Raw genomic sequence first — 55,005 nt, 5'->3', positions numbered from 1 at the left:
CCGTCAGGCGGGTGAGCGTGCCGCAGGTTTCCAGGGGCGCACCCTCCGCCACGCGCGCGCGGGCATCGGCCATGAACGCGGCCCAGGAGGACTCCTCCACGCCCGGGCTGGCGGGCGACAGGGTTTCAGTCATGGCCGTCCTCCTCGATCTTCCAGGCGGACGACAGCCCGAGCGCCGCGATGGCGCGGCGCCAGCGCTTGTCCAGCGAGCCGTCCACCACGGTTCCGGCGGACTCCACGAGGCAGTTGCCCTGCGCCACGGCCGCATCGGGCACCCACTGCACCTTGGCGCCCGCGTAGGCCTCGGTCAGGGGTTGCTCCAGGAAGGCCCAGTCCGCCGGGTGGATGCGCACCGTGGCCGGGCGGCCCTCGGCCACCAGCATGCCCAGCGCCTCGCGCACCACCGGCAACAGCGCCTGGGGGCCGGAGGCCAGTTCCTGCCGGATCACCTGGCGGGCGATGTCGCAGGCCAGCTCCAGCACCTCGTGCGCCATGCGCTGCTGCAGCTCGGCCAGGCTCTCCTCGGTGGTTCGCACCAGGTGGTCGAGGCGGGCGGCGACCTGCTGCCCCTCGCCGGCGATGTAGTCGTCCATGCGCTGCTGCCAGGCCAGCGTGGTCTCTTCCTCGCCCAGGGCCTTGCCCTGGGCGAAGGCCTCCTGCCGCGCGGCCTCGATGGCGGCCAGGTGGGTTTCCTCGTCGATGCCGGCCGGCAGCAGCTCTTCCGGGTCCGGCTCGGCGGCTGGCGGCACGGCGTCGGAGCCATCCACGGCGCCGAAACGCCACTGCGTCACATCGCCGATCTCCTCGCTCGGGATGAAACGCGTGTAGGCGCCGCGCGGGCTATACGAATGCGTCATCGCCACCGCCTCCGATCACGATCTGGCCCTCATCCGAGAGCCGCCGTACGGTCTTGAGGATTTCCTTCTGCTGCGCCTCGACCTCCGACAGCCGCATGGGGCCGCGCGACTCCAGGTCCTCGCGCATGGCTTCGGCCGCGCGGGAAGACATGTTGGAGAGGAATTTTTCGCGCAGCTCGGGCTGCGCGCCCTTGAGCGCGACCACCAGGGTTTCGGAGGCCACCTCGCGCAGCACGGTCTGGATGGAGCGGTCGTCGAGCTTCATCACGTCGTCGAAGACGAACATCTTGTCCATGATCTTCTGCGCGAGGTCCGGGTCGTAGCCCCGGATCGATTCGAGCACCACCGTGTCCATGTTGGAGCCCAGCAGGTTGATGATCTCGGCCGCGGCCTTGACGCCGCCCAGCGAGCTCTTGCGGATCTTGTCGCCGCCGGCCAGCACCTTGAAGAGCACCTCGTTGAGGTCCTTGAGCGCGGTGGGCTGGATGCCTTCGAGCGTGGCCACGCGCAGCAGCACCTCGCCGCGCTGGCGGTCGGTGAGTTGCATGAGCACCGCGGCGGACTGCTCCGGGTCGAGGTGCACGAGGATGGCCGCGACGATCTGCGGGTGTTCGTTGCGCAGCAGCTCGGCCACGGAGAGCGGGTCCATCCACTTCAGGCTCTCGATGCCCGAGACGTCGCCGCCCTGCAGGATCCGGTCGATCAGCAACGCGGCCTTGTCGTCGCCCAGCGCGCGCTTGAGCACCGAGCGCACGTAGTTGCTGGTGTCCGACACCAGCAGGCTCTGCGCCGCGGCATCGTTGGAGAAGCGGTTGATGACCTCGTCCACCTTCTCCTTGGACACGGAGCGCATGCGGGCGATGGTCTCGCCGAGCTTCTGCACCTCCTTCGGGGAGAGGTGCTTGAACACCTCGGCGGCTTCCTCCTCGCCGAGGGACATCAGCAGGATCGCCGCGTCGTTCAGGCCTTGCTCATCCATGGAAGGTCACTCGGTGGAAGGGGTGGGTGTGGATCAGGGCAGTCATCGCCGCCATCATCGGTGCATGCGGCGCGCGTTTCAAGCGTCGCCATTCACCCAGGTCTTCAGGATATTGGCCACGGCCATCGGATTGCCCTTGGCCAGCACGCGCGCCTCGTCCAGGCGCAGTTGCTCGGGGGTCTGGATGAGGTCTTCCGGCTTCGAGGGCGCGGCCAGCGCCGGACGCTCGGGCTGGTCGGCCTCGATCGCGTCCACCTGCCGGCGCTGCGCCACGGCGGGCGCTGCGCTCGGCGCGTTCATGCCCTTGATGGCGGGACGCACCAGCCCCAGCAGCACCAGGGCGGCGAACAGCGACATGCCCACGGGCCAGCCCAGGCTCTTGGCCAGCTCGATCACCTCGGGCTGCTTCCACAGGGGCAGCTCCACGGCCGGCGTGTTGTCCACCAGGAACTGGGTGTTCATGATGTTCACCGAGTCGCCGCGGTCCTTGCTGTAGCCGATGGTCTCGCGCACTAGGGCCGTCATCTGTTCGAGCTGCTCGGGCGTGAGGGCCTTGGCGACCGGAGGCCTGCCGGAACCTTCCGCCACGGCCTGGTAGTTGACCACCACGGCCGCGCTCACGCGCTTGATGGCGCCGCTGCCGGCCCGGGTCACGCGCACGGTCTTGTCCACCTCATAGTTGGTGATGGACTCGCGCTTGGAACCCACGGCCTGCCCCTGCTGGCCGTTGCCGGCGTTGGGGGCGGGGTTGGCGCCGTTGATCGGGGCGGTCGAAGGCTGGGGGGGCTGGTTGCTGGCCGCGCCCGGCACGCCGCTGGGCGGCTGGTTGCCCTGGTTGCCCGAGCTCTCGACGACCTGCTGGCTGCGCACGGCGCTGCTGTCGGGGGTCTGGTTGGGGCGGTGCTGCTCGGAGGTCTGCTCCGTCTGGGTGAAATCCACCTCGGCGGTCACCTGGGCCTTCACGTTGTTCTTGCCGACCACGGGCTCCAGGATGTCGAGGATTCGCCGGGTGTACTGCTGCTCGATCTGCTGCACGTAGGACAGCTGCTGGGCATCGGTATTGTTGCCGGCGGCCGAATCGGGCGATTGCGACAGCAGCTTGCCCGAGTCGTCGAGCACGCTGACGGCCGAGGGCGCCATCTCGGGCACGCTGGAGGCCACCAGGTGCACGATGCCGGCGAGCTGGGCGCGGTCGAGGAAACGGCCGGGGTAGAGGCTCAGCAGCACGGAGGCCGAGGGCTTCTGCTGCTCGCGGAAGAAGCCGTTCTGGTTGGGCAGGGCCAGGTGCACGCGGGCACTCTGCACCGACGACAGGGCCTGGATGGAGCGGGTCAGCTCGCCCTCCAGGCCACGCTGGAAGTTGAGCCGCTCCTGGAACTGGGTCACGCCGAAGCGGTTGGTTTCCATCAGCTCGAAGCCGGTCACCGAGCCCTTGGGCAGCCCCTGCGTGGCCAGCCGCAGGCGCACATCGTGCACGCGCTCGGCGGGCACCAGGATCGCGCCGCCGCCTTCCGCGTACTTGTAGGGCACGTTCATCGTGGAGAGCTGGGCCACGATGGCACCGCCGTCCTTGTCGTTCAGGTTGGCGAACAGCACCTTGTAGTCGGGCTGGCGGTTGAACACCACGGCCGCGATCACGGCCGCCACGAGCAGCGCCACACCCACCCCGAACCGCAGGCGCTTCGCGCGGTCGAGCGCGGAAAAGCGCTGCAGCAGCGAGGGAGCGCCGGGGCTGGAAGGAGGAGCAACGGGGATTTCGGCGACTGCGGACATGGTGCTTTCCAAGAGGGCCGACACGGCACACGGAGTCTGGCGTGCCGCGATTATTGGGCGCCCCCGCCCCGCCCGGCGCCCGGATAAGCCCCCCGTTTTCCCATTTATTCCCCAGGATGCCCCGGCGGCGCACGCCTAGGATTGCACCATCCCGAAACCCTCCCGCGAACCGCCATGGACCTCCGCATCTCCAGCTCCACAGCCCCCCTCACGGGCGCCGGCCTGGCGCGCCGTGCCACGGCCGCCCCGGAGGCCTCCGGGCAGGACGTCGGCTTTTCCTCCGCGCTCAAGGGCGCGCTGCAGTCGGTCAGCGCCGCCCAGAACCGCGCCTCCAACCTGCAGCAGGAAGTGCAGATGGAGAACCCCGCCGTCAGCCTGGAGGAAACCATGGTCGCCATCCAGAAGGCCCAGGTCGGCTTCCAGGCCACCCTGCACGTGCGCAACCGGATGGTGCAGGCCTATACCGACATCATGAACATGCAGGTCTGCCCCCCCGAGTCCACGCCGGGGCAGCAGCTGGAAAACTCACTTTTTAATAGCAAACAAGATAGAAAATACGGCGACATGGAGGGTATTTCTTCCCCAATCCTTCCAAGATAAGCCGCCTCACGCCAAAAAAAAAGCCTCGCACCCCATGAAAGGGTGCGAGGCTTTTTCCTTTGCCGGCCAGGGGCTCCCGACAGGCCCGGCCACCACCGGGGTGCCGCCCGTGCGGCCGGGTCAGTGAACGATCACGGGCTGGCGGTCGAACAGGTGCTCGAACTGCGCGAGCCAGGGCTCGGCCAGGCAGCGGATCTGGGCGTCGTTGCGCAGGATGCGCTGCATGATGCGGGTCTTCTCGCGGCGGTGCTCCGGCAGCAGTTCCTGGTCCTGGGACTGGAAGCGAAGCTGCTCGATCAGGACCGCGCAGGCCCCCTCGCAGCGCACGACCTCGTCCCAGTCCTTCAGTCTGGCCGCCTCCAGCATCCGGGCGCTGCTGTCTTCGATGGCTTTGTAATAGTCGATGAGCATATTGGACATTTCTCTTACTCCCCTCAGGTCGAGCGGCGCGTCTCCAGGCCGATCTCGCTCCAGCCCTGTGCCACGGGGACAATCAGGTTGACCACTTCCTCCACCAGGGACACGTCATTGCGCAGGTTGGCCATGGTCAGGCGACCGACGCAATAGTCGTAGAGGGAGCGCAGGTTCACGGACAGCTCGCCACCCATGGGGCTGAGCCCTCCCTTCAGGCCCTCTTCCAGGATGCGGACGGCCTTGCCGAGGTGCCGCCCCTTTTCCTCCACCTCGCCGCGCTGCATGGAGCCGCGCGCGGCATTGAGCGACTGCATCAGGCCCTCGAAGAGCATCTGGATCAGCTGGTGCGGCGATGCGCCGTCCACGCTGGACTGGACGCCCACCTGACGATAGACCGAGGCTGCGCGGGAACTGACTGGCGTATACATCGAGGACTCCTTCATGCTGCTTACCTTCTTTATCGGCAGATGTGGGGAGAACTCAAGGGCATTCTGTGCGGGATGAAGCCAGGCTGCGGACCATGGGGTCAGGCATTCCACTTCGCGATCTGCTGCGTCATGTAGGTGCTCAGCGACGAGATGCTGGCCATCTGCGTGTCGAGCGCCGTGTACTGGGCACGCATGCGCTTTTCCACGGTATCGGCGCGCTTGTTCACCTTGTCCTGGTCTGCGGTGTTGCGATCGACCTCGGCGTTCAGCGCATCGGTCTTGTTGTTCATCAGGCCATCGAAGGCCAGCATGCTGGAGGTCAGCGACTTGATGCGCACACCCAGGCCCGTGCTGGTACCGCCGGACGCGGGGTCCGCCGCGAAGAAGGTCTTGAGCGTATCGGGTGTCTTGAGCGCCGTGTCGAGCTTGGTCGCATCCACGTTGAGCTTGCCCCCCCGCTGCATCTCGATGCCGAAGTCCGAGAGGGTCTGGAGGGCTGCCGTGCCGCCCGTGGCGGTGGTCATGGCCGCGCGCAGCGTGTTCTGCAGCCCCACGGTCGTGCCATCGCCCTGCAGCACGCCGGCGGTCTTCGTGTCGCTGTCGTACTTGGTGACACTGCCCAGCAGGTCGTTGACGGCGTTGTACGCATCCACGAAGTCCTGGATGTTCTTCTTCATGGTCGCCGTGTCCGCCTTGGACGAGATTTCCACGTCCTCCGTCGTGACCTTGGCGGCCGTCAGCGTCAAGCCGGGAATCGCTTCGGCGAAGACATTGGTCTTGGACGTGACGCTGATGCCATTGATCTTGGCCTGCGCGTTCTGCGCGTACTGGATCGCATTGCCGGCCATGCCCGTGCCGGCCGACGACTGCGGATCGAACGCGAGCTTGGAGAGGCCGGGCGATGAGGAATCCTCCGTCACCTGGACACGGAAGCCGGACTCCTCGCCCGTGGTATTGGAGCGCAGCATCAGGCGCTCGCCCGAGGCATCGCGCAGCACGGTGGCGGTCACGCCGCCGCCAGCCTCGTTGATCTTGGTGGCGATGGAGGTCATCGTGTCGGTGGCCGACACGGAGACATTGAACGCCGCAGCGGAGCCCGCCGCGAAGGTGGGCGGATTCGCGGTGGAATTCCAGGTGCCCAGCTGGATGGCCATGGTCCCGGCGCCCACGGCGGAATCCTTGGTCACGACCGAGGACGCGACCGACTGGGCACGCGAGAGCTGCTGCACGCTCATCGAGAAAGAAGATGCGCTCGCGATGCCCGACACCGACACCGACACGGCATCGCTGTTGGACGATGTGACCGCCATGCCGTTCCAGGCGCTGTCGCGCGTGAGCTTGGACGCCGCGTCGGAGAGGGTGGAAACGAGGGACTTGATCTGCGAATAGGTCGAGATCTTGGTCTGGATGGAACTGGCCGTCGCCTGCAGCTTCGTGAGCGGCTGTTTCTCCAGCGCAATGGTCTTGGTAATAATGTCCTCGACATTCAGTCCGCTGCCGACCCCGATCGAGCTAATGGTGGCCATGTTCATCTCCCTGGGCAGAAAGCCCGCCGTCATTGATGAAACGCGATTCTGGCAAGAACCTTCCCGTTCCAAAAGCGGGAAAAGCGGCCACAGGAGCCGCCCTGTCGCCGCTTAGCAAGGGGCCGGCCCCGGCCGCTACCCCTTATAAGCCACTGCTTAACGCAGCAGGGACAAGACCCCTTGCGGCAGCTGGTTGGCTTGGGCCACCATGGCGGTGCCGGCCTGTTGCAGGATCTGCGTGCGCGACAGGTTCGCGGTTTCCTTGGCGAAGTCGGCATCCACGATGCGGCCGCGCGATGCGGAGAGGTTTTCCGCCTGGATGTCGATGTTGCCCACCGAGTTCTCGAAGCGGCTCTGCAGGGCGCCCAGGTCGGCACGGGCCGAGTTCACCTGGTCGATGGCGCTGTCGATCTTCTTGAGCGCCACCCACGCATCCTTCTGCGTTGCCACGGTGACCGTGTCGATGCCCTTCTTGTCGGTGCCGGCCGCAGCGGTGAGCGTGGGGGCGGCGAAGCCGTTGTTGGCCACCGAGAAGCCCGTGAACGTGATCGTCTCCGGCACCGGCGGCGTCGCATTGTTGAGCTTCGACGATGCGAACTCCAGGTCGTAGGTGCCGTCGTCCTTCTTGGTCATGAAGGCCGTGACGCCGGTGTCGGCCGACTTGTTGTTGATCGCCGAAACCACCTGGCCCAGGCGTTCCACGCCGGAGCCCGCAGCCTTGATGGTGCCCAGGTCGATCGCGGAAGCCGAGCCCACCTGGATGGTCATGCTGCCCGAGGCGATTTCCGTGCCGAAGCCCGTGATCGTCGTGTCGCTGGCATTGATGGAGGTCACACTGCCGGTGGAATAGTCGATGTTGGACAGGCCGGATGCGGAGGAGTTCGTCAGGGCGCCCACGGTGATGTTTTCGCCCGAGTTGGCACCCACCTGGAACAGCGCGCCGGCGAAGCTGCCGTCGAGGATCTTCTGGCCGTTGAAGCTGGTCTGCTTGGCCACGCGGTCGATTTCGTCCGAGAGCTGCTTCACTTCGGATTGCAGGGCCTCGCGGTCCTTCTTGCTGTTGGTGGCGTTGCTGGACTGCACAGCGAGTTCACGCATGCGCTGCAGCATGTCGCCCACCTTGCCCAGGGCGCCTTCGGCCGTCTGCGCCAGCGAGATGCCGTCGTTGGCATTGCGGCCGGCCACGGCCAGGCCCCTGATCTGGCTATTCATACGCTGCTCGATAGACGACCCCGCCGCGTCGTCCTTGGCGCTGGTAATGCGCAGGCCGGACGAGAGGCGCGCCATGGACGTGGTGAGCGACGATTGCGACATACCCAGATTGCGCTGGGCATTGAGAGAGGCGATGTTCGTGTTGATGGTAGTAGCCATTTGAAACGCTCCTTGATTGCTAAATTCCGGCTAAGCCGCCGATCACAACGCCAGCCATGAGGGCCAGCAGCCAAGACCGGGGCGGCAGTCACGTGAACCCATCCATCGCTTGCCGGTCAACAAATTCGCTTGTGTGAACCTGTTGCTTGGGTTATCGGGCGGCCCGGCGGGAACTTGAGCGTTCGCGTGCAAATATTTCTTACAAACTCCCGCCCCGGCCGCCTTGCGCCGACGTGTTGCTTCAGCGCAACGAACGATATGGCTGGTTTTCCGCCCTTTTTTCGCCACTCCACAAAAACAGGGGACTCGCAGAATTCCTTCCAACGCTAGGGTTGCCCGCAGACGGTGGTGTGTCCTTGGCACGGCAGCAGTGCCCATCCCTTTAGCGAAGGAGTTCCGCAATGGCCTCGACCATCAACACCAACATCGCCTCCATCAACGCGCAGCGCAATCTGAGCCTTTCCCAATCGTCGCTCGCCACGTCCATGCAGCGCCTCTCGTCCGGCGTGCGCGTGAACAGCGCCAAGGACGATGCTGCGGGTCTGGCCATCGCCGAGCGCATGAACACCCAGGTGCGCGGCCTGGCCGTCGCCTCCCGCAACGCCAACGACGGCATCTCGCTGGCGCAGACGGCCGAAGGCGCCCTGGGCAAGGTGGGCGACATGCTGCAGCGCATGCGCGAACTCGCCGTGCAGGCCAGCAACGCCACCAACAGCAAGGCCGACCGCACCGCGCTCCAGGCGGAAGTCAAGCAGCTCACCGACGAAATCGACCGGGTGTCCAAGCAGACGACCTTCAACGGCCAGAAGATCCTCGACGGCAGCTTCGCCGGCGCGCTGTTCCAGGTGGGCGCCAACTCGGGCGACAACGTCACGCTGGGCTCCCTGGCCGACACCCGCTCCTCCGGCCTGGCGAACATCAGCTATTCGAGCACGGCCACCGCCATCTCGGTGGACGCGTCCGACACGACCATCACGGGCTTCAACACGGCCATCCCGGCCGGCACCCTGACCATCGCCGTGAACATGGGCAGCACGTCCACAACGATCGACCTGGGCGCGATCAAGGCGGCCGGCTCGGGCGTGGAGCGCATGGGCCAGATCATGAGCGCCATCAACAACAAGTCGGCCGACACGGGCGTCACGGCCTTCCTGACCAAGAAGGACGACGGCACCTACGACCTGGAGTTCGCCTCGGGCAAACTCACCGACGGCACGCCCCCGGTTCCCGCCACCGTGACGTTCACGGGCTTCTCGGTGGCCGACACGGGCTTCACCGCTCCCACGCTCACCGCCGCGACCGGCACCGCCCAGAAGGGCATCGACACGGTCAACATCGATACGCAGAAGGATGCGTGGATCGCCCTTAAGAAGATCGACAGCGCCATCGACCAGGTGAACTCGGCCCGTGCCGACCTGGGCGCCCTGCAGAGCCGCTTCGAGAGCGCCATCGCCAACATCGACATCCAGGCCGAGAACATGTCGGCGGCGCGCGGCCGCATCATGGACGCCGATTTCGCCAAGGAAACCGCGAACCTGTCGCGCACGCAGATCCTGCAGCAGGCCGGCACCGCCATGGTGGCCCAGGCCAACCAGTTGCCCCAACAGGTTTTGAAGCTGCTCCAAGGCTGAAAACGTATCCAGACGCTAATACACTGCCGCTCAGGACCGATCAATTGGCCTCAGCGGCATTTTTTATTTTGGAGTACGCATGTCTTCGCCTTCCATCGAGCAATTCATCGAGAGCTTTCTCACGGCCGTCGACTTCCAGGAGCCGGTGGAAGTCACCCCGGAGACCGAGCTGCGCGCCCTGCCGGAGTGGGACTCGCTCGCCGCCCTGGGCGTCATCGTGATGTTCGACGTGGAGTTCGGGAAGACCATCGTGGGCGACGACATCAAGAACTGCGTCACGGTCACGGACCTGTACAAGCTGCTGGGATAACGCGCCATGGGCCTGTCCACCCTGCACAACGTGCGCTTCGCGGGCATGACCACGTGCGTGCCCAAGCGCGTGCTCTCCAACCTGGAAGACTGCCCACCCCGGATGCGCTCCGAGCGGGAACGGCTGGTGCGCAACATCGGCATCCAGCAGCGCCGGCTGTGCGCCTCGTGGCAGTGCTTCTCCGATCTGGCGTTCGACGCCACCGAGAAGCTGCTGAAGACCCTGCAATGGTCCCGCGAGGAGGTGGACGCGCTCATCGTCATCACGCAATCCCCGGACTACCCGATCCCCTCGACCGCCATCATCCTGCAGGACCGCCTGGGACTGCCGCACGCCACGATCGCATTCGACGTGAATCTGGGCTGCTCGGGCTATCCCTTCGGGCTGCACCTGCTGGGCAGCATGATTTCCGCGGGCACGGTCAAGAAGGGGCTCTTGCTGGTGGGCGACCGCTCGGCCAGCGAGCGGGACCCTCTCTTCTCCGACGCCGGTACCGCCACCGCCCTGGAGTTCCACTCCGGCGCGGCGCCGATGTACTTCAACCTCAACAGCGACGGCAGCGGGCACAAGGCGATCATCAAGCCGGTGGGGGGCCACCGGGAGCCCTATGCGTTCCACCACAGCATTCCGACACGCGACGAGGACGACGAGCTTCAGTGGCCCGACCGGCTGCTCCTCGACGGGCCGGCCGTGCTCAGCTTCTCGACCCAGAGAGTGCCGCCGGCGGTGGAGCAAACACTCCAGTACGCAGGCGTTTCCAAGGACGACGTGGACTATTTCGTCTTCCACCAAGCCAACCGGATGATCAACGAGACCATCCGCAAGAAGCTGGGGCTGCCCACGGAAAAAGTCCCCTCCACGCTGGCCGACTACGGCAATACCAGCGGCGCGACGCTGCCGGTGACGATGACGGCCCGGCTGCACGACATCCTGGAGAGCGGATCGCACAAGTTGCTGCTGAGCGGCTTCGGCATCGGCCTGTCCTGGGGCACCTGCATCCTGGACATCTCCGGGGCCCGTTTCCCTGCGGTACTGGAATCCTGACCCCATGGACTCCACGAACACCCCCTTCCACCTGACGGGGCGGCGCATCCTCGTCACCGGCGCCACCTCGGGCCTCGGCCACGCGATCGCCGTGGCGTGCGCACGCATGGGAGCCAGCGTCATCGGCGTGGGCCGCGATGCGGCACGGCTGGAGCGCACGCAGGAAGCCCTGCTGGCCGCCTCCGGTGCCGAGCACCGGATGGTGCGCGCCGACCTGACCCAGGCGGCGGACCGGGCCGCGCTGATCGATGCACTGGGCACGGCCCCGGTGAACGGCGTAGTGCACAGCGCGGGCATTTCGCGGCTGGCGCCGGTGCGCATGATGACCGAGCAGCATCTGCGCGAAGTGCAGGGCATCAACGTCGATGCCCCCATGCTGCTGACGCAGGCGCTCCTCAAGCGCAGCCTGGTCGCCCCGGGCGGCTCGATGGTGTTCATCGCTTCGATCGCCGCGCACATCGGCGTGCCCGGGGTGGCTGCGTACTCTGGCACCAAGGCGGCCTTGATCGCGATGGTGCGCTGCCTCGCCATGGAAGTCGTGAAGCGGGGCATCCGGGCCAATTGCCTGTCGCCCGCGCTGGTCGAGACTCCGCTGCTGGATGCCACCGCGGCGCTCGTAGGCTCCATGGAGCAGGAGCGCGGCAACTATCCGCTCGGGTTCGGCCGGCCCGACGATGTGGCGAATGCCGCCGTGTTCCTGCTGTCCGAGGCCAGCCGCTGGGTCACCGGCACGACGCTGGTCATGGACGGCGGGCTCACGATCAGCTGACAGGCCGCGCCCCATGCCACTTTCTTCCTCGGACACGGCGACGGCCCAACGCAATCTGCTCATCGTGGGGGCTGGCGGCTTCGGCCGCGAGGTGCTGACCTACATCGAAGACGACAACCCCCTCTTCCGCCCCAAGGGCTTCCTGGACTCCCGGGCGTCGGTGCTGGACGGCATGCAGCGCTCGATCGGCATCGTGGGCGATCCGCTCACCTATGTTCCGGTGGATGGCGACGTCTTCATGGCGGCCCTGGGCGATCCAGCGGCCCGGCACCAATACACGGAGGCGCTGCGCACCGTCCACAATGTGGATTTCGCCACGGTCGTGCATCCCCAGGCGCATGTGACGCGGCATGCCCGCATCGGCCGGGGCTGCATCATCGGCCCCCGGGTCGGCATTTCGGTGGACGTGCAGATCGGCGACTTCGTCTGCGTCCAGGAATACACCGTCATCGGGCACGACGCCCGCATCGGCGACTGGTGCCAGATCAACAGCCACTGCTCCATCAGTGGAGGCGCGAAGATCGGCAATTTCGTGACGATCCATCCCAATTGCGTCATCACCAGCGGCACGGTCATCGGCGACAACGTCAAGGTGGGCGCGGGCAGCGTGGTGTACGGCCGCATTCCCTCCAATGTCACCATCATGGGCAACCCGGCCCGGCGCTTTTCGTGGAACTGAACACGGAAACGCAGGGCCCCGGCGAGGCCCGTGACCCCATGGCATCCATGAACCCATCCTTCCTCCCCGGCACGCTGGTCAGCCGCATCAATCTGGGCCGCTTCGATCCGCAGGAAGCCCTGCTGGAGATGCTCGCGCTCTACCGCCGCGACCCGCACTTCTGCATTCCCGAGCAGGCGCGCGAGATCTTTGCCCGGCGCGGAGAGCAGACGCGCTTCATTCTTCTGGGAACCAAGACCTTCGCGGAAGTGTTCATTCGGGCCACCCGCGACAAGGGCTGGGCCCTGGGCGTGGTCGATGACTTCAAGTACGAAAGCGGCGAGCCGTACTACGGCGTGGACATCATCTCCACGGAGCGATTCCTGGCGATGCTGCGCGAGGATCCGGACATCATCGCCATCAACTGCTGCCGGACGGACTATTCCCGGCGCTTCTTCGACCGCCTTTGCACCCACCACGGCATCGCCCACCTGAACCACGAGCAGGTGACCCGGCTCTTCGGCATGAATGGCGTGGTGGACTACCGCACGGCGGACTGGGGCCCCACCATCAGCGGCCGATTCGACGAATTCCTGGCACTGGAACAGCGGCTGGCGAATCCTCACTCCGTGGACACGCTGCGCAGCGTGCTGATGTTCCACCTGAGCTGCAACCCCGAGTGGTACCTGACCATCGCGCGGCCCTACACGACGCTCTACTTCCGCTCGGGCCTGCTGACCTTCTCGGACCAGGAGAGATTCGTCGATTGCGGCGCCTCCATCGGCGAATCCACCACGGGACTGCTGGGGATCACGGGCGACCGGATCGGGCACTCCTGGATGATCGAACCCGACCGGCTGAACCTCGAGGTGCTGCGCAAGCTGCAGCAGGGCTACGCGGGCACGGCACTCGAATCCAGGATTTCGCTGCACCCCTTCGCGGTCGGGGAAAGCGACGCGGAAGCCCCGTTCCACCACCTCGGCGGGCATGGCGGCAGCATCGCCGTCGATCCGAACGCGCCGCTGGAGCCCGTGCGCATCCGGCGCATCGACGACATCATCGATGCGCCACCCACGCTCATCAAGATGGACATCGAGGGGTTCGAACTCCCGGCCCTGCGGGGCGCGCAGTCCGCCATCCGGGCCGGCCTGCCCAAGATGGCGATCTCTGCCTACCACCGCGCGACCGACCTGCTGGACATCCCGGCGCTGGTGGACGCCATCGCTCCGGGCTACTCGATCGGGCTGCAGCACCACACCGAGGATCGCTGGGATACGTGCCTGTACTTCTATCGCTGAGGCAGCGCTCCAACACTCTACTCACCAGGCAGGACAAAGCAGGATGGCCAAGATCCGGGGCGGCATCGACCGCGCGTTGTTGAAGTATCCGGACATCGATCCGGCCAGGGTCCGCCTGATCGGCTGGGGGGGCGGCCAGGCCTTCACGGACTACTACCCGCTGCTGGGCCTGCCCGTGGAATACACGGTGTGCCCCTTCCCGGCCAACCAGGGAAAGCGCATCCACGGAGTGGACGTCAAGAGCCCCGAAGCGCTGATGCAGGAGCCGCACGACCAGGTGCTGGTCGTGATCTTCGCGGCGCACTCCGCGGAGATCATGAACCAGATCCGCAATCTGTGGGGCGACTACCGCTGCGTGCCGGCGCTCATCCACAGCAATCGCCATGGAGACATCGACCAGCTGCAGGCTTTTTCCCGGGTGTTCAGCGGGCTGTCCCTGAAGCGCAGCCCGCCGCCCAAGCCCCCCTCGCTCGGCATCTTCGTGCAAGGCCCGATCTTCTCCTACACGCCGATGGCGCTCGCCTGGCAACGGCTGGCCTGCCCCGAAGCCCATTTGTGCCTGGTCACCTGGGACCACCAGTCCGCCGCCAGCCTCGACGCATGCCGCCCCTGGGTGGACGAGATCCTGACGCTCCCGCAGCCCCAGGCCATGGTGGACAGCCGCAATGCCATCATCCGCTCGGCCAAGGCCGGCGCCCGGCATCTGGCCGAGGTGGGCGTGCCGTATTCCGTGCGCACGCGCAGCGACACGGTGATCACCGGCTCGCTGTACAGGGCCGTCGAAGAGCTGTTCGACGACGGCAGCAAGAATGCCGGGAAATTCGGCTTCCTGGCGCATTCCTCCTGGAAGCAGGTGCCGTTCCACTTCTCCGAGCGATTTCTGGTGAGCCGCACGCAGGACATGTGCGCACTCTGGTCGCTGCCGGAGGACATGCGCGGCGCGGCCGAAATACAGCACCGCACCGACGAGCACTATCAACAAATCCAGAAGGCCGCCGTCGAGTGCCTGCTGTGGCAGAGCCTGGCCCGGAAACTGGGCGAGCCGGCGCAGGATCTCGCCGATGGCTACCGGTTCGCCGCGAACCACCTGGTGCCGATGGATGAATACGTCGATGTCCTGTCGTTCAAGAGCATTCCGCTGTTCAACCTGACGCTCAACAAGGGATTCGTGGGAACCCCCGAGTGGTGGCAGGAGGTCTATGCGGACCTCCCCTCGGCCATGCAGCAGGCGCGCGAGGAGAGCGCGCAGAACTTCACGATCGCGGAATTCTTCGGCGGCCGCGTCGGCTGAAGGCCGACTGGCCGCGGGGAGGCCCGGTCAGTACAGCACCGCGCGCAACTCGGGCGTCATAGGCGCCAGCGCCTCCTCGCGCTCCAGCCGGCGCACGAAATCCGGATTCGCCAGGATGGCCCGCCCCCAGGTGACCATGTCCAGCAGGCCGTCCCGAATTTCTCTTTCGGCATCCTCCGCGGACAGCGAAGCCCCGCCGATCAGGAAGTGGGGCCAGAGCGGCCGGATGCGCCGGACGATCTTGCCCGAGGTCTCGGCATAGGGCGCATCCGCGCAGCTGATGTCCAGTTGCCGCAGGCCCAGCCGGTCCAGCCGGGGAATGAGGTAGGCCAGCATGCCGTCGAGGTCCGGCCACTCGTGGAGCCCGCCCATCATCCGCGAGGGCGACAGGCGGATCATCAGGCGCCGCGGCCCGCAGATAGGCAGCAGGCGCTCCACCAGTTCCAGCACGATGCGGCAGCGGTTCTCCACCGAACCGCCATAGGCATCGGTCCGGTCGTTGACGCGGGCATCCAGGAACTGGTCGATCAGGTACCCGTGGCCCATATGGATCTGCACGCCGTCGAAGCCCACGTGCAATGCACGCTGCGCGGCCTCCTCGAAGAGGCGGTAGATGCCGGGCATTTCCGAGGCCTGCAGCGCACGCGGCTGCCCGTACGGCAGCCCGTTCTGGCGGTTGATGCCGGCCGCGGCCCGCCCCGTGGAGCTGACGGGCGCCAGCCCTCCGGTGAAGTCCGGGTGCGAGATCCGGCCGCAATGCCAGAGCTGCGCCACGATGCGGCCACCGGCCTCCTGCACCTGCCGGATGGCCGGGATCCAGCTCTCGGCCTGCTCGTCGGTCTGGAGGTGGGGCACATTCCGATAGCCATCCGCCGAGGGGTGGATCACGATGCCCTCCGTCAGGATGAGGGAAACGCCCGCCGCCGCGCGGCGCGCATAGTAGGCCGCGATGTCCGCCGTGCAGCAGTGCGCCGCGTCGGCAAAGCCACGGGTCATGGCGGCCATGGCCACGCGGTTGCGCATCGGACCGGCTGCGTCGTCGTGAACAAAGGGGCTCAACAGTTGCAGGCTCATGGCGCGAACATCTCGGTGAAGTAGGAATGGTGCAAGTAACCGGCCAGGCTGTCCTGCCAGCGGCGCTGGCGGTCCAGTCCCCGGGCCTGCAGCGCGGCATTGCGCATCACCACGGCATCGGGCCGTACGGCCTTCTCCTTGCGGGCCATGGCTTCGGCGGGAACGCGGACGATCTCGATGCGACGCTCCAGCCCCAATTGGCACGCGATCTCCCGCGCCAACTCGAAGAACGAGGCCTGCCCGTGGGACGCCATGCAGAAGCGGCCGGTCTCGCCCCGCGCCAGCAGCAGCAGGCTGTTGTAGGCCAGGTCGTCCGTCAGGGTGGGCTGCCAGACACGGTCCCCGATCTCCAGGCGCTCCACGCCGGCACGCAGCAGGCCGGCAAGGTGCGGAATCAGCTTGCCGACGAAATTCTTGTCGCGGGCATGCTCCCCGAAAAATCCCCCCATGCGCACGGTGAGGGCCTCCGGCACCCGGTCCAGCACGATGTGCTCGGCCTCCAGCTTCAGCCGGCCGTACGCGCTCAGGGGGTGGGTGGGCGTGGTCTCGTCCACCGGCTGGCTGCCGTCGTAGATCAGGAATGTCTGGGGAAAGAAGAAGCGGGCACCGCAATCCCGGGCCAGTTCGGCCACGTGCCGGGCGCCTTCGAGCTGCACCTGCGCGGCGTCGTCCGGATGGTCCTCGCACCAATTGACATCAGAGCAGACGGCGCAATGGATCACGATGTCCGGCCGCCATGCGCTCAGGGCCCGGGCCTGCTCGCGCTGGCGCACGTCGAACGCGTTGCGGTCGAGGGCGGCGACCACCGCGGAGGGCACATGCTCGGCCAGGTTCCGGGCGAATGCGCCCCCCAGCATTCCTCCAGCGCCAGTGATCAGGACGCGCGCGCCCTGCAGTGCGGACAATTCCTCGAAGCCACGCAAATCAGCTCTCCTCGGTGGGTAAAAACAAATCATCGGCGATCTCGGGGACGCAGCGCATCACCTCGTTGGGCCGGTAGGGCAAGGCCCCGACGAGCAGGCGCCCTGCGGCATTCCAGCGGGACCACCACCGCGCCGCGAAGTCCTGCATGGAAACCGGCTGCCCGGAACCGACGTTGCGCACCCAGGGCATGCCCGGCCGCACATCGCGGCGCTCGACCGCGTGCAGGAAGGCCCGGGCGACGGATGGCACCGGCACGTAGTCGCGGACCTGCGCGCCGGGCGTCATCGGAAAGTCGCGGCCCTGCGAGGCCGCCAGGCGCAGGGCCGGCCAGAAGTTCTCCACGTACTGGCCTTCGCCGAAGACCGAGAAGATACGCAGGTAGCATAGCTCCATCGCATGCTCGATCGCATGGGCGTGCGCGGCCTGGAAGCCTGCGGCCTTGGAGGCAGCGTATCCATAGGTGGGTGCCAGGGGCGCATCGGCGGGAATGAAGGCATGGGCGTCCGCACTGCGCCCATACTCCGCGAAGGTGCCCGCCAGAACCGCGCGCCGCACCCCGGCGGCACGGGCGACCTCCAGAAGTTGCAGCAACACCGTGACGTTCCAGTAAAACAGGGTCTGCCAGGTCGCCTGTTGCGGCGGGACCCCGGGCGACGCCAGGTGCACCAGCGCGTCCATCCCGTCCAGATCGGTGGGCGTGAGCTGGTCCATGGCCTTTCCCAGCCATGCCAGGCGGGGATGCGTGGAGATCGGCGCGTCCACCGGATGCCGGAGCACGGTGACGCGGTGCCCCGCATCCAGCAGGGCCGCCAGCACGTGCCGGCCGATGAACCCCGTACCCCCCGTCAGGAACACATGCCGCTCAGCCGCCATGGGACAGGCCATCCACCATGGCAAACGGGCTGTCGAAATCCTGCAGCGGCGGATGCCCGCGATCGCGCTCCGACAGCAAGGGGTGGCCGTCGGGCCACGGAATGCCGGCCGAATCCCAGCGGATGCCGGCGTCATGCTGCGGCGCGTGGGCCGAGGTGACGTGATAGACGATGGTCGCCCCCTCGGTCAGCGCGTAGCAGCCATGGGCGAACCCTGCGGGAATGTAGATCTGGTTGCCGCGTTCGGCATCCAGCTCGAAGGTGGCGAAGCGCCCTTGCGTGGGCGAGCCCCGGCGCAGATCGACCACCGCATCGAACAGGCGGCCGTGGCTGCAGTGCACCAGCTTGGCATGGTGGTGCGGTGGCCGCTGAAAATGCAGCCCGCGCAGCACGCCGCGCCGCGACACGCTGTAGAAGCTTTCCGCCCAGTCGCACGCCAGGCCCCGGCTCAGGAACTCCGCGCGGCTGAAGGTCTTGACGAAACGCCCCCGCCCATCGGGGTGGACCGCAGGCTGGATCTGATAGCAGCCCGGCAACGGGCTTTCCTCGAAGCGCATGGCCTGGGTCCTAGAAATTGACGCCGAAATAGGTCTCGATGCGGTCGGCCACGAAATCGAGCATCGCCTCGCCCAGCCCGGGGTAGATGCCCAGCCAGAAGGTGCGCTCCATGATCGTATCGGTGTTCTCCAGGCTGCTGGCCACCCGGTATGTCTGCCCGTGCATCGACGGCTGCCGGGTCAGGTTGCCGGCGAACAGCAGCCGCGTGCCGATGCGGCTCTGCTCCAGGTATTCCAGCAGATCGACGCGGCGGCTGTCGGCCGCATCGCGCAGCGTGAGCGGGAAACCGAACCACGAGGGCTGCGAATTCGCCGTCGCCCGGGGAAGCACCAGGAATTCCTCGCAGCTTTGCAGCCGCGCCGAGAGATGCTCGAAATTGCGCTGCCGCGCCGCGATGAAGCCGGGCAGTCGGTCCATCTGCGCCAGGGCGCAGGCGGCCTGCATGTCGGTGATCTTGAGGTTGTAGCCGACGTGCGAGTACGTGTACTTGTGGTCGTAGCCCGGGGGCAGGTCGCCCAGTTGCCAGCCGTACCGCTTCCCGCAGGTGTTGTCCTTGCCCGGCCCGCAGTAGCAGTCCCGCCCCCAGTCGCGGAAGGAAGTGACGATGCGCGCCAGCTCGTCGTCGTTGGTGAACACCGCGCCGCCCTCGCCCATCGTGATGTGGTGGGCCGGGTAGAAGCTCAGGGTGCCGATGTCGCCGAAGGTGCCCACCAGCCGGCCGTCATAAGTGGACCCCAGGGCGTCGCAGCAATCCTCGATGAGCCAGAGCCCGTGCTTGCGGCACAGGGCCTGCACCACCGCCAGGTTGTAGGGGTTGCCCAGGGTATGGGCCAGCATGATGGCCTTGGTGCGCGGCGAGATGGCGCCTTCGATCAATCCGACGTCGATGTTGTAGGTGCCGAGCTCGACGTCCACGAACACCGGGACCGCCCCGTTCTGCAGGATGGGATTGACGGTGGTGGGAAACCCTGCCGCCACGCCGATCACCTCGTCGCCGGGTCGGATGGCCCTCTCGCCCAGCGCCGGGGACGTGAGCGCCGAGAAGGCCAGCAAATTGGCGGAGGAGCCGCTGTTCGTCGTGAGCGCGTGGCGCACCCCGAGATACTCCCGCAGGCGCTTCTCGAACGCATCGTTGAAGCGCCCCGTGGTCAGCCAGCCGTCGAGCGACGCGGCCACCATGTTCTGCAGCTCGGCTTCTCCGATGACCTTGCCGGAGGGCGGGATGGCCGTGGCGCCCGGCAGGAAGGGCTGGGGGCGGTAGGCCTGGGCCGCATACTCGCTGACGAGCGCGGCGATCTGCTCGCGCAGTTGGTGCAACTTATCCATAAAACATTTCAGAGCGCAGCGGCGCAATAGGACTCGATCTGGGCCTCGGTCATCTTCCGCATGTCCTCGCCACGCCGGTGCGCGGCATGCCAGCCGACGATGCTCGACAGGGTCTGCGCCAGCGTCCAGCGCGGCGTCCAGCCCAGCAGGGCCCGGGCCTTGCTGCTGTCGAGCCGGAGCATCCGGGCCTCGTGCGGGCCGCCGGCATCGGCGGCGAAGCGGCAGTCTACGGGCTCCGGCCACGATGCGGCCAATTGCCGGACGACATCGCCCACGCTTCGGGCGTCCTGCTCGGACGGGCCGAAGTTCCAGGCCCCGGACACCGCCACACCCTGCTCCACCAGCCGTTGCGCCAGTTGCAGGTACCCCGCCAGCGGTTCGAGCACATGCTGCCACGGCCGTATGGCATCGGGATTGCGCAGCTCCAGCGGCCCGCCCTGGCTGGCAGCGCGCAGGAAGTCCGGGATCAGCCGGTCGCTCGACCAGTCGCCGCCGCCGATCACGTTGCCTGCGCGCGCACTGGCCATCGCCACGCCGTGGCTGCCGTACTTTTCCGGGGGAAAGAAAGAGTCGCGATAGGAGCCCGCCACCAATTCGGTGCAGGCCTTGCTGTTGCTGTAGGGATCGAAGCCGCCCAAGGCGTCCTCTTCCCGGTAACCCCACAGCCATTCGCGGTTCTCATAGCATTTGTCGCTCGTCACCACCACCACGGCACGCACCGATGGCGAACGCCGGACGGCTTCGAGCAAGTGCACCGTGCCCATGACGTTGGTCGAGTAAGTGCCGACCGGGTCGGCATACGACTGGCGCACCAGGGGCTGGGCGGCCATGTGGATCACGACCTCCGGCGCGGCCGCCTGCAGCGCGCCGGCGAGCTGCGCGGCATCGCGCACATCACCGATGAGCGAAGTCATGCCCTCTGCCGCACGGGCCAATGCGAACATCGCAGGCGTGGAGTCCGGGGCCAGGGCATATCCCGTCACCTCGGCGCCCATGCGCTGCAGCCAGATCGAGAGCCATGTTCCCTTGAACCCGGTATGGCCGGTGAGGAACACCCTGCGCCCCGCCCAGAAACGGGCCCGGGGCATCGCATCGTCGGCATTCACCATGACTTCCAGGGCGCCGAGCCCCCCTGCCAAAGCTGCTCCAGGTAGTTCTTGTCGCGCAGCGTGTCCATGGGCTGCCAGAAGCCCTCATGCCGGTAGGCGCGCAGCTCGCCCTGCCTCGCCAGCGTTTCGAGCGGTGCCCTTTCCCAGATGGTTGCGTCGGAATCGATCAGATCGAAGACCCCAGGAGACAGCACGAAGAAACCGCCATTCACCATGCCGCCGCCGCCATCGGGCTTCTCCCGGAAAGACAGCACCTGGTCGTCGTCCATCTGCAGCGCGCCGAAGCGGCCGGGCTGGTGGGTGGCCGTGAGCGTGGCCTGGCGGCCATGGGCCCTGTGGAACCGGATGAGGGCCGTGATGTCGATGTCCCCCACGCCGTCGCCGTAGGTGAAGCAGAACGCATCGTCCTCGCTCACGTAGCGCTGCACGCGGCGCAGGCGACCGCCCGTCTGGGTCGCATCGCCGGTATCCACCAGGGTCACGCGCCACGGCTCGGCATACCGCTCATGCACCTCCATGCGGTTGCTCGCCAGATCGAAGGTCACGTCGGACATGTGCAGAAAGTAGTTGGCGAAGTACTCCTTGATCACGTAGCCCTTGTAGCCGCAGCACACCACGAAGTCGTTGATGCCGTGGCGCGAATACATCTTCATGATGTGCCAGAGGATCGGCCGGCCGCCGATCTCCACCATGGGCTTGGGCTTCTGGTGGGTCTCCTCGCTCAGGCGCGACCCCAGCCCCCCCGCCAGGATGATGGCCTTCATGCCTTGCCATCCTTTCCGGAGGCTGCCGCCCGGCGCTGACTGTCTTGCAGGGCCTGGACATAGGCTCCCTGGAAATGCGCCACCCGGTCCTCGATGCCGGCGCCCACCACGGCCGGGCGCTGCGCCAGATCGACGCCCGCCTGGACTTTGGCGCAGATCCCGCCATCCTCCGCGAACACCTTGCGCGTGAAGGCATGCCCGTCCGTGTGGATGTGCTCCATCATCCGGGCGCCGGCCGGCTTGGCGCCAGTGAACTCCACCCCGACGGTCCGCGAGTGGACGGTGGTCTGCCGGGCTCCGGTCGGCTCGAACGATTGCACGTGGAAGCTGTACCCCATGAACGACGTGACGGTCAGGTTCGGGAAGATGTGGTGGTGGGTGTAGTGCTCGAAGCGCCAGGGCCACTGGCCGATCTTGCCCTCCATGCGGGCGAACCGTGCCACCCAGTCCGCATCGGCGGCATGCTCCAGGTGGCTGTGCAGGCGGTCGTCCAGGAAGAAACGGGGGGCGGCTTCCGCCCGGTCCATGCCGTCGATCTGCATGAAGGTGCGCGCATGGACGGCGGGCACGTGGTAGCCCTCCAGCGCGTTCTCGATCACGATCTTCCAGTTGGCCTCGACCGGCTCGCGGAATTCATCCAGCACGCCCTGCATCCCCGCGCTGGCGCGCTCCAGGAAGGCGTACTCCCCCTCCAGATAGTCGCGCAGCGAAGGACCGTCCTCCGACAGCCGGACGAAGACGAACTGCCCCACGGCCTCGCAGGCGAATTCCTGCAGCCGGAAGCGGGTGGGCTCGGCGACCACCTCGGGGAAGCACTGCTTCACCGGGATACCGACGGGCACGCCCTCGCGGTCGTACACCCAGCCGTGGTACGGGCAGCGCGCCGGCCCCCGGTGCAGTCCCGATTCGCAGAGTTGGGCATGCCGGTGCGAGCAGACATTGAGGAACGCGCGCGGCCGGCCCTGGCTGTCGCACTGGATCAGCAGCGACGTGTCGCCCACCCGCACGCCCCGGTGCACGAGGCCGTCGAGTTCGAAGCGCATGCCCACGAAAACCCAGCAGTCCCGGAACAGGCTTCGCAGTTCATGCGCATGGTGGTCGGGATCGCGGTAGAAGTGGGGCGAAATGACGCTTGTCGGCATAAGTCGGTCTTAAAGGGAATAGAGCTGCCTCGGCACAGCAGTTTGACTTTCAAGAGCCAGCGTCCTCCCGTACCTTGCCGGTCGGTGACGGGCCCCATGCTGCTTAAGGATAGTCCGCGTGCACCGCCTTCCACGTGAGTTAGAACAACTTTTGAAGCCCCCTCAATCCTGAGTCCATGAGAAGTAGAGGTTGGGGAATTGTTCCACACGGATTCGACCCTGCGCCCGCGCATCTTGATGATCTTGCGCAGCCAGCCGTACAGGCTCTCGATGGCCTTGGCCGTACAGAAAACTCGCCGCACCGAGAGACTGAAGGCGAAGAACGGGATCACTGCGTCCGCCGCCTCGGTGCTGACAGCCGCGTGGATGGGCTTCAAGGCCACCGCCTGAACCTATCGCTTCTTTCCACCGGCGAAGTCCAGGCTGTTGCGGATAGGTGCGCGTGCAGGTTTGCAGCGCAGTGTGCACCGAGCGCCTCAGGGATACCTTTAGGCCCCTCGGTGACGGCGATCAGCACATCCTGCACGCCGTGCGTTCTCCGGTCGTTGAAGACTTTCCATCCAGAACTTGGAGCCTTCGGTGCTCTCGACCCACAGGCCCAGGATGTCGCGCGTGCCGTCTGGCATTACGCCCAGCGCCACGCCAGCCTCAATTAGATTAAGCCGTTACTGCACATACCACTGCATAGGAAAGCTGTAATTCTGGCGCAGAGTGACATTGGAAGTGCCGGCCGTTATACGCGTCACAGCATATTGCCCCAAGGTGTTCATCGCGTAATGCCCTATGAACGGAGGAGAGCTGATACCGCCAAAGTTTGCACCTGCGGTGAGGTTAACTCCCAACCCACTTTCGGCAGTGCAAACGACATTGGGACTGGTTGGCACATCTTTCTTGACATGCAGCCAATTGCACTGAAATTGGATAGTTTCCCCTGTTTCCACGACCACCTTGACTCCCGAGCCGTTGGAAACCGCATTGACCAACGCCTGGATGCTTCCAAAAGTGGCCGCTCCGCTCTGATCATGCGAGTACACCAAAGTCCAGGCGGAAGCAGGCCCAGCCACTCCGATGGAAAACAAAAGCCCCAGGATAATTTTTGCATTTCTCAATTGATTTCTCCCTTTCAATATTGTGGCGTTAAGGCAAGAAAGATTCTTGCCTAAGAAATTCTCACAAATTGACACTGGCGTCTAAATGATTGCCGTCGCCGCAATCAGCATCTCCTCCAGCCGCACCTGTTGGAGTTGATCGAGCCCCACGAAAAAAGGCAATCCAATCACCGTCCTCGCCAGCCGCTCCGCCTCGGGCGTAGGCAGCACCAAACACCGAGGTGCCAAGGACGCCATGTGGTGCATGAGCGGCTGGTACCAACGCCGCGTAGCGATGCTGCGGCTCCAGCATTCCGCTTCCACGCAGTCGCGCGCCGTAGCGTCGGGCAGGCGGGCGCACAGCAGGGTTGGCGCCATGAGCGGGCCACCCGACCCAGGCTCCTGCCAGGCGAGGAGCCCAGGCGCTACAGCGTCCAAGCGATTTCGCATGTCTGCATGGAGTGCACGCCGCTGCGCGGCGCCTTCCTCCCAGACTTCGAACGCCGCGAGCGCGACGGCAGCATGCAACTCACTCATCTTGGCGTTCGTTCCCGCGGCCGCCAGCGCGCCGACGGGCAAAACGCTTCGGGGGTCGAGGTTGATACCGAAATTAGAGAGCTGGCGCACCCGCTCCGCGAGACCGGGGCGGGTGGAGACGACAAATCCGCCTTCGCCGGCCGGCAGGGATTTGGTGGCATGAAGACTGAACACGAGTGTCCCTGCCGCCTCTCCCAGCCACTGGCTACCGAAACCCGCCGCAGCATCGATCACCACCGGCAGGCCCGTCTCTTCCTCGAACCGCTGCCAGCCGGACATGTCATGCGGCATGCCCAGCGTGGCCACGGGCAGGACGGCATCAATGCGCTCGGCGGCACATGCAGCCCGCGCGATTTCGGGCGTCAGCAGCCAGCTTCCGGCATCCACGTCGGCCAGCACCGGCACGTGGCCCGCGCGCAGCACGGCCGTGGCGGTGGCGGCGAACGTGAAGGTGGGCATGAGCACGCGCGAGCCGGGACGCAGCCCCAGCGCCTGGAGCACCAGCTCCAGCCCCAGGGTGGCACTGGCCACGGTGGTGACCTGGGCCGCGGGCACGCCGAAGCTTGCGGCGAAGCGCTCTTCCAGTTCCCGCACGAGGGGGCCGTAGTTGGAGTAGTAGCGCGCGGCGTGCATTCGCTCCAGATACGGCGCGAGGGCCTCCGGCCCCGGAACGTCCGGCACCAGCAGGGGAATCGGGTCCTGGGATGCCCCGGCCGTCATGCGGACTTCGGGTTGCGCTGGCGCCCCCGGCCATCGTGGCTGCGGGCGTCGAAATCCGCCAGCGTCTGGTCCAGGTCCACGAACACGTCGCGGAGGCGGTCACTCCCCTCCAGGTGGTTCAGCCACATGAGCCGGAAGGCCATCTCCAGCTCCCGGGTGCGGCTGGCGTAATCCATGAGCGCGCTGGCCGAGAGGCGCTCGCGCGTCTCGTGCCGCAGGCGGGCCAGGGCCTCGGGGTCGGCCATGAATGCCAGGGCCCGCTCCACGTATTCGTCCTCGCTGCGCGCGACCCAGTCGGCATAGCCCACGCCCTGCAGCGTGCGGGCCGTGCTGGCGTCCACGCCGCGCTCGGCATCGAGGGTGACGATGGGCAGGCCCATCCAGAGCGCGTGCAGGGTGGTGGTGCCGCCCGAGATGGGCGCGGTGTCGAGCGCCACGTCGGCGATGTGGCCCAGTTCCATGAACTGGTTGATGGGCTGCTGGTGGAGCACGAACACGCGGTCCAGCGGCAGGCCCGCCGCCTCCACGCGCGGCTGCATGGCCGCCTGGGCCGCGTCGGCCGAGCGCTCCTTGACCATGATGATGAGGCGCGCATCGCCCCGCGCCTGGAGGATGCGCGCCCACACGCGGAGCATGGCATCGGTGACCTTGGCCGAGTTGTTGAGCGAGATCAACGTCGGATGGCCGTTGCGCTCCATGGGCGGCGCCTCGCAGAGCGGCGCATAGGCCGGCGGCGCGTAGCTGGCCATGCAGGCGAGCCGGAACAGGCGTTCGCTGTAGTGGGCATCGTGCCCGGCGGGCGTGATGCCGCGGTCGGTCAGCCGGTAGTCCATGGCCTTCATGCCCAGCGGCAGCATGAACCCGAGCCAGGTGACCTGCACGGGCGCCGCGCGACGGGCGAACACCATGAGGCGATTGCCCGCCGTGTGCCCCGAGAGGTCCACCAGCACGTCGATGCCGTGCGAGCGGATGAGCTGGTAGACCGCGTCGTCGCTCAGCCCCAGGATTTCATGCCAGTGCGGCACGCACGCCTGCATGGTCTCGGTGATGCCGTCCCGGCGCCCGCCGGAATACACGTGCACTTCGACCGCCTCCGGATCGTGGTGCCGCAGCACCGGCAGCATGAAGAACGCGATCGAATGCTCGCGGAAGTCGGCGGTCACGTAGCCGATGCGGAGCTTCCTGCGCGGATCGCGGTCGGTGGGGCCGAAGGGCGCGGCCTTGCGCGTGAGCGGGTCGGCGAAGCGGCGGCCCCAGTCCTGGTACACCTGCAGCGTGCGCAGGGGCTCGCGGTCGGCCTGGCCGTGCAGGAAAGCCCGCATCACCCACGTGGCCGAGTTGCCGCCGCGCTGGCAGACGCCGTCGATCAGGCTCAGGGCCTCCTCGCGGCGGCCGATGTTGAAGAGCGCGAGCGACAGTCCGTGCTGGGCCTCGGGCATCTGGGGCTGCAGCGTGAGCGCGGTCTCCAGCGCCGGGATGGCGTTGGCCCAGTTCTCCATCTTGAGGAAGGTGCGGCCCAGCAGCAGCCAGGTGTCGGGCCGGCGGGGGTTCTGCGCCAGGGCGGCGGTGAAGTGCTTGAGCGCACCGGGCAGGTTGTCGGAGGCCAGGCACTGCTCGCCGTTCACCATGTCCAGCAGCAGCTGCGTGTCGCCGCCGAGCACCACATCCTTACCGTCAATCGCTGCCATGGATACCTGCCGACATCTGCCACCTCCGTGCCGGCGCAGAGCGGCGGCGTTGCATGCTGGGGTGTGGTGGATTCACCACTCACCGATTGTTTCATTCTAGAGGCCACTCGCCCCCCGGAAGCGGGTGTAAGCGCGGCATTCGCACGCTTTCTCACCGCGCTTGCGGGGCGGCCGCGGCCTTATGGTTGCAGGCAGTGCGCAGCGAATGCCCCGCGCGGCGCCCACGCTACAGAACAGGGTTTTCCGGTCGATAAATACCTCGATACATTTACATTAGGTTCGTTTCCCCCGCTCCCACGCGCCGCCCGGCCAGCGTCCGGCGCGGCGGTCCACGCACTCACTCAAGCATGTTCGTCATCATCGGTTACATCGTCTGCCTGGGGTGCATCTTCGGGGTGTTCATCGTGCACGGCGGCAACATCGGCGTGGTGCTGAGCGCCCTGCCCTTCGAGCTGATCACCATCCTGGGCGGCGCGCTCGGCGCCTTCGTGGTGAACAACCAGCCGAAGGTGCTGAAGGCCACCATCGCGGCCCTGCCCATGGCGCTCAAGGGCTCCAAGTACACCAAGGCCCGCTACATGGAATTGATGGCGATGCTCTACGAGATCCTGCAGAAGGCCCGCAAGGAGGGCCTGATGGCCATCGAGAAGGACGTGGAGACGCCCCACGAGTCGGAAATCTTCAAAAAATACCCCACGGTGGGCAGCGACCACCACGTGATCGAGTTCACCACCGACTACCTGCGCATGATGGTGTCGGGCAACCTGAACGCCCACGAGATCGAAGCCCTGATGGACAGCGAGATCGAGACCCACCACCAGGAGGCCCACGCCCCGGTGGCCGCGCTGGCGCGCCTCGCCGGCGCCCTGCCGGCGTTCGGCATCGTGGCGGCCGTGCTCGGGGTGGTCAACACCATGGGCTCCGTGGGCCAGCCGCCCTCGGTGCTGGGCGGCATGATCGGCTCGGCCCTGGTGGGCACCTTCCTCGGCATCCTGCTGGCCTACGGGGTGGTGGAGCCGCTGGGCGGCCTCGTGGAGCAGAAGCTGGAGGACGCGGCCAAGGAGCTGCAGTGCATCAAGACCACCCTGCTGGCCAGCATGCAGGGCTACAACCCCGCCACGGCCATCGAGTTCGGCCGCAAGGTGCTGTTCTCCACCGACCGACCCAGCTTCGCAGAGCTGGAAGGCCACGTGAAGGGCAAGAAGTAACCAGGACACCCGCCGGAGGCGCACGCCATGGCCGACAAGAAGCTCCAGCCGATCATCATCAAGCGCGTCAAGAAGGGCGGCCATGCCGCGCACGGGGGCGCCTGGAAGATCGCCTATGCCGACTTCGTGACGGCCATGATGGCGTTCTTCCTGCTGATGTGGCTGCTGGGCTCCACGGCCAAGGGGGAGCTGCAGGGGATCGCGGCGTATTTCGCCTCGCCGCTCAAGGTGGCGATGCAGGGCGGCGACGGCTCGGGCAACAGTTCCAGCATCATCCCCGGCGGCGGCAACGACCTCTCCAAGGTGCACGGCCAGGTGCGCCGCTCCGATTCCGATGCCGCCACCAGCCGGCGGGCCAACATCGAGGCCGCGCGCGCCGAGCAGGCCCGGATCGACCAGATGCGCATCAAGTCGCTGCAGGCCAAGATCGACGCGCTCATCTCCGAGAACCCGCGGCTCAAGGAGTACCGCTCGCAGATCCGCATCGACGTCACGCCCGACGGCCTGCAGATCCAGATCGTGGATGACCAGAACCGGCCGATGTTCGACAGCGGCAGTGCGTTGGTAAAACCCTACATGCGCGACATCCTGCGCGAGATCGGCGCGGCGCTCGGCGGGGTCGAAAACCGCATCAGCCTCGCGGGCCACACGGACGCGGCGCCCTACGGCAACGGCGACCGGGGCTACAGCAACTGGGAGTTGTCGGCCGACCGCGCCAACGCCTCGCGGCGCGAGCTGGTGGCCGCGGGCATGCCCGACGCCAAGCTGGGCCGCGTCGTGGGGCTGGCGGCCAGCGACCTGATGGACCCGGCCAACCCGCGCGCGCCGGTCAACCGCCGCATCACCATCACGGTATTGACCAAGGAAGCCGAGGAGCGGCTCCTGGGCAAACTGGCCCCAACCATCCCCGTCGCGGATCTGGCCGCTGAAAAGCGGGAAAATCCCGCATCCGCCGCGCAGCCGTAACGTCTTGTCACCAAACCGGCTGCCCATGACAATAGCCCCTGCAATTTCCGACCGAAAGGGTCCCACGTGACCACTGCCCTTCGCTTTTTGATCGTTGACGACTTCTCCACCATGCGGCGCATCGTGCGCAACCTGCTCAAGGAGAGCGGGTTCACCGACGCCGACGAGGCCGAAGACGGCGTCGCGGCCTTGAACAAGCTGCGCAATAGCAAGTTCGACTTCGTGGTCACGGACATCAACATGCCCAACATGAACGGGTTCCAGTTGCTGTCCGAAATCAAGAAGGACGACAAGCTCAAGCACCTGCCCGTGCTCATGGTGACCGCCGAAGCCCGCAAGGAAGACATCGTGCTCGCCGCGCAATCCGGCGCGGCCGGCTACATCGTCAAGCCCTTCACGAAGGCGACGCTGGAAGAAAAAGTCACGCTGATCCTCAAGAAACTGGGACTCTGACCATGGACACGCCGGACAACACCCCCCCGGACTCCTCGAACGTTCACAACAAGATCGGCGTGCTCACCCGCCAGCTGCACGATGCGCTGAGCGAGCTGGGCTACGCCGACCAGTTGCGAGGAACGATGGGCGAGCTGCCCGACGCCCAGAGCCGCCTCTCGTACATCGCCCGACTGACGGGCGAGGCGGCCGAAAAAGTGCTCAGCCGCGTCGAACAGGCCAAGGCCCAGCACGACTTCATCGCCGAAGAGACGCGCCGCGTGGTCGCCTCGCTGGTCAAGGACCCCGTGGCCGCCGTGGCCAAGGGCGAGATCATGAACTTCCTGCACGACGTGGAACGCGTCACCAAGGAAGCCGACGTGCACCTCACCGAGATCATGATGGCGCAGGACTTCCACGACCTCACCGGGCAGGTGATCGCGCGCGTGGTGAATCTCGCCGGCACCATCGAGCAACAGCTGGTGCAGCTGCTCATCCAGACCGCCCCGCCCCAGGTGCAGGCTGCGGTGGCCCCCGCCCCGGAACCCCGCCGCGAGCACCTGGCCGGCCCCGTGGTGGACCCGGAGAACACGCCCAACATCGTCTCGAACCAGTCCGAGGTGGACGACCTGCTGGCCAGCCTCGGCTTCTGACCGGGCGCCGGCGGCGGGCATGCCGGCCCCGTCTGTGCGCCCGGCGGCCGCGCCAGGGGATGGCGCGGCGCCCCCACGATGCCATGAGGGGTCTTTTGGGCCCTATGTCGCCGACTTTGCTGCGATGTTTGCTATTCTTTCAATAGCAAATCCCTGCCACGATTTCCCCTGCCGCCCCGGCACGGCCCCGCCGGAATAGCCGCCTCCCAGGCCTTCTATTCCCGCTTTAGATTTCCGGCCCCCTCACGACAATGGCATGACCCAGCCGTCATGCCACCATGGACTCCTCCAGCCAAGACAAAGAACTCCCCGCGACAGAGCGCAAGCTCCAGAAGGCGCGCGAGGAAGGGCAGGCCGCGCGGTCCCGCGATCTCTCGCACATCGCCATCCTGGGCATGGGCGCGGTCAGCACGTTCGCCCTGGCGCCCACGCTGATCGAGCACCTGCGGCTGGCCGTGGCCTACCACCTGGCGTTCAACGCACAGAGCGTGCAGGCCACGGGCACGATGCTGGAGCGGCTCAAGGACATGACCTTCGTCGGCGTGGTGGCCAGCATCGTCTTCGCCGCGCTGACCTGCGCCGCGGCGGTCGCCAGCTCCATCGGCGCCGGCGGCTGGGTGTTCACCTTCAAGCCGGTGATGCCGCAGTTCAACCGGCTCAACCCCCTGTCGGGTTTCGCCAACCTGTTTTCCAAGCAGCAGATGGTCACGGTGCTCAAGATGACGCTGATGACCGCGGTGCTCACGGCGGTTGCCTGGAAGTTCATGAGCGGCAGCATCGAGAAGATCGCCATGCTGGTGCTGCAGCCTTCGCCCGTGGCCCTGCGCTACGTGGGCGAGTGGATCACCGGCGGGGTCGGGCTGCTGCTGCTCGTGGTGTTCCTCGCGGCGGTGATCGACGTGCCGCTGCAGGCCTTCTTCTTCAAGTCGCGCCAGAAGATGTCGCACGAGGAGGTGAAGCAGGAGCACAAGCAGTCCGAGGGCAGCCCCGAGGTCAAGGGCCGCCAGCGCCAGCGCGCACGCGAGATCGCCAACCGCGCCAGCCTCTCCAATGTGCCCAAGGCCGATTTCGTGGTGATGAACCCCACCCACTACGCCGTGGCGCTGCGCTACGACGAGGCCACGATGAGCGCGCCCCAGGTGATCTCCAAGGGCACGGACCTGCTGGCCTTCAAGATCCGCGAGCTGGCCAACCAGCATTCCGTGCCGGTGCTGCAGTCGCCCATGCTGGCGCGCGCGCTCTACGCCAACGCCGAGCTGGAGCAGGCCATCCCCGCGCAGCTCTACGCCGCCGTGGCGCAGATCCTGGCCTATGTCTATCGACTCAAGGCCGCGCTGCGCGGCGAGGGCCGCATGCCCGACGCGCAGCCCGATCCGTACGTGCCTCCCGAGCTCGATCCGCTCACGCGGACCGCCGCTTCCGCCGACCCCGCCGCAGGTGACGCGCCATGAAAACGCCCTCGATGACCTCCGTCCGCCAGTGGGCGGGCAACAACGCCTCGATGCTCCAGGGGATGTCCGCGCCGCTGCTGGTGGTGGCGATCCTGGCGCTGATGGTGCTGCCCATCCCCGCATGGCTGCTGGACACCTTCTTCACGCTCAACATCGCCGTCGCCCTGATGGTGATGATGGTGGCGGCCTACATGATCCGGCCGCTCGATTTCGCCGCCTTCCCGTCGGTGCTGCTGCTCACCACGCTGATGCGGCTGTCGCTGAACGTGGCCTCCACGCGCGTGGTACTGCTGGAGGGTCACACCGGCCCGGGCGCCGCGGGCGCGGTGATCGAGGCCTTCGGCCACTTCCTGATCGGCGGCAATTTCGCCGTGGGCCTGATCGTGTTCGCGATCCTGGTGGTGATCAACTTCGTGGTGGTGACCAAGGGCGCCGAGCGCATCGCCGAGGTGTCGGCCCGCTTCACGCTGGACGCCATGCCTGGCAAGCAGATGGCGGTGGACGCCGACCTGAACGCCGGCCTGATCGACGAGAAGGAAGCCAAGCGCCGCCGCGCCGAGGTGCAGGAGGAAGCCAACTTCTTCGGCTCGATGGACGGCGCCTCGAAGTTCGTGCGCGGCGATGCCGTCGCCGGCATCCTGATCCTGCTCATCAACATCGTGGGCGGCTTCACCATCGGCATGCTGCAGCACGACCTCTCCGCCAGCCAGGCCGCCAACAGCTACATCCTGCTGGCGGTGGGCGACGCGCTCGTGGCCCAGATCCCCGGCCTGCTGATCTCGGTGGCCGCCGCCATGGTGGTCTCGCGCGTGGGCAAGGAAGAGGACATGGGCCGCCAGATCGTGCAGCAGCTCTTCATGTCGCCGCGCGTGCTCGGCGTGGCCGCCGGCATCCTGATCCTGCTGGGCCTGATCCCCGGCATGCCCCACGCCGTGTTCCTGATCCTGGGCAGCGCGATCGGCTATGCCGCCTGGCTGCTGCACCAGCGCGCGAGCGCCCCCAAGCCCGTGGAGGCACCGCCCGCGCCCGCCGGCGACGGCGAGGCCACCTGGGACGACCTGCAGCCCGTGGACCTGCTGGGCCTGGAACTGGGCTACCGCCTGATCTCGCTGGTGGACCGCACCCGCCAGGGCGACCTGCTCACGCGCATCAAGGGCGTGCGCCGCAAGTTCGCACAGGAGGTGGGTTTCCTGCCGCCGGCCGTGCACGTGCGCGACAACCTGGAGCTCAAGCCCAGCGCCTACCGCATCACGCTGCGCGGCGTGGTGGTGGGCGACGGCGAGGCCTTCCCCGGCATGTTCCTGGCCATCAACCCCGGCGGCATCTCCACGCCGCTCATCGGCACGCCCACCACCGACCCTGCCTTCGGCCTGCCGGCGCACTGGATCGACGACCACCAGAAGGAAGCGGCACAAATGGCGGGTTTTACGGTCGTTGATTCAGAAACCGTGATGGCGACCCATTTGTCACACTTGATGCAAGTCCAGGCCGCAAAGCTCCTGAGCCGCACCGAAACGCAGCAGCTCGTGGAACACGTCGGCAAGCTGGCCCCCAAGCTCATCGAGGAAGTGGTTCCGAAAATGGTGTCCATCGCAACGTTCCAGAAGGTCCTCCAGCTGCTGCTGGAAGAGTCCGTGCACATCCGGGACATCCGCACCATCATCGAGACGCTCGCCGAGTTCGCGGGCAGCATCAGCGACCCCGTGGAGCTGGCGCGCCGCGTGCGCATCGCCCTCTCCCCGGCCATCGTGCAGCAGATCTACGGCCCCACCCGCGAGCTGAGCGTGATCGCCATCGAGCCCGGCCTGGAACGCCTGCTGGTGCAGGCCCTGGGCAACGCCGCCGGCCCCTCGCTCGACCCCGGCGTGGCCGACATCCTCACGCAGAAGGCCGCCGAAGTGGCCATGAAGCAGGAAGAAATGGGCCTGCCGGCCTGCCTGCTGGTGCCCGACGCCATCCGCAACGCGGTCTCGCGCCTGGTGCGCCGCGTGGCCCCCCGCCTGCAGGTGCTCGCCCACAGCGAGATCCCTGAGACCCACACCATCCGCATTGGCCCGATCCTCAAAGGTGCAGCATGAACATCAAACGCTTTACCGCCCCCACCTCGCGTGAGGCCCTGGCCAAGGCGCGCATGGCCTTCGGGGATGGCACCCTCATCCTCTCGAACCGCCAGATCGCCGGCGGCGTGGAAGTCGTCGCGACCGCCGAGGACACGCTCTCCTCCCTGGAGAACGCGCCCGAGCTGCCGCAGCCCGCGTCCCGCCTGCAGGAGCGCGCGTCCGACATGGCCGCGAACGCCTCGCAGTCGGGCCGGCCGCAGCGCGCCGCCCCGCAGCCCGAGCCGACGCGCAACCCGGTGGCCCAGGACACCGAGCAGCTCGCCATGAGCACGCTCTCGTTCCAGGACTACGTGCGCGAGCGCATGCTGCGCCGCCGCCACGAGGCCCTGCACGGCGCGGCCGATGCGGCGCCCATGCTGGCCGAGCGCGTCCCCGCCCGGGCCGCCGAGCCGCGCATGCCGGAGCCGCGCCAGCCCGAGCGCCCGGCGCCCGCCGCGAGCGCGCCCGTGCAGCGCCACAACCCGCTGCGCTCCATCCCCATGGACCTGCCCGCCGAGCCGCCGCGCGAGCGCCGCGTGCAGGCCCCCGTGCCGTCGCTGGCGCAGAACACCGGCCAGCAGAACCTGATGAGCGAGCTGCAGTCGATGAAGGAACTCATCGAGGACCGCTTCAACACGCTCGCCTGGCTGGGCCAGGCACGGCAGAACCCGATCCAGTCCAACCTGATGCTCAAGCTGATCCGGGCCGGCTACTCCCCCACCCTGGCGCGCGCCGTGCTGGAGCGCCTGCCCGAGGAGCTGGGCGCGGGCGACGCGGTGCGCTGGCTCATGGAAGTGCTGGAGCGCAACCTGAAAACCGACGCGCACGCCCGCCCGCTGTACGAGGAAGGAGGCGTGTACGCGATGGTCGGCGCCACGGGCGTGGGCAAGACCACCACCACCGCCAAGCTGGCCGCGCTGTGCGCGCGCATCCACGGCCCGGCGAGCGTGGGCCTCATCACGCTGGACACCTACCGCGTGGGCGCGCACGACCAGTTGCGCACCTACGGCCGCATGCTCGGCGTGGTGGCCCACCTCGCGCACGACCGCGCCGCGCTGCAGGACCTGCTGGGTCTGCTGGCCGGCAAGAAGATGGTGCTCATCGACACCACCGGCGTGGCGCCGCGCGACCCGCGCAAGCGCGACATGCTCGACGTGCTCGACCTGCCCGGCGTGAACCGCCTGCTGGTGCTCAACGCCGGCTGCCACGGCGACACGCTGGACGACGTGCTCACCGGCTTCAAGACCGGCGGATCGCAGCAGGCCATCCTCTCCAAGGTGGACGAGGCCGTGAAGCTCGGCCCCGCCATCGATGCGCTGATCCGCCACCAGATGGTGCTGCGCGGCGTGACCAACGGCCAGCGCGTGCCCGAGGACTGGGAGGCGGCCGATGCGCACAAGCTCATCGCCACGTCGATGCGCTCGCCCGCCAAGTCGGCCTTCGACCCCAAGGCCTCGGACCTGAACTTCTTCTTCTCCCACTCGCCCGAGCTGGCCTCGGAGAGAGGACTGGTCGATGCTTGACACCGGATTCCACCAGGGCGCGAGCCTGCTGGGGTTGATGCCCGCCACCCAGCTGCGCGTGCTCGCCATCCTGGCCCAGCCCGACGCCGCCTACGGGCTCGAAACGCTCTGGCAGGTCTGCTCGGCGCTGCAGCGCATGGGCTATCCCGTGGCGGTGCTGGACGGCACCGCCCGCGAAACCGACGACGCGCCCGGGCTCGCCCATCTGCTGGCCGCGCCGACCTGGCAGGACGGCGCGCCGCTGGACACCGACGCCTCGGGCGCATCGTCGCTGGCCGTGATGCCGGCCGCCTACGGGCTGCGGCGCCTCGCGCGGCAGAGCACGGACGCGGTCGCCGCGCAGCAGACGCTGCAGCCCTTCTTCCGCGCCTATTCGCTGCTGGCGATCTACGCACCGGCCGAAACCCTGGCCCCGCTGGTGCGGGAGACGGCCGCCGTGCCGCTGTTGATCGCCGAGGGCACCGACCACACGGTGCAAAGCTACCGGCAGCTCAAGCACATGGCCCTGCATGCCGGCGTGCCCTGCACGGTGGCCTCGGTGCTGCCCGCCCACAAGCCCGCGCTGGCCCAGGCCCACGCCGCGCTGGAGGCGCTGCAGCGCTGCGCCGAGCGGCACCTGGGCAGCGAGGTGCACACCACCACCGTGCGGGCCAATCACCCGCAGGACGTGCAGCGCCTGGCCTTGCAACTGCTGGAAAACGCGGGCACCATTGGCAGTGGCGCGCAGACCGTTGCAGCCCCGCCCCTGGGAGCGCCCCGGTACGCACCGCACTTCGCACGGAGCCATTGATCCGATGTACACCGCCAAAGGACAGCTCGACCGCGATGCGCTGATCCGCCAGCACGTGCCGCTGGTTCGCCGGATCGCGCACCACATGATCGCCAAGCTCCCGCCCAACGTGGAGCTGGACGACCTGATCCAGGTCGGCATGATGGGACTGAACGAGGCGCTTTCGCGCTACGAGGTGGCGCAGGGCGTGCAGTTCGAGACCTTCGCTTCGCAGCGCATCCGCGGCGCCATGCTCGACGAGTTGCGCGAGGGCGACTGGATGTCGCGCAGCTCGCGCAAGAGCCAGAAGGAGATCGAGCAGGCCGTGCACCGGCTGGAGCAGAAGCTTGGCCGCAGCCCCCTCGAATCCGAGATCGCCGCCGGGCTGGACCTGAGCCTGGCCGAATACCAGACCCTGCTCAGCAAGGTCCGGGGCACGCAGCTCGTTTATCTGGAGGACATGACGCGCGGCGATGACGACGAGGAAGGCTTCCTCGACCGCCACGTGGCCGATGGTGCCGCCGACCCCATGGCCATGCTGCGCGACCAGCGGCTGCGCGCCTCCCTGGTGGCGGCGATCAAGGCCCTGCCCGAGCGCGAGCAGCAGATCATGGGCATGTACTACGAGCACGACATGAACCTCAAGGAGATCGCCGCCGTGCTCGGCGTGACCGAATCGCGCATCTGCCAGCTCCACAGCCAGTCCATCGCGCGGCTGCGGGCCAAGATGCGCAGCCACTGACCCGGCCCGGCGCCACCGCCGGCACGCCTCCATGACGAAGGGCCCTCGCGGGCCCTTTTGCTTTTCTTTTCCGGCGGCGATGCGGCGACGCCGTTCGGCGGTGCGCCGCCCCTCAGCCCTGCGAGCGGTAGATGCGGGCCGCCGCGCCGCCGCGCATGCCCTGGCCCGCGGGGCTGCCGCTGCCGTAGGTGGACACGCCCTGGTCCGGGGGCAGCAGGGACGCCACCTGCCGCTCGGTGAGCGCCGCCAGGCGGGCGAGCTGCTCGCGCTGCAGCATGAGCTGGCCGCGCGCGGCCCGGATGCGGCGCACCCATTCGGGGGGCAGCGCCGGAACGGTGGGGCGGCCTTCCAGGGCGCGGGAGAGGTCCAGGGCCGCCTGGCGCAGCAGGGGCGCGCAGCGCTCCAGCGCCGGCGCATCGCCCTGGAGCAACAGGGCGCCCACGTCGGCGAGGTGCGACTCGACGGCGGAGAGGGAGGTTTCGAGGGAGGGAGTGGGGTGCATGGGTCGTTCCTGTGCCGACCAACCCATGGAGAGGGCGTGCGTGCGTCGCGCACCGCCCGGCCGAGGCCTGGAAAGGCGTCAGTGGCTCTTGGGCGAGTGGGCGATGATTTCCTGGGCGTTGGAGAGCAGCTTGTCCGCGATCGCGTCGGCGTTCACGGTGAAAGTGCCCTTCTCGATGGCCGCGCGCACGGCCTTGACCTTGTTGGCGTCGAAATCGGCGCTGCTGCGCTGGGACGGGTCCAGCGCGCGGGCGGCGCTGGAGAACGTAACGGGGGTACCACCGGCCGCAGCCACCGTGGTCGCGGTCTTGGCGGCCTCCTGGGCGGCAGGGGCCGGCGCGGCCGCCTTGGCCTGCTGCTTGGCGGCCTGGCCGACCTGCGTCAGCGAAGCCGGCACTTCCGGGTTTTGACCTATCTTCATCGCACTCTCCCACCCCGCTCGATGTGGGGCACAGTAGCAATGTTTTCGACCATCGGGCAGCGGACTTTAGGCATTTATTCGCGATTTGCCGGTCACAATTCGATCTCCACCGTTCCATCGTTGGACACAATGCCGGCCACGACGCGGCCATTGTCCATGCGCACGCGCACAGTTTCGCCCACGGCGCCCGCCGTGACGGCCTGGCCGGCGGATGTTACCGAATAGCCGCGCCCTTGGGCAACGACCCGCACCGGCGCGCCCGCGCGGAACAGCGTGGGCGCCTTGACCATATGCTGGCGCACCGCCTGCCCGGCCATGAGGTTGCGCGAGGCCACCAGCCCGACCCAGTTCTCGGGGTTGGCCACGATGGCGGTGGTTTCGGCCGCCCAGTCCACTTCGGCCTGGGTGGCGTCGGATTCGGTCAGCACGGCGCCCGACGCCACATTGCCGGTCAGCACCCAGGCGGGGCCGAAGGCCTTGACGGTGACGGGCAGGAACACGTTCCAGGCGGTGGGGCCTTCCACGCAGCGCAAGCCCAGCCGGGTGCGCCCCCAGAGCCGGGAGCCGGCGGGCAGGTAGGGCTCCACGCGCGCGCAGGGCGCCAGGCGCAGGCGGGAATCGAGCTGCCCCACGCTCACTTCCATGCGCAGCGGCAGGCTACCGCCGCCCGAGGCCTGCCCGCGCTGCAACGCATCGTCGAGCCAGCGCTGGGTGATGGCGCCCAGCTCGGCCGTGGCGTCCGCTCCGGGCGCGGCCTGCGCCTGCGCGGCGGTGGCCGCGCACAGCGCCAGCAGCGCGGCGCCGGCGGCGCGCAGGGCCGCGCGCGGGGTGCGAGGGGAAAAGGGCAGGAACCGGATGCGGGACATGGAAGCCTCCTGGGCAGCCGCCCGGGCCGCGGGCGATGGATGGAACGGTCCGCCCGGAACAGGGAGCTCCGGGGCCATTCCACCCCTCGCACTGTAGGGCGCGCGCGGCGCGGCGATGGACCGAACTGCGCGCCAATCCCCGCTTTCTTCGCGCTTTAGAAAAACAGGCCGGTTTTCATAATCGGACCACGCCGGAAACCCGTGGGCAACCGCCCCGCACCGGCCCCGAACCCTGATTCCCCCGAGGTGGCCCCCATGCTCGACAAGATGACCGAACGGCTGGATTTCCACGGCAACGCGCTGCTGCTGCGTGCCGAGCGCCAGCGCGCCATCGCGAGCAACATCGCCAACGCCGACACCCCGGGCTACGCGGCGCGGGATTTCAATTTCGCCGAGGCGCTGCGCGACGCGACCGGCCAGGGCGGGGGCGCCTCGCTCAGCACCGCCCAGAGCGCCATCCAGCGCCAGCAGAGCACGAGCGACCCGCGCCACATTCCCCTGCCCGGCGCGACGACGGGCTCGGGCTCGGGCAGCACGCTGGGCTACACCGTGCAGACCCAGCCGAGCCTGGACAACAACACCGTGGACATGAACCGCGAGCGCGCCGCGTTCGTGGACAACGCCGTGCGCTACGAGGCCACGCTGCGCTTCATCAACGGCAACGCGCGCACGATGCTGAGCGCCATCCAGGGCCAGTGAGCCGCCGGCCGCACCGCAACGCCACCAGGAAAGCGATCACCGCCATGTCCATGTTCTCGATCTTCAGCGTCTCGGGCAGCGCGATCAGCGCGCAGTCGCAGCGCCTCAACGTGGTGGCCAGCAACCTGGCCAACGTGGATGCCGTGGCCGGCCCCGACGGCCAGGCCTACAAGGCGCGGCAGGTGATGTTCCAGACCACGCCCATGGGCGCCGAGAGTTCGGCCGGCGTGCGGGTCAGCTCGATCACCGAGAGCCAGGCGCCGGGCAAGCGGGTGCACGACCCGAGCCATCCGCAGGCCGACGCGGAGGGCTACGTCACCCATTCCAACGTGAACGCGGTGGAGGAGATGGTCAACATGATCTCGGCCTCGCGCTCCTACCAGAACAACGTCGAGGTCATGAACACGGCCAAGTCGCTGCTGCTCAAGACCCTGCAGATGGGCCAGTAATCCCGCCAGGAAAGACCGCACCATGATCCTCAACCCGATCGGCTCCACGGCCACCGTGAACACGAGCTCCAGTTCCAATTCGGCCACCGATCCCGCCGCCGCGCAGGACCGGTTCCTGAAGCTGCTGGTGGCGCAGCTCAACAACCAGGACCCGATGAATCCGCTGGACAACGCCCAGATGACCTCGCAGATGGCGCAGATCAACACGGTGACGGGCATCCAGCAGCTCAACCTGAGCATGCAGACCATGGCCGAGCAGTTCACGACCATGCAGACGCTGCAGGGCACGATGATGATCGGCCGCTCGGTGCTCACCGAGGGCTCGCAGATGACCTTCAAGGACGGCACGGCCAGCGGCACGTTCGAGCTGGCGAACGCCGCCACCGACGTGAAGGTGGAGGTGGTGACGCCCGGCGGCCAGGTGGTGGGCACGGTGGACGTGGGCGCGAGCGCCGCCGGCCGCCACACCTTCGACTGGGACGCCAGCCAGTACACCGGCACGCAGAGCGACCTGAAGTTCCGCGTGACGGCGTCCACCAAGGACGGCGCGGTGGAAGCCACGCCACTCATGCAGGCCAAGGTGCTGGGCACCGGCTCCGACGCGGGCGCGCTCACCCTCAATCTCGACACCGGCACCACGGTGAAGTACAGCGGCATCCGCGCGGTGCTCTGACGAACCGGCCGCCGGCTTCCCTTTCCCCCAGCCCTCCCCCCTTTCCTTCCCCTTCCGAGGAGAACACCATGAGCTTCCAGCAAGGCCTGTCCGGCCTGAACGCCGCCAGCAAGAACCTGGACGTGATCGGCCACAACGTCGCCAACTCGGGCACCGTGGGCTTCAAGGCCTCGCGCGCCGAGTTCGCCGATCTGGTGGCCTCGGCCATCGGCTCCGCGGGCGGCACCAATGCCGGCATCGGGGTGGAACTGGCCGCGGTCTCCCAGCAGTTCAACCAGGGCAACGTCTCCGTGACGGGCAACAGCCTGGACGTGGCGATCAACGGCGACGGCTTCTTCACGCTGCAGCAGCCCGACGGATCGCGCGCCTACACGCGCGCCGGCAATTTCAAGCTCGACAACACCGGCAACGTGGTGACCAACACCGGCGCCCAGGTGATGGGCTATTCGCTCGACCCGACGACCGGGCTGCGCACGACCAGCAGCATCGCGCCGCTCACCTTCCCCACCTCCAAGCCCATCCCGGCCAAGCAGACGACCGCGATCACGGCCGAGTTCAACCTCGACGCGCGCGCACCCAACGCCGCGGGCGACCCCACGGCCACGCCGCCGGTGGCCGCCACGCCGCGCTCCACCTACGGCACGTCGATCAACGTCTACGACAGCCAGGGCGTGGCCAAGCCGGTGAGCCTGTATTTCCAGAAGAACGGCGCCAACACCTGGGACGTGTACGACCAGCTCGACGACCCCACGGCCACGCCGCCCGTGGTGGCGACGGCCATCGGCCAGATCGTCTTCGACAACAACGGTAAGATCACCGCGCCGGCCGCGACCGCGCCCGCCACGGGTTTCCAGCTGCCGCTCAGCATCACGCCCACGCCGCCCAACCCCAACAACCTGCCCGCGTACACGGTGAACGTGAAGCTCGACGACGTGACGCAGTACGGCAAGTCGTTCGCGGTGTCCAACCTCTCGCAGGACGGCTACACCGCCGGCGAGCTGACGGGCATCAGCATCGAGAACAACGGCACGATCATGACGCGCTACTCCAACGGCGTGACGCGCGCCGAGGGCCAGGTGGCGCTGGCGGCCTTCCGCAACACGCAGGGGCTGGCGGCCGTGGGCAACAACAACTGGGTGGAGACCTTCGAGTCCGGCCAGCCGGTGCTGGGCACGCCCACCGAGGGCAAGTTCGGCTCGCTGCGCTCCGGCGCGCTGGAGGACTCCAACGTGGACCTCACGGCCGAGCTGGTGAACATGATGACCGCCCAGCGCGCCTACCAGGCCAACGCGCAGACCATCAAGACGCAGGACCAGGTGATGTCCACGCTGGTGAACCTGCGCTGACGTCGCGCTGACCCCCACCGGACCCTGAACCCGAGACCCCCTTCCCCGCGCAGGCCGAGCGATGGACCACATCATCTACACCTCCATGACGGGCGCCAACGCCGCCGCCCACCGGCAGGCGGTGCTGTCGAACAACCTCGCGAACGCCTCCACCAACGGCTTTCGCGCGGAGATGTCCACCTTCCGATCGGTGCCCATCCAGGGCGACGGCTCCAAGACCCGCGTGTTCGCGCTGGAGGCGACCTCGGGCCACGTGGAGACGCCCGGCCCGGTGCAGCGCACGGGCCGCAACCTGGACGCGATGGCCGTGGGCAACGCCTGGTTCGCGGTGCAGGGGCTGGACGGCACCGAGGCCTACACGCGCAACGGCAGCTTCGAGGTCACGGCCGAGGGGCAGCTGCGCACCTCCAACGGTCTCACCGTGCTCTCCGACGGCGGCGGCCCGATCGACGTGCCGCCCGGCGCCGACGTGACGCTGGGCTCGGACGGCACGATCACCGCGCGCGTCGCAGGCCAGCGGGCCACGCCCATCGGCCGCCTGAAGCTCGCCACGCCCACGCCGGAAGACCCGCTCAAGCGCGGCGACGATGGGCTCTTCCGCACCACGTCGGGCGACCCCATGCCCAACGACGCGAACGGGCGGCTGCTGTCCGGCGCGCTGGAGGGCTCCAACGTGAACGCCGTGGAGAGCATGGTCGGCATGATCGCCGCCTCCCGGCAGTTCGAGGCCCAGTTGCGCCTGCTGCAGACGGCCGAGACCAACGACAAGACGGCCGCCCAGCTGCTGAGCATCAACGGCTGACGCCCCCGCACCCGCCCCGCATTCCGCTTTTCGAGGAGCCGCCATGATCAATTCGCTCTGGATCGCCAAGACCGGCATGTCCGCCCAGCAGACGCAGCTGGACGTGATCTCGCACAACCTGGCCAACGTGTCCACCACCGGCTACAAGCGCAACAACGCGGTGTTCGAGGACCTGATCTACCAGAACCTGCGCCAGGTGGGCGCGCAGACCACCGAGCAGAACCAGCTGCCCACCGGCCTGCACCTGGGCCTGGGCGTGCGCACGGTGGCCACCAGCCGCAACTTCACGCAGGGCAGCCTGCAGCAGTCCAACAACAACCTGGACGTGGCGATCAACGGCAACGGCTTCTTCGAGGTGACGATGCCCGACGGCACCACCGGCTACACGCGCGACGGCTCCTTCCAGCTCGACTCGCAGGGCCGCGTCGTCACATCGAGCGGCCTGCCCGTGGCCAACGGCGTCACGGTACCGGCCAACGCCACCAGCATCAGCATCAGCACCGACGGCATCGTCTCGGCCACGGTGCCGGGCACCACGGCGCCGCAGCAGATCGGCACGCTGGGCATGGCGAGCTTCATCAACTCGGCCGGCCTGGAGCCGATCGGGCAGAACCTGTTCAAGGAATCGGCCGCCTCGGGCCAGCCCCAGCAGGGCACGCCCGGCACGAACGGCCTGGGCATCATCCGCCAAGGCTTCCTGGAGACCTCGAACGTGAACGTGGTCGAGGAGCTGGTGTCGATGATCCAGACCCAGCGCGCCTACGAAATGAATTCCAAGGCCATCCAGACATCCGACCAGATGCTGGCCAAGCTCGCGCAGCTGTGATGCGCGCCCTTCCGTCCACCAGGAACCCCGCCATGCCGCACACCGCCCTCCTCCGCCTCGCCGCCGTCGCCGCCCTGCTGGCCGCCACGGGCTGCGCCTCGATCAACCCGCCGCCGCCCATCGACATGCCGGCCACCACGCCCCCGATCGCGGTGCAGACGCCGCCGCGCGCCACGGGGCCGGCCACGGGCAGCCTCTTCCACGCGGCCAGCTACCGGCCGGCCTTCGAGGACCGCCGCGCGCGCCTGGTGGGCGACATCGTGACCATCCAGATCGTGGAGACGATCTCCGCCTCGCAGAAGTCCAGCTCCAAGGTGGACCGCACGGCCACCAACACCGCCGGCATCACCGCCTTCCCGTTCGTGGGCACCACCGACACCAACAAGCTGCGCCTGGGCGGCAACAGCACCAACAACTTCGAGGGCAAGGGCGACCTGCAGAGCACCAACACCTTCACCGGCACGATCACCACCACCGTGATCGAGGTGCTGCCCAACGGCCACCTCGTGGTGGCGGGCGAGAAGCAGATCGGCGTGGCCGAGAACGTGGACGTGCTGCGCTTCTCGGGCACGGTGGACCCGCGCTCGCTGCAGCCGGGCAGCGTGGTCAGCTCCACCCTGGTGGCCAACGCCCGCGTGCAGTCGCGCGGCCGCGGCTCGCCCAGCGAGGCCCAGGCCATGGGCTGGCTGGCCCGCGCGTTCAACTCCGTCGCGCCGTTCTGACCGCTGCGCCCCCTGGCAGGGCGCCCCTTTCCCCCCGCGTCCCGCACCGCCCTCTGGCGATGCGGGATCTGCTATTTTTCATATAGCAAACTATTGAGCAAAATCGGCGACATGGAGCACTTTTTCTCAAAACCATGCCCTGGGAGCCCTCCGAGCAGCGCCGGCGCAGCCTTCCACGCACCCCACCTGCGCACCGGCATCCCTGGCCACGCGGCAGATCCCGGAGTGCCATCACTTCCGCAGCCGGGCCGACGAGGACAAGGAGCGCGACAGTAGTCAGCGCCGTCGCGCGATCCGGTATCCCGCATAGCCGCCAGCAAGCAAGCCTGCGGGGAAAAACCCGAAGAGGTAGTAGCCGACGAGGATGTTGGAATCGTCATCGCTGCGAACATGGCGCTCCGTGTACCAATGGTTGAACCCGGAAGCGAGCAGTGTCGCCAGCACCACGCCTGCGAGCGCACCGACCACCACACAAAACACTTTCTTCACGGCAGCCTCCAGAACCAGACGGAAGCCGATTTTGCGTAGTCAGAGCCTGCGCCGATATCGTGAAACCCGAAATCGCCGATGCGCACGTGAATGCGCGCCCAACTGAACCAATCGGTCAGGCGGCTGCCATTCCACAGGTCAATGTGGTCGCCTTGCCTGCCCGTACCCCAATAGTTCTGGAAGAACACCAGTCCCGAACGCCCCGTCATACCGCCTGGGGAACCAGCCAAGCCGAACGCATCTTTTCCGGAGAATTTTTCTGTCTTGATCGGCAGTTTCGATGCCCCGGAGACGAGCCAATCCGCCACCTGCTGCGCGCGAATCGGATACTTTTCGGCACCGGTCTGCCAGGACCATGCTCCACGAAAGCCCTTGAAACTCACACCGGAGCGCATGAGGGCCGCGGAGAAATTAACGGCGCACTGGTTTTCATAGACCTTGCGATCCAGCAATGGCTTTTCTCCCCGCACGGTCGGATGGTTGTTCCATATCTCGATAAACCTCGGCATCGGCGCTCTTCAATGCAGTAAATGGCCCGGATCGTAGGTGGGAGTTCCCGCCGCCAGTGAGCAGTGCCTGAAGGTTTATTGCGACCAAATGCTTGTGTTTATACGATGCCCAATGGGATCGAATGGAATAGGACTCCGCAGCGGATATGGCGCGATAACCCTGGGGCCAAGCCCCGGCCCTCCCGAGAAAGCCGTGATCCGGCAGATTCTCCGACCATCCCCGGGCGGCCTCCGATTCGGCAGCTTGCGACATTCCACCGACAACGCATGGGCATGCTCTTCCTGGGCCGGGTGACCGCGGGCGCACGGGGCGCGCTTTGGACGGCCCCCCCGTCGCACGCGCCCTGGCGGCGGCTGCCGCCGCCGTTCCGGTGATCGGCATGGCGGTGGGCGCGTGGATGCTGATGGAGTCGTCTCGCCGGTAAGAGCAAGCCCGGAAATCGCTATGTTTTAAATAGCAAACTATTGAGGAAAACCGGCGACATGGGACCTCTTCTGCCACACAACCGCCGTCCAGGACTTCCAGCGCCCTCGGGGCCGGGCTCCCCCGCATGGCCGCCAAAAGGGCCGTGATCCGGCGCCTTTTCCCTCTATTCCCCGGCGGCCTCCGATTCCACAATCGGTGCCATGACCTCTCCCGCCCCCTCCCTTCTCGCACGCGCGCACCGGGCCGCCCTGCGGCACGGGCTGCTCGCGCCCCTGGTGGCCGCGCTGGCCCTGCTGCTGGCGATGGCACCGGCGCACGCGCTGCGCATCAAGGAGGTGGCGGCCGTGCAGGGGGTGCGCAGCAACCAGCTCACGGGCTACGGCCTGGTGGTGGGCCTGGACGGCACGGGCGACCAGACCACGCAGATGCCCATCACCACGCAGGCGCTCACCAACTACCTGCAGCAGATGGGCATCAGCCTGCCGCCGGGCACCACGGCGCCGCAGCTCAAGAACGTGGCCACGGTGATCGTGACGGCGCAACTGCCCGCCTTCGCCCAGCCCGGCCAGCTCATCGACGTGAGCGTGGCCTCCATGGGCAACGCCAAATCGCTCAAGGGCGGCACGCTGATCACCACGCCGCTGCGCGGCGCCGACGGCGAGATCTACGCGCTGGCGCAGGGCAACCTGGTGGTGGGCGGCGCGGGCGCGTCGGCCGGCGGCAGCAAGGTGCAGATCAACCACCTGAGCGCCGGCCGCATCCCCGAGGGCGCGCAGGTGGAGCGCTCGGTGCCTACCCCGCTGCACGACGGCGACACGATCAACCTGGGCCTGAACGCCTCCGATTTCCAGACCGCGCGCAAGGTGGCCCAGGCCATCAACGGCAAGCTCGGCAAGGGCGCGAACATCGCCACTGCGCTCGACGGCCGCACGGTGCAGGTGCGCGCCCCGCAGAGCCCGGGCGAGCGCGTGAACTTCATCGCCGACCTCGAAGAGCTGCCGCTGGCCGACGCCACGCCGGCCGCCAAGGTGGTCATCAACGCGCGCACCGGCTCCATCGTGCTCAACCAAGCGGTGACCCTGGGCCCCTGCGCCATCGCGCACGGCAACCTCTCGATCACCATCAGCTCCACGCCGGTCATCAGCCAGCCCAATCCGCTGTCGCAGGGCCAGACCGTGGTGGCGCAAAAGAGCGACATCGCCATCAAGCAGGAGCCGGGCAACATCATCCAGATGCCGCCCTCGCCGCAGCTCGCCGACGTGGTGCGCGCGCTCAACACGCTGGGCGCCACGCCGCAGGACCTGCTGGCCATCCTGCAGGCCATCAAGGCCGCAGGCGCCCTCAACGCCGAGCTGGAGGTCATCTGACCATGCCGGCCGCGCCGTCCGCCACCGCCTGAACCGCCGGGAGAACGCCATGGCCCTCAGCCTGCCCTCCTCCGCGTCGCCATCGGCCACGAATGCGCTGGCGGTGGATGCGCGCTCGCTCAACGCGCTCAAGTTCGAGGCCGGCCAGAACAACCCGCAGGCCGCCAAGGAAGCCGCCAAGCAGTTCGAGTCGCTCTTCATGCGCGAGATGATCAAGAGCATGCGCGAGGCGACGATGAAGTCCGGCCTGATGGACGGCGCCCAGGCCGACCTGGGCACCGACATGCTCGACCAGCAGCTCTCGGTGCAGATGTCGGGCCTGCCCGGCGGCCTCTCCGAGGCCATCCAGCGCCAGCTCACGCGGCAGATCGGCAACGGCACGGAGGCCGCGCCCACGTTCTCGCCGCCCTCCACGCTGAGCATGGCCACCCCGGCCTCGCGCGGCGCGGCGGCCACCAACGCCTATGCGCCCGCGCCCAAGGGACGCGACGGCTTCGTGCAGCACCACCGCGAGGCCGCCGAGCGCGTGGCGCAGGAAAGCGGCATCCCCGCGAGCTTCATGCTCGGCCAGGCCGGCCACGAGACCGGCTGGGGCAAGAGCGAGATCCGCGCCAAGGACGGCAGCAACTCCTTCAACCTGTTCGGCATCAAGGCCGGCAAGGGCTGGACGGGCAAGGTGGCCGAGATCACCACCACCGAATACGTCAACGGCACGCCGCGCAAGGTGACGGCGAAGTTCCGCGCCTACGACTCCTACGAGGATTCGTTCAAGGACTACGCGCGCCTCATCAACGACAACCCGCGCTACGAGAAGGCGCGCGAGAAGACCCATTCGGCCGTGGCCTACGCGGCCGAGCTGCAGAAGGCCGGCTACGCCACCGACCCCGACTACGCCAACAAGCTGAGCCGGGCCATCCACAGCACGCTGCGCGTGGGGCCCTCGGCATGAGGACGGGTGAACGCACATGAGCCTGCTCAACGTCGGCGCCCGCGCCCTCCTCGCCAACCAGGTGGCCCTGCAGACCGCGGGCCACAACATCGCCAACGTCAACACCGCGGGCTATTCGCGGCAGACGGTCTCCCTGCAGACCGTGCAGGGCCAGTTCACGGGCGGCGGCTACATCGGCCAGGGCGTGGACGTGCAGACCATCCTGCGCAACCACAACGAGCTGCTCACGCGGCAGGCGGCGGCGGCCAACTCGGCGCAGACGGCCGACAAGACGCGGGCCGAGCGCCTCTCGCAGCTGCAGGACGTGTTCAGCGGCGGCACCAGCGGGCTGGGCGCCTCGATCACCGACATGCTCAACTCGCTCAAGGACGTGGTCTCCGCGCCCACCGACATCACGGCGCGGACGGTGAGCATCACCCGCATGGACGAGACCGCCGCGCGCATGCGCTCCGCGGCGGACCGGATCGACGAGATCCAGTACACCGTCAAGGAACAGCTCACGAGCGACGTGAACGCGATCAACAGCCTCACCAAGCAGATGGCGAACGTGAACGAGCAGATCGCGCGCGTGAAAGGCAACGGCCAGACCCCGAACGACCTGCTGGACCAGCGCGACCAGATCATCCGCGAGATCAACCAGTACGTGCAGACCACGCAGGTGGCGGCCGACGACGGCACCATAGGCCTGTTCGTGGCCGGCAGCCAGCCGCTGGTGCTGGGCACCACGGCCACGCCGCTGGCGGTGGAAGAGTCGAGCCTCTTCCCCGGCAGCGGGCAGCTCAAGCTGTACTTCAGCCCGGCCGGCGCCAAGCCCATCGAGCTGGACGACAACATGCTCGCGGGCGGCGAGATCTCGGGCCTGCTGCGCTTCCACAACACCGACGTGGCCGAGGGCCGCAACCTGCTGGGCCGCATGGCGCAGGCCATCGGCATGACGATGAACGCCCAGCATAAGCTCGGCCTCACGCTGGACGGTCAGGCCGGCAAGGACCTGTTCTCGGTGTCCACCAGCATGCCCGGCTACACCAACGGCACGGCGGCGGGCAACGTCACCTTCACCGATGCGACGAAATTCGCCGCGTCCGACTACGAAGTGCGCTTCACCACGCCGCCGGCGGGCCAGGTGGTGCGCCTCTCGGACGGCAAGGCCACAGCGTTCACCGACCTCACCAACCTGGCCGGCCAGCAGATCGACGGGCTCAACTTCAACCTCACCGCCGCAGGCGCGGCTGGCGAGCGCGTGCTCTTCAAGCCCTTCAGCAGCGCGGCCTCCAACATCCAGGCCCAGGTGCTCTCGCCGCGCGACCTCGCGGCCGCGAGCCCCGTCAACGCGGCCATGGGCACGACCAACAACGGCTCGCTGCAGCTCAGCTCGGTCCAGGCCACCTCCAGCACCTTCACGGCGCCGCCCACCCCGGGCGGCGTGACGCTCACCTTCACCGCGGGCCCGCCCACCACCTACGCCGTCACGGGTTCCACCACGCCGGCCTCGGGCACCTCGGGCCTGGCCTACACGGCGGGCCAGCCCATCACCATCGACGGCTGGGAGATCACCCTCAAGGGCACGCCCGGCACCGGCGACACGGTGACGGTGGGCAACGCGCTGGACCCGCAGTACGGCGACGCCTACACGCGCAACGCCGGCAACGCCTCGGCGCTCGACGCGCTGGGCGACGTGAAGATGTTCGACGAAGCCACCATGAGCGACGGCTACGCCGGCCTCATGGCCCAGGTCGGCACGCGCACGCAGAGCGCCAAGTACGCCTCCGACGTCTCGGCCACCATCGCCACCAACCTCGAGCGCGACCGCACGGCGGTCTCGGGGGTGAACCTGGACGAAGAGGCCGCCAAGCTGATCCAATACCAGCAGGCCTACCAGGCATCGGCCAAGGTGCTGCAGATCGCGCAGAGCATCTTCGACAGCCTCATCCAGACCATGGGCCGATGATGCCGACCCGCGTTGAAACGACACCGGCCCTCCGGAGAACGCCATGAGCACCTTCTACCGCACCGCCTCCGCCAACCAGTACGACAACGTGCTGCGCAACCTCGCGCAGCGGCAGACCGCGCTGTCCGACCTGCAGGAGAACCTCACCTCGGGCAAGCGCGTGGTGCGCGCCAGCGACGACCCCGTGGCCGCCGCGCAGGCCGAACGCGCCATCACGCGCCTCTCGCGCGTGCAGAGCGACCAGCGCGCCCTGGAGAACGCGCGCAACACCGTCACCCAGGCCGAATCCACGCTCGGCCAGGCCGTGGACATCGTGCAGGAGCTGCGCCAGCTCATCGTGAACGCCGGCGGCGGCTCGCTCACGACCTCGGACCGCAAGACCATGATGAACCAGGTGCAGGGCCTGCGCGAGCAGCTCACCGACCTGGTCAACCGCAAGGACACCAACGGCCTGCCGCTGCTGGGCTCTCTGGGCAGCGCGCTCGCCCCCTTCCTGGGCCCGCAGAGCAGCAGCCCCGACTACACCTTCTCCGGCCAGGCCGGGCAGGCCTCGGGTTCGGCCACCTCGCTGCCGCTCGCGCTGGACGGCGAATCCGCCTTCATGTTCCAGCCCAAGCGCGACGGGGTGTACACCGCCTCGGTGAGCGACATCCCCTCGGGCCGGCTGCTCGTGACCGACGGCGTGAAGCCCGTGGACACCAGCCTCGTGACCGGCGACAACTACCAGATCGTCTTCAGCGGCGTGGGCCCCGGCGCCACGGCCGGCACCACCACGGCCACCTACACCATCACCAACACCACCACGGGCGTGTCGTCCGCGCCCGTGACGGTGCCCGACTTCCCCTCCGACAAGGCCGTATCGATACCGGTCACCGGCATCCCGGGCGTGAGCTTCAACATCACCGGCACGCCCACCAAGCAATCCGACGGTACCTACAACTTCTCGCCGGCCAACGGCGACGCCATCACGCTCAAGCCCAGCGCCAGCATCTTCAGCACCATCGACCAGGCGATCCGCGACATCGGCAGCGCCACCAACAGCAACGCGGCCGCGCAGGCCGTGGGCCAGGCGCTCAACAACATCGACATCGGCATGGAGCGCATCCACAACATGCGCGGCTACGCGGGCGAGCTGCTCAACCGCGCCGACCGCATCACCGGCGACCAGGAAAAGCGCGAGGTGCAACTCGAAGCCGACCGCTCGCGCGCCGAGGATCTCGATATGATCAAGGGCATTTCCGACTTCCAGAACAACCAGACCGGCTACCAGGCGGCCCTGCAGTCCTATGCCCAGGTGCAGAAGCTGTCGCTGTTCAACTACATCGGCTAGAGACAAGCGGGCGCCGCCCCGGCGCCCGTCCGCCGGGCCGCCGCACCGATAACCCATGGTCCAATCCGTCCTCGGCAGCCTGATCCTCGGATACCGCCCCCTGTGGAACCAGGCGCGCCGCCTCGCGGCCGTTCAGCTTTACGTCCACAGCGACGGTCTGGCGCTCGTCGATGCGCCGCACCTGCTGCGCACCCTGCAGGAACTCTGGAGCGCCGGCTCGCCGCCGCTGCTGCTCTCGCCGCAAAGCCCGCAACTGCTGTGCGACCTGCTCGCCCAGGCCCCGCGCGGCGCGCCCTGGATCAGCGTGCCGGAGGCCTGGGTCGCCGACGCCGACCTCTTCGCCCAGGTGCGCGCCGCGCACCAGCGCGGCCTCAAGCTCGTGTGGCGCGGCGCGCTCGACCGCCTGCCGCCGGCCGAAGTGGCGGCCTGCTTCGACAACAGCCTGCTCACGATCTCGGCCACGGACGCCGTGGCCGCCCTGCGCGCGGCCGGCAGCGAGATCCGGGGAGCGCCCCCCGCGCCCAGCCCGGTGATCGCGGGCCAGATGTATGAGAGCGTCGCGAGCCGCCCGCTCATGGAACACTGCCTGGACCGGCACAGCGCGCTCGCCATCGCCGGCTGGCCCGCGGAGGACGTGCTCTACAGCCTGCGCCACCAGCCCCTGCAGCCCGCCCACGAGACCGTGTTCAAGCTCATGCGGGCCATCGACGCCGAGCAATCGCTCGAAGCCTTCGAGCAGATCCTGGGCGAAGACCCCCTGCTCGCCTACCGCTTCATGATCTACACCAACTCCGCCGCGCTGGGCCTGCGCACGGGCGTGGACTCGCTGCGGCGCGGGCTGGTGATGATGGGCTACGGCTCGCTACAGCGGTGGCTGGGCGACCAGCTCCCGCACGCCAGCACCGACCCCAACCTGCACCCCATCCGCGAGTCGATGGTGATCCGCGCGCGCCTGACCGAGCGGCTGCTCGACGCCGGCGTCGAGAACGACCTGCGCCGCGAGGTGTACCTCTGCGGCCTGCTCTCGCAACTGGGCGAACTGCTGTCGGAGCCGCTGGGCACCGTCCTGCGCCGGCTGCCCCTGTCCGAGCGCATCTACGACGCGGCCGTGCTGCGCACCGGCCCCTACGCCGCCAGCCTGGAGATGGCCTGCGCCCTCGAATCCGAAGACGCCGCGCCCATCCGCCAGCTCTGCGAGACCCACGAGCGCGACGTGGAAGAAGTCAACCGCGCGCTGCTGCGGGTGATCTCGGACTTGGTTGTGGAGCGGCCGGCGGGGCGGTGAGGTGACCTGCCCCCATCCGCCATACCAATCATTCGGAGACAGTCCGGGGTTGCAGGATAGTGGTGTTTTGGGTGGGTGTTTCAGATGAACCTGCATTGCCGGCTTGCTGGCGATGCAGGCGCGCGAAGTGCCTTGGTGGCATGCGGCCGATACTCGAATGCGGTCGCACCTCGTTGTAGTCCTGCGCCCAGGCCCGGATCACCTCCCGGGCCTGCGCCAGCGTCTCGAACCAGTGCTCGTTCAAGCACTCGTCCCTGAACTTGCCGTTGAAGCTCTCGATGTAGCCGTTGTGCATCGGTCGGCCCGGCTCGATCAGGATGTGCTGGATCTCGTTGCGCTCGCACCAGCCCAGGAAAGCCCGGCTGGTGAACTCCGGTCCGTTGTCCGTGCGCACCGCCTTGGGGTACCCGCGAGTGCCTGGCCATTGACGTGGCTGGCGCCATTCGCTCCAAGCGCGTGATCGAGGTGCTGTCACGGCTGGTGAGCCTACATGGCGCGCCGCTGTTCATGCGCTCGGACAACGGTTCGGAGTTCGTCAGCCATGCCATCCTGGAGTGGATCGCGCATTCGGGCATCGCCACCGTGCTCAACGATCCCGGCAAGCCCTGGCAGAACGGCACTGACGAGAGCTTCAACGGCAAGTTCCGCGACGAGTGTCTGTCCATCGAGTGGTTCCGCTCGCGCCGCGAAGCCGCTGTCCTGATCGAAGCTTGGCGCAACCACTACAACGAGGTGCGTCCGCACAGCAGCCTGCAATACTTGACCCCGGCGGAGTTCAAACAGCAACCCCGTCAAGACCTGCAACCCGCCATCTTCTAGTTAAAACTGTCTCGGAGAAACCGGGCAGGTCACGGCGGTGCGGGACGCCGGCAGGCCCGCTTCGTCCAGCGCCCTCAGCGCCAGGTGCTCTGCCAGGAGCAGATCGCGCCAGCGCTCGCTGACCGGGCCAAGCTCGGCTTCCGTGAATTTCACCAGCATGTGCCGGGGACCGGCGGAGGTGGCGGCATAGGCTGTGAACTTAGGCTGCTCGCCACCAGCGGACGACCCCGGGGCATCGCCGCGCGCCGCCGCATCGGCGAGGGCCGCATAGGTGGCCGCCTTGTCCGCCTCAGGGATCGGCTCGGGAACGGGCCCGTGGACGAAATGGCCCAACGCCGCCTCACCCAGCAACAGATTGCCGACGGGATCGGCTCCATGGGCGAGGAGCGCGCGCATCGCATCGGCATCCGTCCAGTCCGACAACTGGGAGGGAAGCCACTAGCCCTCCATCGCCGCCAGGGGCAGCCACGCACCCACCCCGGCCTCCTCGCAGGATGGTTTCAGCGCCATTTCATTTGCCTGTAGCGCTTGGAAATAAGCGCTGGTAGCTATCAATTTAGGAGTTTCAACAATCAAAAATCGTAGAGGCGATGTGTGTTGCACTTCATTTTTAAATCTGACACTTAAGACAGCGAAGCGGCCCTTACCCATGAATCAAGCGGTTCACCAGCAACTTGAAATACGGGAACTAGCAAACCATGGTCGTTGTCGACGGCAGCCCGAACGCCAGACGGGATGGACCGCAACAAGTGACTTAAAAGCGTGCAGCCTTTCCATTCAACCAAGTAGGCTAGAGGCTCGTTTACCAGTTCCAGTAAGCGGGCGCGTTCCGTATCGTCGAAATCGTCGAGCACTTGATCGTAGCGAGTGACTGAAAGCCATTCCGCCTCTTGCTCGATCGTGACTTGACCATTCCCCAAGTGTTTGCCACCGGCTGCTTGCACCCACCCATCCGGCGACCACGCGCTCTCACGCTCAATCATCAGCACTATCGAGTTCATGGATTGACAAACTCAACGATCATCACCGACCTGCCCGGAATGCGACAGCTATGGGCCGGGTGTTGCATTTTGGATTTGAGACTGCCGGTGATTACTTGAGCGTAATGTGTTGGGCTTCAAGAAAAGCACCGAAGTGTTCCGCGATGGCATCTCCGTCACGAAGATGCCCCTGTGCAGAGAAGATCGTTCGCTCGCTTTTCATGTCTATAACCTCAGCGTGATAGTTACCACTTTCCCAGCATGTAATTCGGGCAACAGTAGTACGCGTATCTATGTCAAGTCGCGCGGACCGGTTCTCAGACATCGCGCTTTCTGTGACTTGCGCTTCGATACCCTCTCCAAGAGATTGTGCCGTGACTCTCCGTGCCCAATCTACAAAGATTTTCAGCATGATTCGTATGTCCTTATGGAAGCTTTGTTGCCGCGTGGAAGATGTCTTCTGCCTGCGGCATCTGTGGAATCGGAAGTCCTTTTCGTGCAGCGAGCCGACCTTCCAAGGAGTTGGGTCCAATGATCTTTGACCAGCCTTCATTTGTCGCCTTCAGCGATGAGGTTGGTGCATTGAACTCGACATATACGCTTCCTGGCCTTGCTTGGTTGATGAATGCCGCTGCCTCTGCAGGCGTCGCCACGTGAGTCGTTCCCGACAAGCTTTCCTGAACCCTTCCTGACACTTTCATCGCGTCGTACTCAGCTTGGGACATCCACCTTCCAACCCTAGTCATCTCCTTAGCGGCACAGTAAGCCCCCGACTCCACCCCTTCCTGAATCGCTCCAACGACAGGCCTCAAGCGCGACACAGCCGCGGGAACCATGGCAGGCACCGACAAAACAGGCGATGTCGCACCGCTGGTCATGAACAGCGCGGCTTCAGTGACCCCCAATGTGGTCGGCACCAGCCATGGCGCATTGGCAAGTGCCCACGCACACGGCACGGCCAGTAGGCCAAAGCATAGGCCACGGGGGTCTGTGTAGCTCAGCG

The 55,005-nt window shown here is 67.3% G+C and carries 58 protein-coding genes and 3 pseudogenes (1 of these 61 only partly in view); 31 read left to right on the top strand and 30 right to left on the bottom strand.

Annotation, left to right across the window (positions count from 1 at the left end; translation table 11 throughout):
- The 4 genes from fliI to fliF all read right to left on the bottom strand — a co-directional run.
- On the bottom strand, positions 1-133 hold the 5' portion of the coding sequence (fliI, locus tag AX018_RS13220; protein WP_111877748.1) for a flagellar protein export ATPase FliI. Its footprint begins 1,292 nt before the window's first position; 133 of the gene's 1,425 nt are visible here — the first part of the coding sequence; its start codon is at positions 131-133; the stop codon falls past the left edge of the window.
- Positions 126-857, bottom strand: coding sequence for a FliH/SctL family protein (locus AX018_RS13215; protein ID WP_111877747.1), 732 nt, complete (start codon positions 855-857; stop codon positions 126-128). The genes fliI and AX018_RS13215 overlap by 8 nt, the downstream gene beginning before the upstream one ends.
- Positions 841-1,836 (bottom strand): flagellar motor switch protein FliG, encoded by a 996-nt coding sequence (gene fliG / locus AX018_RS13210; RefSeq protein ID WP_111877746.1) that lies wholly within the window; start codon positions 1,834-1,836, stop codon positions 841-843. Before fliG ends, AX018_RS13215 begins: the two co-directional genes overlap by 17 nt.
- Before the next feature lie 78 nt (positions 1,837-1,914).
- Positions 1,915-3,609, bottom strand: coding sequence for a flagellar basal-body MS-ring/collar protein FliF (gene fliF, locus AX018_RS13205; protein ID WP_111877772.1), 1,695 nt, complete (start codon positions 3,607-3,609; stop codon positions 1,915-1,917).
- 174 nt (positions 3,610-3,783) lie between these two features.
- On the opposite strand from fliF, the pseudogene fliE reads away from it, so the two are divergent.
- Positions 3,784-4,095: pseudogene (fliE, locus tag AX018_RS13200) on the top strand (flagellar hook-basal body complex protein FliE); the annotation flags it as partial.
- Between the two features lie 234 nt (positions 4,096-4,329).
- Here the strand turns inward: fliE and AX018_RS13195 are convergent.
- From AX018_RS13195 to AX018_RS13180, 4 genes are all read right to left on the bottom strand, one after another.
- A complete protein-coding gene (locus AX018_RS13195; RefSeq protein WP_111877745.1) occupies positions 4,330-4,629 on the bottom strand; it encodes a flagellar protein FliT in 300 nt (99 codons plus the stop codon).
- Positions 4,630-4,643: 14 nt separating this feature from the next.
- Positions 4,644-5,051, bottom strand: a complete 408-nt coding sequence (gene fliS / locus AX018_RS13190; RefSeq protein WP_111877771.1) for a flagellar export chaperone FliS — start codon at positions 5,049-5,051, stop codon at positions 4,644-4,646.
- 98 nt (positions 5,052-5,149) lie between these two features.
- On the bottom strand, positions 5,150-6,577 hold the full coding sequence (gene fliD / locus AX018_RS13185) for a flagellar filament capping protein FliD (protein WP_170146249.1): 1,428 nt from the start codon (positions 6,575-6,577) through the stop codon (positions 5,150-5,152).
- 156 nt (positions 6,578-6,733) lie between these two features.
- Positions 6,734-7,948, bottom strand: coding sequence for a flagellin (locus AX018_RS13180; RefSeq protein ID WP_111877743.1), 1,215 nt, complete (start codon positions 7,946-7,948; stop codon positions 6,734-6,736).
- Positions 7,949-8,349: 401 nt separating this feature from the next.
- On the opposite strand from AX018_RS13180, the gene AX018_RS13175 reads away from it, so the two are divergent.
- The 7 genes from AX018_RS13175 to AX018_RS13145 all read left to right on the top strand — a co-directional run bounded on the left by AX018_RS13175 (position 8,350) and on the right by AX018_RS13145 (position 14,949).
- A complete protein-coding gene (locus tag AX018_RS13175) occupies positions 8,350-9,579 on the top strand; it encodes a flagellin (RefSeq protein ID WP_111877742.1) in 1,230 nt (409 codons plus the stop codon).
- A 79-nt stretch (positions 9,580-9,658) separates the two neighbouring features.
- The gene (locus AX018_RS13170) at positions 9,659-9,889 is read left to right on the top strand and encodes an acyl carrier protein (RefSeq protein WP_111877741.1); all 231 of its coding nucleotides are present in this window, start codon (positions 9,659-9,661) and stop codon (positions 9,887-9,889) included.
- A 6-nt stretch (positions 9,890-9,895) separates the two neighbouring features.
- On the top strand, positions 9,896-10,933 hold the full coding sequence (locus tag AX018_RS13165; protein ID WP_111877740.1) for a ketoacyl-ACP synthase III: 1,038 nt from the start codon (positions 9,896-9,898) through the stop codon (positions 10,931-10,933).
- Between the two features lie 4 nt (positions 10,934-10,937).
- Positions 10,938-11,702 carry an SDR family NAD(P)-dependent oxidoreductase gene (locus tag AX018_RS13160; RefSeq protein ID WP_111877739.1) on the top strand — a complete coding sequence of 255 codons (765 nt, stop codon included), beginning with the start codon at positions 10,938-10,940 and terminating at the stop codon, positions 11,700-11,702.
- Between the two features lie 13 nt (positions 11,703-11,715).
- The gene (locus tag AX018_RS13155) at positions 11,716-12,381 is read left to right on the top strand and encodes a NeuD/PglB/VioB family sugar acetyltransferase (protein ID WP_111877738.1); all 666 of its coding nucleotides are present in this window, start codon (positions 11,716-11,718) and stop codon (positions 12,379-12,381) included.
- Positions 12,382-12,428: 47 nt separating this feature from the next.
- Entirely contained in the window at positions 12,429-13,658 is a 1,230-nt protein-coding gene (locus AX018_RS13150) for an FkbM family methyltransferase (RefSeq protein WP_211322429.1), read from the top strand.
- A gap of 43 nt (positions 13,659-13,701) precedes the next feature.
- Positions 13,702-14,949 carry a WavE lipopolysaccharide synthesis family protein gene (locus AX018_RS13145; protein WP_111877737.1) on the top strand — a complete coding sequence of 416 codons (1,248 nt, stop codon included), beginning with the start codon at positions 13,702-13,704 and terminating at the stop codon, positions 14,947-14,949.
- A 27-nt stretch (positions 14,950-14,976) separates the two neighbouring features.
- Here AX018_RS13145 and AX018_RS13140 read toward each other — a convergent pair whose 3' ends face one another.
- The 8 genes from AX018_RS13140 to AX018_RS13105 are packed head-to-tail and all read right to left on the bottom strand — an operon-like array spanning position 14,977 to position 22,718.
- Positions 14,977-16,023 (bottom strand): oxidoreductase, encoded by a 1,047-nt coding sequence (locus AX018_RS13140; protein ID WP_111877736.1) that lies wholly within the window; start codon positions 16,021-16,023, stop codon positions 14,977-14,979.
- The gene (locus tag AX018_RS13135) at positions 16,020-16,946 is read right to left on the bottom strand and encodes an SDR family oxidoreductase (RefSeq protein ID WP_170146248.1); all 927 of its coding nucleotides are present in this window, start codon (positions 16,944-16,946) and stop codon (positions 16,020-16,022) included. The genes AX018_RS13140 and AX018_RS13135 overlap by 4 nt, the downstream gene beginning before the upstream one ends.
- Position 16,947: 1 nt before the next feature.
- On the bottom strand, positions 16,948-17,820 hold the full coding sequence (locus AX018_RS13130) for an NAD-dependent epimerase/dehydratase family protein (RefSeq protein WP_170146247.1): 873 nt from the start codon (positions 17,818-17,820) through the stop codon (positions 16,948-16,950).
- Positions 17,810-18,376 carry a dTDP-4-dehydrorhamnose 3,5-epimerase family protein gene (locus AX018_RS13125; RefSeq protein WP_111877733.1) on the bottom strand — a complete coding sequence of 189 codons (567 nt, stop codon included), beginning with the start codon at positions 18,374-18,376 and terminating at the stop codon, positions 17,810-17,812. The genes AX018_RS13130 and AX018_RS13125 overlap by 11 nt, the downstream gene beginning before the upstream one ends.
- Positions 18,377-18,386: 10 nt before the next feature.
- A complete protein-coding gene (rfbH, locus tag AX018_RS13120) occupies positions 18,387-19,703 on the bottom strand; it encodes a lipopolysaccharide biosynthesis protein RfbH (RefSeq protein ID WP_111877732.1) in 1,317 nt (438 codons plus the stop codon).
- An 8-nt stretch (positions 19,704-19,711) separates the two neighbouring features.
- Complete coding sequence (gene rfbG, locus AX018_RS13115) at positions 19,712-20,791, bottom strand: CDP-glucose 4,6-dehydratase (protein ID WP_111877769.1); 1,080 nt, start codon at positions 20,789-20,791, stop codon at positions 19,712-19,714.
- Positions 20,792-20,805: 14 nt separating this feature from the next.
- Positions 20,806-21,576, bottom strand: coding sequence for a glucose-1-phosphate cytidylyltransferase (rfbF, locus tag AX018_RS13110; protein WP_111877731.1), 771 nt, complete (start codon positions 21,574-21,576; stop codon positions 20,806-20,808).
- Positions 21,573-22,718 (bottom strand): aromatic ring-hydroxylating oxygenase subunit alpha, encoded by a 1,146-nt coding sequence (locus AX018_RS13105; protein ID WP_111877730.1) that lies wholly within the window; start codon positions 22,716-22,718, stop codon positions 21,573-21,575. Before AX018_RS13105 ends, rfbF begins: the two co-directional genes overlap by 4 nt.
- Positions 22,719-22,916: 198 nt before the next feature.
- On the opposite strand from AX018_RS13105, the gene AX018_RS26005 reads away from it, so the two are divergent.
- The gene (locus AX018_RS26005; RefSeq protein ID WP_353618492.1) at positions 22,917-23,108 is read left to right on the top strand and encodes a hypothetical protein; all 192 of its coding nucleotides are present in this window, start codon (positions 22,917-22,919) and stop codon (positions 23,106-23,108) included.
- Between the two features lie 98 nt (positions 23,109-23,206).
- On the opposite strand, the gene AX018_RS26000 is transcribed toward AX018_RS26005, so the two are convergent.
- The 4 genes from AX018_RS26000 to AX018_RS13090 all read right to left on the bottom strand — a co-directional run bounded on the left by AX018_RS26000 (position 23,207) and on the right by AX018_RS13090 (position 26,751).
- The gene (locus AX018_RS26000) at positions 23,207-23,359 is read right to left on the bottom strand and encodes a transposase (protein WP_353618491.1); all 153 of its coding nucleotides are present in this window, start codon (positions 23,357-23,359) and stop codon (positions 23,207-23,209) included.
- A 24-nt stretch (positions 23,360-23,383) separates the two neighbouring features.
- On the bottom strand, positions 23,384-23,827 hold the full coding sequence (locus tag AX018_RS24800; RefSeq protein ID WP_146749304.1) for a hypothetical protein: 444 nt from the start codon (positions 23,825-23,827) through the stop codon (positions 23,384-23,386).
- 81 nt (positions 23,828-23,908) lie between these two features.
- Positions 23,909-25,063 (bottom strand): DegT/DnrJ/EryC1/StrS family aminotransferase, encoded by a 1,155-nt coding sequence (locus AX018_RS13095; RefSeq protein ID WP_111877729.1) that lies wholly within the window; start codon positions 25,061-25,063, stop codon positions 23,909-23,911.
- Positions 25,060-26,751 carry an O-linked N-acetylglucosamine transferase, SPINDLY family protein gene (locus tag AX018_RS13090; RefSeq protein ID WP_111877728.1) on the bottom strand — a complete coding sequence of 564 codons (1,692 nt, stop codon included), beginning with the start codon at positions 26,749-26,751 and terminating at the stop codon, positions 25,060-25,062. The genes AX018_RS13095 and AX018_RS13090 overlap by 4 nt, the downstream gene beginning before the upstream one ends.
- Before the next feature lie 347 nt (positions 26,752-27,098).
- Between AX018_RS13090 and motA the strand changes: the two genes are divergently transcribed.
- From motA to AX018_RS13045, 9 genes are all read left to right on the top strand, one after another.
- Positions 27,099-27,959 carry a flagellar motor stator protein MotA gene (gene motA / locus AX018_RS13085; protein WP_111877727.1) on the top strand — a complete coding sequence of 287 codons (861 nt, stop codon included), beginning with the start codon at positions 27,099-27,101 and terminating at the stop codon, positions 27,957-27,959.
- 27 nt (positions 27,960-27,986) lie between these two features.
- The gene (gene motB, locus AX018_RS13080) at positions 27,987-28,925 is read left to right on the top strand and encodes a flagellar motor protein MotB (RefSeq protein ID WP_111877726.1); all 939 of its coding nucleotides are present in this window, start codon (positions 27,987-27,989) and stop codon (positions 28,923-28,925) included.
- A gap of 66 nt (positions 28,926-28,991) precedes the next feature.
- Positions 28,992-29,378, top strand: coding sequence for a chemotaxis response regulator CheY (cheY, locus tag AX018_RS13075; RefSeq protein WP_111877725.1), 387 nt, complete (start codon positions 28,992-28,994; stop codon positions 29,376-29,378).
- Positions 29,379-29,380: 2 nt separating this feature from the next.
- Positions 29,381-30,010 carry a protein phosphatase CheZ gene (locus tag AX018_RS13070; protein ID WP_111877724.1) on the top strand — a complete coding sequence of 210 codons (630 nt, stop codon included), beginning with the start codon at positions 29,381-29,383 and terminating at the stop codon, positions 30,008-30,010.
- A gap of 278 nt (positions 30,011-30,288) precedes the next feature.
- A complete protein-coding gene (locus AX018_RS13065) occupies positions 30,289-31,461 on the top strand; it encodes an EscU/YscU/HrcU family type III secretion system export apparatus switch protein (RefSeq protein WP_111877723.1) in 1,173 nt (390 codons plus the stop codon).
- Positions 31,458-33,539, top strand: a complete 2,082-nt coding sequence (flhA, locus tag AX018_RS13060) for a flagellar biosynthesis protein FlhA (protein WP_111877722.1) — start codon at positions 31,458-31,460, stop codon at positions 33,537-33,539. Before AX018_RS13065 ends, flhA begins: the two co-directional genes overlap by 4 nt.
- Positions 33,536-35,083: a flagellar biosynthesis GTPase FlhF gene (gene flhF / locus AX018_RS13055; RefSeq protein ID WP_111877721.1), complete on the top strand. Its 1,548-nt coding sequence runs from the start codon at positions 33,536-33,538 to the stop codon at positions 35,081-35,083. The genes flhA and flhF overlap by 4 nt, the downstream gene beginning before the upstream one ends.
- A complete protein-coding gene (locus AX018_RS13050) occupies positions 35,076-35,873 on the top strand; it encodes a hypothetical protein (protein WP_111877720.1) in 798 nt (265 codons plus the stop codon). The genes flhF and AX018_RS13050 overlap by 8 nt, the downstream gene beginning before the upstream one ends.
- A gap of 4 nt (positions 35,874-35,877) precedes the next feature.
- Positions 35,878-36,594: an RNA polymerase sigma factor FliA gene (locus AX018_RS13045; protein WP_111877719.1), complete on the top strand. Its 717-nt coding sequence runs from the start codon at positions 35,878-35,880 to the stop codon at positions 36,592-36,594.
- Between the two features lie 112 nt (positions 36,595-36,706).
- Here AX018_RS13045 and AX018_RS13040 read toward each other — a convergent pair whose 3' ends face one another.
- From AX018_RS13040 to flgA, 3 genes are all read right to left on the bottom strand, one after another.
- Positions 36,707-37,096 (bottom strand): hypothetical protein, encoded by a 390-nt coding sequence (locus AX018_RS13040; RefSeq protein ID WP_111877718.1) that lies wholly within the window; start codon positions 37,094-37,096, stop codon positions 36,707-36,709.
- Positions 37,097-37,174: 78 nt separating this feature from the next.
- The gene (gene flgM, locus AX018_RS13035; RefSeq protein ID WP_111877717.1) at positions 37,175-37,516 is read right to left on the bottom strand and encodes a flagellar biosynthesis anti-sigma factor FlgM; all 342 of its coding nucleotides are present in this window, start codon (positions 37,514-37,516) and stop codon (positions 37,175-37,177) included.
- Positions 37,517-37,608: 92 nt separating this feature from the next.
- Positions 37,609-38,382 (bottom strand): flagellar basal body P-ring formation chaperone FlgA, encoded by a 774-nt coding sequence (gene flgA, locus AX018_RS13030; RefSeq protein WP_111877716.1) that lies wholly within the window; start codon positions 38,380-38,382, stop codon positions 37,609-37,611.
- Between the two features lie 255 nt (positions 38,383-38,637).
- Between flgA and flgB the strand changes: the two genes are divergently transcribed.
- From flgB to AX018_RS12995, 7 genes are all read left to right on the top strand, one after another.
- Entirely contained in the window at positions 38,638-39,081 is a 444-nt protein-coding gene (gene flgB, locus AX018_RS13025; RefSeq protein ID WP_111877715.1) for a flagellar basal body rod protein FlgB, read from the top strand.
- 44 nt (positions 39,082-39,125) lie between these two features.
- Positions 39,126-39,530: a flagellar basal body rod protein FlgC gene (gene flgC / locus AX018_RS13020; RefSeq protein WP_111877768.1), complete on the top strand. Its 405-nt coding sequence runs from the start codon at positions 39,126-39,128 to the stop codon at positions 39,528-39,530.
- A 22-nt stretch (positions 39,531-39,552) separates the two neighbouring features.
- The gene (locus AX018_RS13015) at positions 39,553-40,203 is read left to right on the top strand and encodes a flagellar hook assembly protein FlgD (RefSeq protein ID WP_111877714.1); all 651 of its coding nucleotides are present in this window, start codon (positions 39,553-39,555) and stop codon (positions 40,201-40,203) included.
- Positions 40,204-40,271: 68 nt separating this feature from the next.
- On the top strand, positions 40,272-41,549 hold the full coding sequence (gene flgE, locus AX018_RS13010; protein WP_111877713.1) for a flagellar hook protein FlgE: 1,278 nt from the start codon (positions 40,272-40,274) through the stop codon (positions 41,547-41,549).
- Positions 41,550-41,610: 61 nt separating this feature from the next.
- Positions 41,611-42,351, top strand: coding sequence for a flagellar basal-body rod protein FlgF (gene flgF, locus AX018_RS13005; RefSeq protein ID WP_111877712.1), 741 nt, complete (start codon positions 41,611-41,613; stop codon positions 42,349-42,351).
- A gap of 43 nt (positions 42,352-42,394) precedes the next feature.
- A complete protein-coding gene (gene flgG / locus AX018_RS13000) occupies positions 42,395-43,177 on the top strand; it encodes a flagellar basal-body rod protein FlgG (RefSeq protein ID WP_111877711.1) in 783 nt (260 codons plus the stop codon).
- A 32-nt stretch (positions 43,178-43,209) separates the two neighbouring features.
- Positions 43,210-43,899 (top strand): flagellar basal body L-ring protein FlgH, encoded by a 690-nt coding sequence (locus AX018_RS12995; protein ID WP_111877710.1) that lies wholly within the window; start codon positions 43,210-43,212, stop codon positions 43,897-43,899.
- A gap of 276 nt (positions 43,900-44,175) precedes the next feature.
- On the opposite strand, the gene AX018_RS12990 is transcribed toward AX018_RS12995, so the two are convergent.
- Together AX018_RS12990 and AX018_RS12985 are read right to left on the bottom strand one after the other, a co-directional pair.
- Entirely contained in the window at positions 44,176-44,388 is a 213-nt protein-coding gene (locus AX018_RS12990) for a hypothetical protein (protein ID WP_111877709.1), read from the bottom strand.
- Positions 44,385-44,897 carry a type VI secretion system amidase effector protein Tae4 gene (locus AX018_RS12985; protein WP_111877708.1) on the bottom strand — a complete coding sequence of 171 codons (513 nt, stop codon included), beginning with the start codon at positions 44,895-44,897 and terminating at the stop codon, positions 44,385-44,387. The genes AX018_RS12990 and AX018_RS12985 overlap by 4 nt, the downstream gene beginning before the upstream one ends.
- A gap of 627 nt (positions 44,898-45,524) precedes the next feature.
- Here AX018_RS12985 and AX018_RS12980 point away from each other — a divergent pair.
- From AX018_RS12980 to AX018_RS12960, 5 genes are read left to right on the top strand one after another with little or no spacing between them, the layout of a single operon-like run.
- Entirely contained in the window at positions 45,525-46,691 is a 1,167-nt protein-coding gene (locus AX018_RS12980) for a flagellar basal body P-ring protein FlgI (protein ID WP_111877707.1), read from the top strand.
- 49 nt (positions 46,692-46,740) lie between these two features.
- Positions 46,741-47,640 (top strand): flagellar assembly peptidoglycan hydrolase FlgJ, encoded by a 900-nt coding sequence (gene flgJ, locus AX018_RS12975; protein ID WP_111877706.1) that lies wholly within the window; start codon positions 46,741-46,743, stop codon positions 47,638-47,640.
- Between the two features lie 16 nt (positions 47,641-47,656).
- Complete coding sequence (gene flgK / locus AX018_RS12970) at positions 47,657-49,588, top strand: flagellar hook-associated protein FlgK (RefSeq protein WP_111877705.1); 1,932 nt, start codon at positions 47,657-47,659, stop codon at positions 49,586-49,588.
- A 43-nt stretch (positions 49,589-49,631) separates the two neighbouring features.
- Positions 49,632-50,918, top strand: a complete 1,287-nt coding sequence (flgL, locus tag AX018_RS12965; protein WP_111877704.1) for a flagellar hook-associated protein FlgL — start codon at positions 49,632-49,634, stop codon at positions 50,916-50,918.
- A 55-nt stretch (positions 50,919-50,973) separates the two neighbouring features.
- Positions 50,974-52,203 carry an HDOD domain-containing protein gene (locus AX018_RS12960; RefSeq protein ID WP_111877703.1) on the top strand — a complete coding sequence of 410 codons (1,230 nt, stop codon included), beginning with the start codon at positions 50,974-50,976 and terminating at the stop codon, positions 52,201-52,203.
- A 28-nt stretch (positions 52,204-52,231) separates the two neighbouring features.
- On the opposite strand, the pseudogene AX018_RS12955 reads toward AX018_RS12960, so the two are convergent.
- Positions 52,232-52,615: pseudogene (locus tag AX018_RS12955) on the bottom strand (integrase core domain-containing protein); the annotation flags it as partial.
- Here AX018_RS12955 and AX018_RS12950 point away from each other — a divergent pair.
- A pseudogene (locus AX018_RS12950) lies at positions 52,609-53,022 on the top strand (integrase core domain-containing protein); the annotation flags it as partial. The pseudogenes AX018_RS12955 and AX018_RS12950 overlap by 7 nt on opposite strands.
- Here AX018_RS12950 and AX018_RS12945 read toward each other — a convergent pair.
- The 4 genes from AX018_RS12945 to AX018_RS25445 all read right to left on the bottom strand — a co-directional run.
- Complete coding sequence (locus tag AX018_RS12945) at positions 53,023-53,445, bottom strand: hypothetical protein (protein WP_491895538.1); 423 nt, start codon at positions 53,443-53,445, stop codon at positions 53,023-53,025.
- 200 nt (positions 53,446-53,645) lie between these two features.
- Positions 53,646-54,023 (bottom strand): hypothetical protein, encoded by a 378-nt coding sequence (locus AX018_RS24795; RefSeq protein ID WP_146749303.1) that lies wholly within the window; start codon positions 54,021-54,023, stop codon positions 53,646-53,648.
- 91 nt (positions 54,024-54,114) lie between these two features.
- A complete protein-coding gene (locus AX018_RS24790) occupies positions 54,115-54,414 on the bottom strand; it encodes an immunity protein TriTu family protein (RefSeq protein ID WP_146749302.1) in 300 nt (99 codons plus the stop codon).
- Positions 54,415-54,427: 13 nt separating this feature from the next.
- On the bottom strand, positions 54,428-55,005 hold a 578-nt coding region (locus AX018_RS25445; protein ID WP_211322428.1), incomplete at its 5' end, for a TreTu family toxin.

Source organism: Paracidovorax anthurii, assembly GCF_003269065.1.
GTDB classification, from domain to species: domain Bacteria; phylum Pseudomonadota; class Gammaproteobacteria; order Burkholderiales; family Burkholderiaceae_C; genus Paracidovorax; species Paracidovorax anthurii.
This window is presented reverse-complemented; position numbering and strand designations above follow the sequence as displayed.

Bases quoted from the DNA above. Each gene is read 5' to 3' on its own strand.
- AX018_RS13050 (WP_111877720.1), top strand. From the start codon at position 35,076: ATGCTTGACACCGGATTCCACCAGGGCGCGAGCCTGCTGGGGTTGATG.
- flgC (WP_111877768.1), top strand. From the start codon at position 39,126: ATGTCCATGTTCTCGATCTTCAGCGTCTCGGGCAGCGCGATCAGCGCG.
- AX018_RS24795 (WP_146749303.1), bottom strand. From the start codon at position 54,023: ATGAACTCGATAGTGCTGATGATTGAGCGTGAGAGCGCGTGGTCGCCG.
- AX018_RS13155 (WP_111877738.1), top strand. From the start codon at position 11,716: ATGCCACTTTCTTCCTCGGACACGGCGACGGCCCAACGCAATCTGCTC.
- AX018_RS13045 (WP_111877719.1), top strand. From the start codon at position 35,878: ATGTACACCGCCAAAGGACAGCTCGACCGCGATGCGCTGATCCGCCAG.
- AX018_RS13195 (WP_111877745.1), bottom strand. From the start codon at position 4,629: ATGTCCAATATGCTCATCGACTATTACAAAGCCATCGAAGACAGCAGC.
- flgA (WP_111877716.1), bottom strand. From the start codon at position 38,382: ATGTCCCGCATCCGGTTCCTGCCCTTTTCCCCTCGCACCCCGCGCGCG.
- flgM (WP_111877717.1), bottom strand. From the start codon at position 37,516: ATGAAGATAGGTCAAAACCCGGAAGTGCCGGCTTCGCTGACGCAGGTC.
- flgE (WP_111877713.1), top strand. From the start codon at position 40,272: ATGAGCTTCCAGCAAGGCCTGTCCGGCCTGAACGCCGCCAGCAAGAAC.
- AX018_RS13170 (WP_111877741.1), top strand. From the start codon at position 9,659: ATGTCTTCGCCTTCCATCGAGCAATTCATCGAGAGCTTTCTCACGGCC.
- AX018_RS13215 (WP_111877747.1), bottom strand. From the start codon at position 857: ATGACGCATTCGTATAGCCCGCGCGGCGCCTACACGCGTTTCATCCCG.
- flgB (WP_111877715.1), top strand. From the start codon at position 38,638: ATGCTCGACAAGATGACCGAACGGCTGGATTTCCACGGCAACGCGCTG.
- motB (WP_111877726.1), top strand. From the start codon at position 27,987: ATGGCCGACAAGAAGCTCCAGCCGATCATCATCAAGCGCGTCAAGAAG.
- AX018_RS13130 (WP_170146247.1), bottom strand. From the start codon at position 17,820: ATGGCGGCTGAGCGGCATGTGTTCCTGACGGGGGGTACGGGGTTCATC.
- flhF (WP_111877721.1), top strand. From the start codon at position 33,536: ATGAACATCAAACGCTTTACCGCCCCCACCTCGCGTGAGGCCCTGGCC.
- rfbG (WP_111877769.1), bottom strand. From the start codon at position 20,791: ATGCCCCGGGCCCGTTTCTGGGCGGGGCGCAGGGTGTTCCTCACCGGC.
- AX018_RS13145 (WP_111877737.1), top strand. From the start codon at position 13,702: ATGGCCAAGATCCGGGGCGGCATCGACCGCGCGTTGTTGAAGTATCCG.
- fliD (WP_170146249.1), bottom strand. From the start codon at position 6,577: ATGGCCACCATTAGCTCGATCGGGGTCGGCAGCGGACTGAATGTCGAG.
- AX018_RS13105 (WP_111877730.1), bottom strand. From the start codon at position 22,718: ATGCCGACAAGCGTCATTTCGCCCCACTTCTACCGCGATCCCGACCAC.
- motA (WP_111877727.1), top strand. From the start codon at position 27,099: ATGTTCGTCATCATCGGTTACATCGTCTGCCTGGGGTGCATCTTCGGG.
- AX018_RS13065 (WP_111877723.1), top strand. From the start codon at position 30,289: ATGGACTCCTCCAGCCAAGACAAAGAACTCCCCGCGACAGAGCGCAAG.
- AX018_RS13090 (WP_111877728.1), bottom strand. From the start codon at position 26,751: ATGGCAGCGATTGACGGTAAGGATGTGGTGCTCGGCGGCGACACGCAG.
- AX018_RS13165 (WP_111877740.1), top strand. From the start codon at position 9,896: ATGGGCCTGTCCACCCTGCACAACGTGCGCTTCGCGGGCATGACCACG.
- fliF (WP_111877772.1), bottom strand. From the start codon at position 3,609: ATGTCCGCAGTCGCCGAAATCCCCGTTGCTCCTCCTTCCAGCCCCGGC.
- flgJ (WP_111877706.1), top strand. From the start codon at position 46,741: ATGGCCCTCAGCCTGCCCTCCTCCGCGTCGCCATCGGCCACGAATGCG.
- AX018_RS13125 (WP_111877733.1), bottom strand. From the start codon at position 18,376: ATGCGCTTCGAGGAAAGCCCGTTGCCGGGCTGCTATCAGATCCAGCCT.
- AX018_RS13015 (WP_111877714.1), top strand. From the start codon at position 39,553: ATGATCCTCAACCCGATCGGCTCCACGGCCACCGTGAACACGAGCTCC.
- AX018_RS12985 (WP_111877708.1), bottom strand. From the start codon at position 44,897: ATGCCGAGGTTTATCGAGATATGGAACAACCATCCGACCGTGCGGGGA.
- flgK (WP_111877705.1), top strand. From the start codon at position 47,657: ATGAGCCTGCTCAACGTCGGCGCCCGCGCCCTCCTCGCCAACCAGGTG.
- rfbF (WP_111877731.1), bottom strand. From the start codon at position 21,576: ATGAAGGCCATCATCCTGGCGGGGGGGCTGGGGTCGCGCCTGAGCGAG.
- AX018_RS24790 (WP_146749302.1), bottom strand. From the start codon at position 54,414: ATGCTGAAAATCTTTGTAGATTGGGCACGGAGAGTCACGGCACAATCT.
- rfbH (WP_111877732.1), bottom strand. From the start codon at position 19,703: ATGGATAAGTTGCACCAACTGCGCGAGCAGATCGCCGCGCTCGTCAGC.
- AX018_RS13180 (WP_111877743.1), bottom strand. From the start codon at position 7,948: ATGGCTACTACCATCAACACGAACATCGCCTCTCTCAATGCCCAGCGC.
- AX018_RS13040 (WP_111877718.1), bottom strand. From the start codon at position 37,096: ATGCACCCCACTCCCTCCCTCGAAACCTCCCTCTCCGCCGTCGAGTCG.
- flgL (WP_111877704.1), top strand. From the start codon at position 49,632: ATGAGCACCTTCTACCGCACCGCCTCCGCCAACCAGTACGACAACGTG.
- AX018_RS12995 (WP_111877710.1), top strand. From the start codon at position 43,210: ATGCCGCACACCGCCCTCCTCCGCCTCGCCGCCGTCGCCGCCCTGCTG.
- AX018_RS13150 (WP_211322429.1), top strand. From the start codon at position 12,429: ATGAACCCATCCTTCCTCCCCGGCACGCTGGTCAGCCGCATCAATCTG.
- AX018_RS12980 (WP_111877707.1), top strand. From the start codon at position 45,525: ATGACCTCTCCCGCCCCCTCCCTTCTCGCACGCGCGCACCGGGCCGCC.
- AX018_RS13175 (WP_111877742.1), top strand. From the start codon at position 8,350: ATGGCCTCGACCATCAACACCAACATCGCCTCCATCAACGCGCAGCGC.
- flhA (WP_111877722.1), top strand. From the start codon at position 31,458: ATGAAAACGCCCTCGATGACCTCCGTCCGCCAGTGGGCGGGCAACAAC.
- flgF (WP_111877712.1), top strand. From the start codon at position 41,611: ATGGACCACATCATCTACACCTCCATGACGGGCGCCAACGCCGCCGCC.
- AX018_RS13160 (WP_111877739.1), top strand. From the start codon at position 10,938: ATGGACTCCACGAACACCCCCTTCCACCTGACGGGGCGGCGCATCCTC.
- AX018_RS13095 (WP_111877729.1), bottom strand. From the start codon at position 25,063: ATGACGGCCGGGGCATCCCAGGACCCGATTCCCCTGCTGGTGCCGGAC.
- AX018_RS13140 (WP_111877736.1), bottom strand. From the start codon at position 16,023: ATGAGCCTGCAACTGTTGAGCCCCTTTGTTCACGACGACGCAGCCGGT.
- flgG (WP_111877711.1), top strand. From the start codon at position 42,395: ATGATCAATTCGCTCTGGATCGCCAAGACCGGCATGTCCGCCCAGCAG.
- fliS (WP_111877771.1), bottom strand. From the start codon at position 5,051: ATGTATACGCCAGTCAGTTCCCGCGCAGCCTCGGTCTATCGTCAGGTG.
- AX018_RS12960 (WP_111877703.1), top strand. From the start codon at position 50,974: ATGGTCCAATCCGTCCTCGGCAGCCTGATCCTCGGATACCGCCCCCTG.
- AX018_RS13070 (WP_111877724.1), top strand. From the start codon at position 29,381: ATGGACACGCCGGACAACACCCCCCCGGACTCCTCGAACGTTCACAAC.
- fliG (WP_111877746.1), bottom strand. From the start codon at position 1,836: ATGGATGAGCAAGGCCTGAACGACGCGGCGATCCTGCTGATGTCCCTC.